The sequence below is a fragment of the Actinomadura sp. DC4 genome (genome assembly GCF_030406325.1).
Lineage (GTDB): Bacteria > Actinomycetota > Actinomycetes > Streptosporangiales > Streptosporangiaceae > Actinoallomurus.
The window spans coordinates 54,169-110,347 of the sequence record NZ_JAUEQY010000010.1 but is presented as its reverse complement, the minus strand read 5'-3'; the positions used below and the strand labels follow the sequence as shown (position 1 = coordinate 110,347).

Here is a 56,179-nt window from a genome sequence, read left to right as displayed (position 1 = left end):
ATCAGCATGCCGATGGTCAGCGCCTCGAAGGCCAGGAGGGCCGAGGTGCCGCCGGGCGCGCCCGCCAGCAGGCAGAGGAGGAGCGTGAGCGCGGCCGCCCCGGCCACCCCACGCGGCGCCCAGCCTGGCGGGAGCGCCATCGCGTACGCGATGCCGAGATAGATCGGCAGCGCGCTCCAGGCCGAGCCGAACAGGAGCGGATAGGCGATCGCCAGGACGGTGGTGACGCCGAGCATGATCCAGATCGGCCGGGCGATGACCCCGGTCCACGGATTGTTGACGAGTATCAGACCGACGAACGAGGCCGCGTACGAGCCGATCGCGAGGAACGACAGGACGACCCGCGTGGTGGTGTGCGGGTGCTGGAACAGGTCGCTGAGCGGCCACACGAACAGGTAAACGAGCCCGAGCGAGCTCCACACCGCCCGGCGCCAGGTGCCGGGTGTGGATGCCCGCTCGAGATCGTAGGAGGTGGACAGGTTCATCAGACTCGAACGGTAGCGCGACGGTAGGCCATGATCGCAAGGGCACCGAGGCCCACGGTCCAGCCGGCGAGGATGAAGAAGTCCGAGGCGGGCGGTGCGTGGCCGGCGACGGCGCTCCAGCCGAGGTCCGCGTACCGGTTCGAGGGCATCCAGTGCGCGATGTGCCGCAGCGTCTTGGGCAGGATGCTCACCGACATCCAGATCCCGCCCAGGATCGACAGGCCGAAGAGGCAGGCCACGGTCAGCGGCTGCGCGGCGTCCGTGCCCACGAGCGAGCCGATGAGCGTGCCCAGCGCCGCGAACGGCAGCGTGCCGACCCACATCAGGGCGATCATCGCGGCCCACTCCCCCGGCGAGAGCCGTACGTGCTGGGTGAGCGCGGCGGTGAGCCCGACGACGATGAGGGACGGCAGCGCCAGGCACATCGACGCGATGATCTTGGCGGTGATCACGGCGGCGGGCCGCAGCGGGGTGACCTGGAGCTGCCGCAGCCAGCCGGTCTGCCGCTCGGCCGCGAGCCGGGGCCCGGTCGTCGTCAGCGCCGCGCCGAGGGCGCCGAAGGAGGCCATCGAGACCAGCAGGTACGTCGCGGCGTTCAGGCCGGTGTCGGACTCCACGCCGTCGCCCTTGGCGAAGATGTTCGACCAGAGCAGGTAGAACGCGACCGGCATGGCGACGGTGAAGAACACGAAGCGGCGGTCCCGGTACATCCGGCGCATTTCCAGCAGGAGATAGCGAAGCATCGTAGGGATCCTCTTCTAGTTCTGGTTGTCGCCGGTGAGGGACAGGAACGCGTCTTCGAGGTCGGCGCCCTTGACCTCCAGGTCACGGACCTGGATGCCGGAGGCGTACAGCGCCTGGACGGTCGCGTCGGGGTCGGTGGTGCGCAGTTGCGCGGTCCCTCCGCGCAGCTCGACGCCGGTGACGCCGGGGAGCGTGTCGAGCCCCACCGTGGGCTGCTCGCCGATCGTGAACCGGACCGTACGGCCCCCGGCGGCGGCCTTGATCACCTGGGCGGTGCCGTCGGCGACGATGCGGCCGCGGGCCATCACGATGATCCGGTCGGCGTTCTCGTCCGCTTCTTCCATGTAGTGCGTGGCGAACAGGATGGTCCGGCCGCCGGCGGCGTACTCGCGCATGCTCGCCCAGAACGAGCGCCGGGACTCCACGTCCATCGCCGCGGTCGGCTCGTCCAGGACCAGTAGCCGGGGCGCGCCCGCGATGGCGATCGCGAACCGTACGCGCTGCGCCTGCCCGCCGGACAACTGGTCGGCGCGGCGCCTGGCGAGAGAGGTCAGGTTCGCCAGGGACAGGACCTCATCGAGCGGCATCGGCTCGGGGTAGAGGCCGCGGACGAACTCCACGACCTCGCGTACGGTCACCCCCGCCACGAGGGAGCCGTCCTGGAGCATCGCCCCGACCTTGCCGGCGCGGACGGCCGCGTCCGGGCTGTCGCCGAAGACGGTGACGGTGCCGCCCGAGGGCCGTACGAGCCCGAGCAGCATGCCGATGGAGGTGGACTTGCCGGCGCCGTTGGGACCCAGCAGCGCGACGGCCTGGCCCGCGCCGATCTCCAGGTCGAGCGTCTCGACGGCGCGGACCGTGTCGTAGCTCTTCGACACTCCCGTGAAGGTGATCGCGTTCATGGGGACAACGCTAGGTAAGCGCTGATCGGTGGCGTAGTGTCGCCGATCCTGCGTTGGCGATGACATTTGTCATCGCTAGCGGTGGGTGAACTCCGGCTGCCAGGAGTTCACATAGGCGTTCGGCTTGTAGCCGGTGAGCGGGATCGTCGTCCTGCCGTCGACGCTCATCAGGGCGTATCGGAAGCTGAACGTGCGCGGACCGCCGCACTTGTCACCCCGATCGCACATCAAGACGATGAGGTGGCTGTTGTCGGCCCAGGCGACCATCTGCCAGACCGGAAGGGCGCTCACCTGCCGTCCGGTCGCCGTGTCGTCGACGGACAGGTCCATCCTCGCGTGCGTGGCCATGAGACGTCCGTCCGGGGAGATCCCGGCCACCTCCATCTGGTCCGCCTCGTGCGCGGGAGCCGGTCGCGGCGCACCGTTCAGGTCGTAGAAGAGCCTGGTCGGCGGGAAGAAGTTCATGCTCGGGGCGTAGACGAGCCTGCCGTCCCTGCTCCAGCCGAGGTCCTGCCTGCCGTTCGGGTTCGCGCGGTCGAACAGCAGGCCGTGGAAGTGCGCCTCGGCGGACACGGGGTCGACCACGATGAACCCGGTCCGCGCCCCCGTGCCCTTGCGGTAGTTCTTGTCCGGGTCGGTGGCGTACGTCGTCACGAGCAGCCGCTTTCCGTCCGGCGACCAGGCGAGACCGCCGGCGGCGGCCCGGAGCCCGATCCAGCGGACCCGCCGCGTCTTCATGTCGAGGATGCCGACGTGCGCGCTCGGCAGCGGCCCGTCGAGGACGGCGGCCTGCCGCAGGCCGGGCGCCACGGCGACCCACGCCCAGGGGACCTTCTCGTAACCGCCGGACGCGGGATCGTAGAGGTACCAGACGGAGCTCTGCTCGCCCCCGCTGTAGGAAAGCGTCCGGTAGGCGGACAGGGCGATGGTGCCCGCGGCGACGAGCCGCTTGGGCGGCGCGTCGGCAGGGTCGGTGTGCAGCGAGGTGTCGACGGGGCGCGGCGCCGGGTCCGGCGTGAGCCGGGTGTCGACCGCCACGCCCGCCCCCACGAGGAGCGCCACCATCCCGACGGCCAGCACGGCCTTGGTGAAGCGCCCTTCCGTACGCCGCTTCAGGGCCCTGTCGGCGAGCCCGGGTGGCACCCGGGCCTCGTCGGACCACTCGTCGAGGACCTTCCGGACGTAGGTCTCGGTGTTCACTGCCGGACCTCCTTCAGGGTCTCTTCCAGCTCGGGGGCCACGACACGGAGCCGGGCGAGAGATCGGTGAGTGGTGCTACGTACGGTGCCCACGCTGCACTCCAGCAATCGGGCCACCTCGGCCTCGGGGAGGTCCTCGAAGAAGCGGAGCACGAGGACCGCGCGCTGCCGCGGTGTGAGCCGTGCCAGCGCCGCGCGTACCGTCATCCGCAGGTCCACCGCCGAGGTCCCGTCCTCGCGCACCTCGTCGGGCAGGACCGCCACGTTGGTCTCGCGGCGGTGCCACTTGAGGCGCCACCAGCTGACCTGCTGGCGGTAGATCACCTGCCGGACGTAGCTCTCCGGGGTGTCGATGCTCCGCCAGCGCACGGCCACCTTGGCGAGCGCGGTCTGCACGAGGTCCTCGGCGGCGTACTGGTCCCCGCCGGTGAGAAGGAACGCCATACGCATGAGCGCCGAGGACCTCGCCTCGACGAACTCGCGGAAGTCCCGCTCCGCCGCGGCATCCATCGTCACCTCCGGGGCTGTCGTCCCCCTTCAGACGCGTCCCGGCCGCGGCCGCTATGCCTTACGCCTCGAAGTGGTGGGCGAGGTAACCGGTGATGAGCCGCTCCGCCTCGGTGAGCAGCGCGGGGTCGCCGTCGCGTACGTCACGGAAGGCGAGTTTGAGCACCGCGTCCGCGGCCTCCACCGCGACCGCGAGGGCGAGCGCGAACTCGTCGGTGTCGGGTACCTCGAACGCCTCGACGAGCAGTGCCCGCAGACGGTCCGCGACCACCGCGTTGTTCTCCTCGCCGGCGTCGAGCAGGCGGACGTCGGCGATGTCGCCGAAGCGCAGGACGCGGAAGCCGGCGACGGTGCGGTTCATGTCGACGAAGATGTCGATGACCGTGCCGACCGCGTCGTACCAGTGCGCGAAGTCGCCCTCGGCCAGGCCGCGTGCGACCCGCTCGCCGAACATCTCGAGGTTGCGCAGGGCCAGCTCCTGCGCGATCGCCCGTTTGTCGGGGAAGAACTGGTAGACCGAGCCGATCGCGACGTCGGCGCGCTGGGCCACCTTGGTCGTTGAGAGGCCGTCGTAGCCCGCCTCGTCGAGGATCTCCGCACAGGCGTCCAGCATCCGCTGTACCCGCTCGGCGCTCCGCCGCTGGGCCGGCCGTCGGCGCAGCGCCGAGGTATCCGTCGTCACACGTACAATCATGCCTTTTAAGAGTGCGCGCCCGCCCCGTAGGATCCGAAACCTCCTCACATCTCCGGGAGGTAACGGTGAAGCCGGTTTCGGGATTTTCGCCCGACTTTCAGTGGGGAGTCGCGACCTCGGCGTTCCAGATCGAGGGGGCGACCGGCGAAGACGGACGCGGCGTCTCGACCTGGGACACGTTCTGCCGCGAGCCCGGCCGGATCCGCGACGGGCACAACGCCGACGTCGCCTGTGACCACTATCACCGCTGGCCGGAGGATCTCGACCTGATCGCCGGTCTCGGCGCGCGGGCGTACCGCTTCTCCATCGCCTGGCCGCGTGTGCAGCCGTCGGGCAGCGGGCCGGTCAACGCCAAGGGCCTGGACTTCTACGACCGACTCGTGGACGGGCTGGCCGAACGCGGGCTGGCCGCCGCGCCGACGCTGTACCACTGGGACCTCCCGCAGCCGCTGGAGGACGCCGGCGGCTGGATGAACCGCGACACCGCCGCCCGGTTCGCCGAGTACGCCGCGATCGTCGCCGAGCGGCTCGCCGACCGCGTCGAACTCTGGATCACACTGAACGAGCCGATGGTCGTCATGGCGTACGGCTACGCCTTCGGCGTCTTCGCGCCGGGTCAGGCGCTCATGCTCGGCGCGCTTCCCACCGCGCACCACCAGCTGCTCGGCCACGGCCTCGCCGTCTCCGCCCTGCGCGACGCCGGCGCGCGGCGGATCGCCATCGCCAACAACCACACGCCCGCGCAGGCCGCGAGCGACCGGCCCGAGGACCTGGCCGCCGCCGAGGCGTTCGACAACCTGCTGAACTGGCAGTTCACCGACCCGATCCTGCGCGGCGTCTACCCCGACCTCGGTGTGCCGCTGCCGCACGTACGCGACGGCGACCTCGACACGATCGCCGCGCCCATCGACGTGCTCGGGGTCAACTACTACAGCCCGGTCGGCGTCGCCGCGCCCTCCGAGGGCGACGCGCTGCCGTTCGCGATGACCGACGTGCCGGGCGTGCCGGTGACCGGGATGGGCTGGCCGGTGGTGCCCGACGCGCTGCGCCGGGTGCTCCTCACGCTGCGGGAGCGGTACGGCGCGGCGCTGCCCCCGATCCAGATCACCGAGAGCGGCTGCTCCTACGACGAGTCGCTGGAGGACCAGCACCGCATCGACTACCTGGACGCCCACGTCGGCGCCGTACGGGCGGCCGTGGAGGAGGGCGTCGACGTGCGCGGGTACTACGTCTGGTCGCTGCTGGACAACTTCGAGTGGGCCGAGGGCTACCACCCGAGGTTCGGCCTCGTCCACGTCGACTACGAGACGCAGGCCCGTACGCCTCGCGCCTCGTACCGCTGGTACCGCGACCTGATCGGGTCAGGCGGTGTCCGGGGTGGCGGACAGGCCGGTGCAGCGCCGTAGGGCGTTCCACTTGGCCAGGCCCTGCACCCGCGCGGTGCCGGTGAGCAGCCGCGGCACGCCGCCGGAGATCGTCCCGGGCCGCCACTGCGCCTTGGTCACCTTGCGGCCGTTCAGCGTGAGCTGGAGGATCCCGGTGTCCGCGGTCCGGCCGCTCGCCGCGTAGAAGAAGAAGTTGCCCATGCCGTAGTCGATGTAGCTGCCGTGCCAGTAGCCGCCACCGAGGGGCACGTGGGCGTGGCCGCCGACGATGATGTCGGCGCCGGCGCGCGAGAGCTGCGCCGCGAGGTGCTTCTGCCGGGGCAGCGGGCAGGCGTTCATCTCCTGGCCCCAGTGCAGGTAGACGATGACCGCGTCGGCCTGCTTGCGCGCCTTGCGCACCTCCTGGACCAGGCGCGGGGCGTTCTTGGCCGAGGCGAGCCCGGCGTGGTCGTCGGTGGCGGTCCAGCCGGCGATCAGGTTGTCGTCGAGCACCTGCGTGGCGCCGATCACCGCGAGCCGGGTGCCCTTCACGGTCGCGTAGTAGGGCTTGTACGCCTCGGCGGCGTTCTTGCCGATGCCGACGACCGGGTACCCGGAGCGCTTGATCGCCGCGAGCGAGTCGACGAGGCCGACGTGGCCGAAGTCGACGCCATGGTTGTTGGCCATGGAGACGACGTCGATCCCGGCGGCCTTCAGCGCGGTGAACGCGGTCGCCGGAGCGCGGAAGTTGAACTCCTTGGGCTCCTTGGTGCCCCGCGTCGTGATCGCCGTCTCCAGGTTGACCATGGTGAAGTCGGCGCTCTTCAGCGCGGGGATGGTCGGCCCGAGCGCGGTCCGCGGAGAGGCGAGACGGGCGGCGAGCTGGGCGTGGAAGTGCGTGTCGCCCGCGAACGCGAGCGTGATCGGCTCCTTGGCCGCCGCCTCGGCCTTCGGCGACGCGCTGCCGCCGGGCGCGGACGGCGTCATGCTGAGCGGCGGCATCTTGGCGTCGCTCCGATCACTGCACGCCGACGCGGCCACCGCCAGGCCGGTCGCCATGGCCATAACGACAGGAAGCAGGGGTCGCCGCCGCATCGCACTCACCACCTTGGGGTAGATCGGACAGAATGCCACGCCCGTGACCTTGACGTCTCTCTTCTGAGCCGTAGCGTTTCTCACGGTGGGCGTGGATCACTCGGGGAGGCGACGTGCTGGACATAACGCGGATCCGTGCTGATACGCCCGGGTGCGCGCGGGTCACGCACTTCAACAACGCGGGTGCGGCCCTGCAGCCCCGGCCGGTACTGGACACGGTGCGCGGGCACCTGGAGACCGAAGGCCTGATCGGCGGGTACGAGGCGGCCGACGCCGCGATGGATCGCCTGGTCGGCGCGTACGACTCTCTCGCCCGGCTCGTCAACGCCGGCCCCGGCGAGATCGCGATCACCGAGAACGCCACCCGCGCCTGGGACACCGCCTTCTACGGCATCCGCTTCCGGCCCGGCGACCGCGTCCTGACCTCGGCCGGGGAGTACGGCAGCAACGCCCTCGCCCTCCTGCACGCCGCGCGCGAGCGCGGCATCAAGGTCGAGGTCCTCCCCGACGACGAGCACGGCCAGGTCTCCCTCGACGCCCTGTCCGCCACGCTCGGGCCGGACGTACGGCTCGTCGCGGTCAATCACATTCCCACCCATGACGGGCTCGTCAACCCGGTCGCGGAGATCGGCCGGCTCGTGCGGGCGGCCGGGGCGCTCTACCTCGTCGACGCCGTCCAGTCGGTCGGCCAGCTCCCGGTGGACGTGGACGCGATCGGCTGTGACCTGCTGTCGGCGACGGGCCGCAAGTTCCTGCGCGGGCCGCGGGGCATCGGGTTCCTCTACGTACGGCGGGCGGTGCTGGACCTGATCGCGCCGACGTTCATCGACGACCGCAGCGCGGAGTGGACCGGGCCGGAGTCGTACGAGCTGCGCGAGGACGCCCGGCGGTTCGAGAGCTACGAGCGCTCGGCCGCGCTCCAGCTCGGCCTGGCGGCGGCGGCCGAGTACGCCATGGAGATCGGGCTGGACGTGATCGAGCGCCGGGTGTCCGCGCTGGCCGCCCGGCTGCGCGAGGCGCTGGCCGAGGTCCCCGGCGTCGTGGTCCGCGACCGGGGCGCCCGCCGCTCGGGAATCGTGACGTTCACCCGTGAGGGCCACGACTCCGCGGAGATCGTCGCCTCCCTGGCCCGTAAGAAGATCAACGTGCGGCTGTCCGAGCAGACGTACCGCTATGACGAGGGCGCCACACCGGCGCCGCGCGTGCGCGCCTCGGTGCACTACTACAACACCGAGGAAGAGATCGCCCGGCTCGTCGCCGCCCTCTGAGCGACCCTGACCTGCACGGACCCATCGACGTCCCCGGTGCCCGGAAACGCCCGTCCGCCCTGAAACGGACATCGGTCGTTCCCTTGAATGACTCAGGTTAGGCGCATACCGTGGGTGGGGTGAAGGACACGGAACACCCGCACGACACCGCCGCGCAGCTGCGCACGGCGGGACTCAGGGTGACGGCCGCCCGGCTCGCCATCCTCGATTCAGTCCGTGCCGGCGATCATCTCGACGTCGACACGGTCACCTCGCAGGTGCGCGACCGCCTCGGTCACGTGTCGTTCCAGGCCGTCTATGAGGCGCTGCACGCGTTCACCGCGGCGGGCCTCGTACGGCGGATCGAGCCTGCGGGAAGCCCGGCTCGTTTCGAGTGCCGGGTCGGTGACAACCACCATCACCTCGTCTGCCGAGAGTGCGGCCGCCTCACCGACGTCGAGTGCGCGGTGGGCGAGGCGCCGTGCCTCGAACCCGCCGACGACGCGGGCTACCTGGTGGACGAGGCGGACGTCACCTTCTGGGGATTCTGCCCCGACTGCCGTCGGGGTCCATAAGGAGGAACTTCGCATGACTGACGTAAGGCCCATCACCACCACTGACGCCGGCATCCCGGCGCCCAGTGATCACGACTCGCTCTCGGTCGGGCCGAACGGACCACTGCTGCTCCAGGATCACTATCTGATCCAGAAGATGGCGCAGTTCAACCGCGAGCGCGTGCCCGAGCGCGTCGTCCACGCCAAGGGCGGTGGCGCCTTCGGGTTCATGGAGATCACCGAGGACGTCAGCCAGTTCACGAAGGCGAAGCTCTTCCAGAAGGGTGCCCGTACCGACCTGCTCCTGAGGTTCTCCTCCGTCGCCGGGGAGCTCGGCTTCCCCGACACCGTGCGCGACCCCCGCGGCTTCGCGATGAAGTTCTACACCGAGGACGGCAACTACGACCTCGTCGGGAACAACACGCCGGTCTTCTTCATCCGCGACCCGAGCAAGTTCTCCGACTTCATCCACTCGCAGAAGCGCCGGTCCGACAACCACCTGCACGACCACAACATGCAGTGGGACTTCTGGACCCTGCGCACCGAGTCCGCGCACCAGGTGACCTTCCTGATGTCGGACCGCGGCACGCCGTACTCCTGGCGGCACATGAACGGCTACGGCAGCCACACCTTCATGTGGGTCAACGCCGCCGGCGAGAAGTTCTGGGTGAAATACCACTTCAAGACCGACCAGGGCATCAAGAACTTCACCGACGCCGAGGCCGGCGAGCAGACCGCCCTCGACCGCGACTTCCACATCCGCGACCTGAGCTACGCCATCAGCGCGGGCGAGCACCCGTCCTGGACCGTGCAGATCCAGGTCATGCCGTTCGAGGACGCCGCGGACTACCGCTTCAACCCGTTCGACCTGACCAAGGTCTGGCCCCACGGCGACTATCCGCCGATCAACATCGGCAGGTTCACCCTCAACCGCAACCCCGACGACTACTTCGCCCAGATCGAGCAGGCCGCGTTCGAGCCCGCCAACATGGTGCCCGGCATCGCCGCGAGCCCGGACAAGATGCTGCAGGGCCGGCTGTTCTCCTACCCCGACACCCATCGCTACCGCATCGGCCCCAACTACCTCCAGCTCCCGGTCAACCGCCCGAAGGTGCCCGTCCACTCCTACAACAAGGACGGCGCCATGCGGTACGAGAACTACGGCGACCCGGTGTACGCGCCGAACTCCGTCGGCGGCCCGGAGGCCGAGCCGTCGCTGTACGAGAGCGAGAGCTACGGCGTGACCGGTGAGATCGTACGGGCCGCGTACACGCTGCACTCCGAGGACGACGACTACGGCCAGCCGCGCGCGCTGTATGAGGGCGTCCTGTCCGAGACCGACCGCGCCAACCTCACGGGCAACATCGTCGGCCACGCGTCCCGCCCGGAGGTCACCTCCGCGATGAAGACGCGCGTCGTGGAGTACTGGCGCAACATCTCCAAGGACCTGGGCGACGACGTCGCCGCCGGGCTGGACGTGAGCGGGAGCTGAGCTCCCCCACCCCCCGGGAGAGGGGCGGCCCGTGCACCGCGGGCCGCCCTTCTTTTCGTCTCAGGACGCGCGGGCGTCGCTCGGCGGCAGCTCGTACGGCGGCGTGTGCCCCTCCGGCAGGGCGTCGGGCGCGGGCCGCTCCTCCGGCGGCCGGGCCGGCGACGGCTTTTCTCCGGCGAACGCCTGGGTGACCGACCGCAGGGCCGAGGTCACCTCGCTGGGGATCACCCAGAACGTGTTGCCCTCACCCTTGGCGAGCTCCGGCAGCGTCTGGAGGTACTGATAGGCGAGCAGCTTCGGGTCGGGATCGTTGCGGTGGATCGAGGTGAAGACCTGCTCGATGGCCTGCGCCTCACCCTGCGACCGCAGAATCGCGGACTGCCGCGCGCCCTCGGCCTCCAGGATGGACCCCTGCTTCTCTCCCTCCGCGGTGAGGATCTTCGCCTGGCGTATGCCCTCGGCCTGCAGGATCGTGGCGCGCTTCTCCCGTTCGGCGCGCATCTGCTTCTCCATCGCGTCCTTGATCGACTGCGGCGGCTCGATCGCCTTGATCTCCACGCGCGTCACCCGGATGCCCCACTTGCCGGAGGCGTCGTCGAGCACGCCGCGCAGCGCGGTGTTGATCCGGTCGCGCGAGGACAGGCTCGCCTCCAGATCGAGGGTGCCGATCACGTTGCGCAGCTGGGTGGCGGTGAGCTGCTCGATCGCCTTGATGTAGTCGACGATCTCGTAGTCGGCCGCGCGCGGGTCGGTCACCTGGAAGAACAGCACCGTGTCGATGTGCACGACGAGGTTGTCCTCGGTGATCACCGACTGGTCCTGGAACGCCACCACCTGCTCGCGCAGGTCGATCAGCGGTTTGACCTTGTCCACGAACGGGATGATGAAGTTCATTCCCGGCTGGAGGGTCTTGCGGTAGCGCCCGAGACGCTCGACGTTGCGGGCGCGGGCCTGGGGCACGATCCAGACGGATCGCAGCACCACCGCGCCCACCATGAGCAGCGCGACGATCAGTGCGATCAGGCTCGCTATGGCGAATTCGGCCATGAGTCCTCCCGTGGATGCACGAGGGCGGTGACGCCTTCGATCGCCAGGACGTCCACATCCGCCCCCTGAGGGATGACGACGCCGGGGTCGTACGGCCGTGCGGTCCACTCCTCGCCGCCGATGCGGACCCGGCCCGAGTGACGGGTGACCTCGGTCAGGGCCAGCGCCTCGCGCCCGACCAGCGCGGCGGTCCCGCTGCGCAGCAGCGGGGGCTGCCGGAGGTGCCGTACGGCGAGCGGGCGGATGACGACGAGACCGGCGGCCGAGGTGACGCCGAAGACGATCAGCTGAACGGCCAAGGGAAGACCCAGCGCCCCGGTCAGGCCGCCGGCGAGCGCACCGATCGCGAGCAGCCCGAGCGCGAGCGTCAGTGTGGTCACCTCGGCGATCCCGAGGACGGCGGCGATGACCAGCCAGACGACCCACGCCGACATGGCGCTCTCCTTCGATGGCGCATGCGCCATCGACTGGCGTATGGCCCTTGACTCCAAGGTAACTCCGGTTCCGCCACTTTCGTCCGGTGAGTTCGGACGACTTCACTGCGCGGTCAGGATGCGCGCCGGGCCTCGGAGGTTCGCCGCTCGGCTTCGATCTCGGCCGTGATGGCGGAGTGGAGCGCCTCGGCGGTGTCGGCCTGGACGATGAGGCGGCAGCCCGCTCTCAGCTGCTCGATCGTGAGTGCGCAGGCCGAGGTGCGAAAGGCCCACCATCGCCCGGTGTCACTGATCCACAATCGCCAGCCGGGGAACTCGGCCTCGAGCCGTCGCATCGCAACCACCCCGGGTGCCGGTGATTCACTCGTGGACCCTTTAAAGATAAACGAGGGATGATAGAGGCGCGAGACCCGTCAGGTGACGCGATACGGCCGCATTGGCGTGTTTCACCGATGTCGTCTCGTGGAACCTCGCGTGATGCCGAAAATTGTCTTCGCCGTTGCCCGGCGCACGGTAGAAAATCGTTGTGGGCGCCACCCCCGTATGGTGGGCCCGCGGCGCGGCAGGCTAGTGTCCAAAGCAGAGCCATCCGAGGAGGTGCGGTGAACCGGCAGCGGGTGAGCAGGATCCCCAGGTCCCTGACCGTCCCCCGCCCTCTCAAGGTCGCCGAGGACATCGAGCACGCTCACGTGCTCGACCGGCCGGCCCGAGGCCTCGCCGGAGTCGTGCTCCGGTTTCTGCCTCCCGGACGGCTGAAGGACCTCCTGCACGGCGTGCCGCTCGGCCATCCGGCCCACCCACCGCTCACCGACATCCCGGTCGGCTGCTGGACCGCCGCCGTCCTCCTCGACCTGCTGCCGGACGCCGACCGCGCCTCCCAGGTGCTGCTGGCCGCCGGCCTCGCGGGCGCGGTGCCCGTGGCCCTCACCGGGGCCGCCGACTGGTCCTCGCTGCACATCGAGCAGCAGCGCGTCGGAGTGGTCCACTCGGTCGGCACCATCGCGGCGACCGGTCTGTTCGCCGGTTCGCTGCTCGCCCGCCTCCGCGGGCGCACCCGCCAGGGCAGAGCGCTGGGGCTCGCGGGCCTCGTGGCCCTCTTCGGCGGCACCTACCTCGGCGGCCACCTGGCCTTCCGCCTCGGCGCCGGCGCCAGCCACGCCGAGTCGATCACCCACCTCGGCCCGCTGGGCTGGCACGACCTGTGCCCGCTGGACGAGCTGCCCGAGGGCTGGCCGGTGCACCGCAGCCTCGGCTACATCAGCCTGTTCGTCCTGCGCTACGGCGAGGACGTCTACGTCCTCGCCGACCGCTGCACCCACCTCGACGGCCCACTGCACCAGGGCCGCATGGTCCGCGTGGACGACGAGATCTGCGTGATCTGCCCGTGGCACGGGAGCACCTTCCAGGTCAGCGACGGCACCGTCGTCCACGGCCCGGCCACCGGCCGGCAGCCCGCGTTCGAGACCCGCATCCTGGAGAGCGGCATGATCCAGGTCCGCCCCGCCCGCTGACCCGTCGCACTTCCCAGGACCGGGGGTCGATCTGCCGGGCAGATGCCAGTTGAATGGAGTTCCGGCCTTCGCCGCCAACGGAGCCGACAGGTACCGGGCGATCGTGTCCTGGGGCGAGATCGACCCCGCGTTCGGTGCCCGCACGGCATCCTCAAGGGGGTCGTCGACGGCAACGCGTTCGTCAAGGGCTCGTGGGGCGCGGCGATCATCGACGAGCTCGCGCCGGCCGACGGCGACATCGTGATCGAGGGCAAGCGCGGTCTCGACACCTTCGCCAGCACGAACCTCGACTTCATCCTGCGCAGCAAGGGCATCACGACCATCGCACTGGGCGGGTTCCTCACCAACTGCTGCATCGAGTCGACCATGCGCTCCGGCTACGAGAACGGCTATCGGGTCGTGACGCTCAGCGACTGCCTCGCCGCGACCTCCGTCGAGGAGCACGACAACGCGCTGAAGTACGACTTCCCGATGTTCTCCCAGCCGATGCCGTCCGCGGCGTTCACCGGCGAGCTGGGAGGCTGGCGGCGGCTCGCCGGATCAGGACTCGTCCGGTGGTGCCGCGGCCGGTTCGCGGCGGTCGTTGAACGGGTGCTCGACCAGTGCCAGCACCCGGCTGGCCATGAAGCGCGCGGTGCGTACGGGGGTGCCCGTGCGAGTCACCTCGGTCACCTCGACGACGCCGCGCCGGGTGACGACCTCGACCCGCCGCCCCGCGCGTGTGGCCGTCACCTCGTACGTCCGCGTCGCCTCGCCGGCATCGATCATGATTTCGACCCTGTCGCCCTTCATGACCGCACCCTTCTTCGAACGTCTATTCGATTATTACCCCGTTAAGTACCGCTTCAATCGACGCCGGAAGGGCACGGTGCCGGTACGAACAGCGCCTCGAACGGGGGCTCTCCGATCGCGGCGGTGACGTGCCCGCGCCCGGTCGTGTCGGACACGAACACCAGGTCACCGGGGCCGAACCGGCGCCGTTCACCGTCGCTTACCTCGACCTCGATCGCACCGCGCACCATCACGACCCACTGCTCCCGCGGCGCGGGGTGCGGGTCGCTGTCGAAGTCCGCACTCCGGAGGAACGTCACGGCCGCCGAGGCGGACAGGCCTCCGGTGAACATCGGCGGCACACCGTCGGCGATCCGCCGCTCGGTCAACGGCAGCGCGCCGTCCTCGAACCGGGATCCGCCGTCGCCGGTCCGGACGACCCTCGTGTAAAGCTTCAGATCTGACATGACGGTCATGTTCGGGAGGGGCGCGGGCCGCCGGCAATACCGCCGAGGGAATCGACGGGCGTCGCGCCGGCCCGGTAGGACTGGAGCATGGTCATGGTGACGCAGGACAGCCGGTTCGCCGCCGAGCTGCGGCGATGGCGCGCGTCGCGGCGCTGGAGCCAGCTCGAGCTCGCCGTGCGGGCCGGGACGACGCAGCGGCACCTCAGCTACATCGAGCAGGGCCGGTCGCGCCCCGGCCGGGGCATCGTCCTGCGCCTCGCCGAGTCGCTGGAGCTGTCCCTGCGCGAGCGCAACGCCCTCCTGCTCACCGCCGGGTACGCCCCGGTGTTCGCCGAGTCCCGGCTCGACGCCCCGGAGCTGGCGCCCGTACGGGAGGCGATCGACCGCATCCTCGACGGCCACCTGCCCTACCCGGCGGCGGTCGTGCGGCCGTACGGCGAGCTGGTCGCCGCCAACGCCGCGATCGAGGTGCTCACCGAGGGCGCCGCCGCACACCTGCTGCGGCCGCCGGTCAACGTGCTCCGTCTCGCGCTGCACCCGGACGGCATGGCGCGGCGCGTCGAGAACCTCGCCGAGTGGGGGCGGCACATCGTCGAGAGCCTCCGCTCCCAGGCGGTCCGCAGCCCGGACGACCGGCTGGAGGCGTTCATCGCCGAGCTGCGGGGCTACGTCCCGCCGATGCCGTCCGGGCCCGACCACATCGGTTTCGCGGTGCCCCTGCGCCTGCGGTGCGCGGAGGGCGAGCTCCGGCTGATCACCACGCTGACCTCGTTCGCGACCGCGGTGGACGTCACGCTCTCGGAGCTGCGCCTGGAGGCGTTCCTGCCGGCCGACGAGGCCTCCGCCGCCATCCTCCGGAACCGCTAGGCCAGGAGCTTGACGATCGCGGTCACGCCGACGATCACGATGAGCACGCGCAGCGCCGTCGCCGGCAGGCGGCGGCCGATCGAGGCGCCGGCGAGGCCGCCGAGCACCGAACCCGCCGCGATGCACGCGACGATGGCCCAGTCGACGTGGGCCACGAAGATGAACAGCACCGCCGCCGAGCCGTTCACGACGCCCGCCAGGACGTTCTTGACGGCGTTGACGCGCTGCAGGTCCTCATCCAGGAAGATCGCCATCAGGGCCATCAGGATGAAGCCCTGCGCGGCGCCGAAGTAGCCGCCGTACACCCCGGTGGCGAGCACGCCGATCCACAGCCAGGGCCCGCCGTGCGGGCGCCGCGTGCGGCCGCCGAGCCACGCGCTCAGCCGGGGCTGGATGACCACGAGCACGCACGCGATCGCGATCAGCGCCGGTACGACGATCTCGAAGGTCTCCTCGGGCAGGACGAGGAGCAGCAGGCCGCCGATGATCGCGCCGATCACCGAGGCGGAGCCCAGCGACAGCAGCCGGGTGTGCTGGCCGATCAGCTCGCGCCGGTAACCGTACGCCCCGGAGGCGGCCCCCGGTACGAGGCCGACGGTGTTGGAGACGTTCGCCACGACCGGCGGGTACCCGAGCGCGATGAGGACCGGGAAGGTGATCAGCGATCCGGAGCCGACGATGACGTTGATGCATCCGGCCGCGAGCCCGGTCGCGAAGATCGTCAGGGCGTGGAGCGGGGTCATCGGGTCACGTGGTCACGGCACGCGCGTGCCAGCGTCCCTCCTGGCGCTCGATCCGCAGGGGGAGGCCGAAGCACTTGGACAGGTGCTCGTCGGTGAAGACCTCATCGACCTTGCCGGTGGCGACGACCGAGCCGCGGCGCAGCAGCATCGCGTGGGTGAAGCCCTCCGGCACCTCTTCGACGTGGTGCGTGACGAGCGCCATCGTCGGCGCCAGCCGGTCGACGGCCAGGCTCGTCAGCCGCGCCACGAGGTCCTCACGGCCGCCGAGGTCGAGGCCGGCGGCGGGCTCGTCCAGCAGGAGCAGCTCCGGGTCGGGCATGAGGGCGCGGGCGATCGACACGCGCTTGCGCTCACCCTCCGAAAGGGTCGAGAAGCGGCGGCGGATCAGGTGCGCGCAGCCGAGCGCGTCGAGGAGTTCGACGGCGCGGGTCACATCCGTGGAGTCATATTCTTCTTTCCAGCGGCCGATGATCGCATAGGACGCCGTGAGGACCAGGTCGATGACCTTCTCCTCGGCCGGCACCTTGTCGGCGATCGCCGAGCTGGACAGCCCGATGCGGGGCCGCAGCTCGAAGACGTCGGCCTTACCCAGTTGTTCGCCCAGGATCTCGGCCGTGCCCTCGCTGGGGTACAGCATCGCGCCCGCCACCTGCAGCAACGTCGTCTTTCCGGCGCCGTTCGGACCGATGATCACCCATCGTTCGTCCTCTTGCACGGCCCAATCGATGTTGCGCAGCAGCGTCGCACCCTCGCGCCGGATCTCGACGCCCTTGAGCCTGAGTACCTCGCCGGCCATCGCATCCCTTCGGTTTCGCGCGTAGCCGCAGGCGACAGGGCCGCCGGGCTCGCACCGGGTCTCCGGCACGAACCTACGGCATTCGGACGCCTTATGGTTGTCGGCATGCGTGTCCATCACCCCTCGGCCGCCCTCGTCGCCTGGGGCAACGCATGGCTGACCGGTCACGTCGGGCTCGATGAGGCCGTCGACGCCGTCGAACGCCAGGGCGGCCCTCACGTCGCGGCCGGCATCCCGGAGGCACGCGGTGAGATGCCGTTGCGCGGCGGTCTCGCGACGCTCCGGGTGGCCGGCCTGTCCGCGCTGCGGCTGGCGCTGCCCGCGCCCGGAGATCCGCTCGGGCTGACCGGGCCGCCGGCGTTCAACACGGCGGCCATCGAGGCCGAAGAGGCCGTCCTCGCCTCCGTCGGCGCCCAGACGTTCGGGCTGATCCCGGCCGAGGACCGGCGCGGATCGTCCTACGTCGGCACGCGCTGGACGGTGCACGAGACGCCGTCGGCCGTCGCGGACGCCCCGCTGCTGCCCGAGGCCGACCACCGGCTGACCCTCGCCGTACGGGACGCGACCGAGTCGCTCATGTCCGTCGACGGCACCATGGAATGGCGGCCGGAGATCGCCGAGGCGCTCGGCGCGCTGCGCGAGTCGCACCACCATGAGCAGATGGGCGGTCTGGCCCCCGGCTATCCGGCTCGCGCCCACCGCGTGGCGGCGCTGGCCGGCCGGCTGGCCGTCGTCGTGGACCTGGCCCGCGGCACCGAGGGCGCGGCCCTGTCCGCCGCCCAGGTCAGCCGCCGCGCCGAGGCCCTGCGCGACCTGGACCACGCCGTACGCCGGGCGCGGGTCGCGGCCTGCAACAGCGTCCTGGACGCGGTCCGTTGAGGGTGTCTTACCGGACCGAAAACGGGGCGCATTCCCGAAGGAATACGCCCCGCCACAGGAGTCCGATGCTCACGCCGTGACGACGATGGCCTTCGTGATCTTGTCGCCGAAGGTCTGGCTCTTGTCGTCCCACAGCGGCCAGAGGAACCCGAGCAGGCAGACCCAGCCGTCGATCGTGGAGTGGCAGAGCTGCCGGCCGAACGCGGCACCGGCGCCGAGAGGCTGGCCGGTCGCCTCGCTGACGACCTTGATGCCGAGAAGACGCTTGCCGATCGTCTGACCGGTGTTGGCTTCCTGGAAGCTGAGGGCGAACGCGATGATGAAGAGGAAGATCAGCTCGAAGAGGTAGCTGACGGCGACGCTCTTCACGACCGCGCCGATGATGGCGATGATGATACCGGCCGGGATACCGACGATCAGGCCGTCGACGATACGCGCGCCGAGGCGTGAGCCCCAGCCGGCGTACTGGGCCTGGCCGTAGCCGGAACCATAACCCTGCTGGCCGTACCCCGGCTGACCGTAGCCCGGCTGCTGGCCGTATCCCTGCTGGCCGTAGCCCTGCTGCTGGCCATAGCCCTGCTGCTGTTCGTAACCGGGCTGGCCGTACCCCGGCTGCTGCTGACCCTGGCCATAGCCCTGCTGCTGTTCGTAACCGGGCTGGCCGTACCCCGGCTGCTGCTGACCCTGGCCGTAACCCGGCTGCTGCTGTCCATAGCCAGGCTGACCCTGCCCGTAGCCAGGCTGCTGCTGGCCCTGGCCGTAACCCGGCTGCTGTTGCCCGTAGCCAGGCTGCTGCTGACCCTGACCGTAACCGGGCTGCTGCTGGCCCTGGCCGTAGCCGGGCTGCTGCTGACCCTGGCCGTACGGGTCGTAGGGGGTGCTCACGCTCTTTCTCCTTTGTTGATTACGCCCGTCCGCCAAACCTGGCTCGGCGGTCGCCGTGATGAGTGCTGACTAGAGGGGCAGAAACCCGAAGCGGGCGAGTTGCCAGACCCAAGACAGCCCCAGAGCCACTCCGATGATCCAAGCACGGATACGCGAATCGAGCGCCCACCATCGCCGCCCCGATCCGAGAGGGGCCGTGGCCAGGCCGATCGCCCCGAAGACGACGGCCGGGCTCGCGAGAAGGGCGGCGACGGGGTGAGCCGCGCCCAGCTCGATGAAGACGGTGGTACCGCCACAGAGAGGACAGGGGATTCCGGTGAGTGCCCGCAGAGGGCACAGCGTGCCAGGATCGTGGATCCGGTGCACCGTGGACACCAGCACCGCCGCGGTCGCCATCGCGCCCACGCGCAGAGCCATACCGCGCACGCCGTCGGCCGACGCGGCGATCAGGCCGTCGACTACGCCGGCCGGCCGTCCTCGGGCTCGTGACGCGACCTCAGGCCCCCGTGCCACGTCCAAAACCTTTGTCCTCCCCGTTGGTGCTCTTATCCGCTTGTGGACCCGTATATCGCAATAAACCGGGTACGGGTCAAGTAAAAGACCGACCAGATTTGAGAACGTAACCCGTCAGAGACCTTGCGCGGACCGGCTCCAACGGCTAATCGCACGGCGCGGAGCACGCCGTGCGTTCAGCATCCGGGCGGGGAGGCGCTCAGTCCTCCGCCGCGCCGACGACCATCGGGGCGGCGGCCTCGGCGCCCTCCGCGACGACGTCCACGACGATCACCGTGATGTTGTCCGGCCCGCCCCCCTGGTTGGCCGCGGTGATGAGCTCACCCACGGCGGCGGCGGGGTCGGACTCGGTGGTCAGCACCTGGTGCATCGTCTCGGCGTCGACCGGACCGCTCAACCCGTCAGAGCACAGGAGGTAACGGTCGCCGGGCAGCGCCTCGCGCAACGACAGGTCCGGCTTGCGCTCCGGTCTGCCGTCGAGCACGCGGACCAGACGGTTGGCCAGGTGGGGGGCCGCGCCGTCCTCGCCGGTGAGCATCTTCTCCAGCGTGTGATCCTCGGTGATCTGGTAGAGGATCCCCTCGCGCAGCATGTAGGCACGCGAGTCACCGATGTGGGCGAGCGCCGTGTGGGTGCCCGACCAGAGCATCGCCGTACACGTCGTGCCCATCGACTGGAGCGCGGGTTCGTCCTCGACCTTGCGGGCGATCGCCTGGTTGGCCGCGAGCACGGCGCGTTCGACCACCTCGACCAGCTTGGCCTGTGGGACCTCATGGTCGATGGCGGAAAGGGCCTGGATGGCGAGGGAACTGGCGATCTCGCCGCCCACGTGACCGCCCATGCCGTCGGCGACCGCGAGCAGCCATGGGCCCGCATACGCCGAGTCCTCGTTGTTCTCGCGGGCACGTCCGACATCCGAGCCCGCGGCGTAGCGAATGGCAACTCTCATATGTGTTCCGATGTCGTCCTCGGCGGTGCGGTTCACTCAGCCGACTGCTGAGCTTCATCAACATATTCGACCGGCGCGACTTACGCCTCATGGATCACAGGGTCGATTTCTCGCGGAGTCATCGTTCTGCCAGTCCGTGGCGCACTGCGTACAGCGCCGCCTGGGTCCGATCCTGTAGCCCGAGCTTCATCAGGATGTTCGAGACGTGCGTCTTGACGGTCTTCTCCGACACGACGAGCGCCCGCGCGATCTCGCGGTTCGAGCGGCCTTGGGCGATCTGTACCAAGACCTCCCCCTCGCGCTCGGTGAGCGGCGTCGTACCCTTCCCGCCCTGGTCAGCGGCCAGCATCGCGTCCGCCGCCTCGGGGGCGAACAACACGTGCCCGTCGTGCACCGCGCGGATCGCCTGCACCAGAGCGTGCGGGTCGACGTCCTTGTAGAGGTAGCCCGCCGCGCCCGCCCGTACGACCGGCAGCACCCGCGCGCGCTCACCGACGCTTGTGAGAACGAGCACACGCGCGGGCACGCCGCGCTCGCGGAGTTCGCGCAGCGCGGTCAGCCCGTCCACATCCGGCATCTTCAGGTCGAGCAGGATGACGTCCGGCGTGAGCGCCTCCGCCCGCGCGACCACCTCCGCGCCGTCGGCGGCCTCCCCGACGACCTCGATGTCGGCCTGCACACCGAGGAACGTCCGCAGCCCCTGGCGTACGACGGGATGGTCGTCGGCGATCAGCACACGGATCATTCCGGCACCTCCAGGCGTACGACGGTGCCGGAGCCGGACGACTCGATGGTCAGCGTGCCGCCGACCGAGGCCGCCCGCTCGCGCATGGACGCCAGGCCCAGCCCGTCGCGTGCGTCGTTGGCGGTGTCGAAGCCGACGCCGTCGTCGTGGATCTCCAGCACGCCGGGCGTCAGGCGCACCGCCACCTCACGCGGGCGGCCGTGCCGGAGCGCGTTGTAGAGCGCCTCCTGGGCGATGCGGAACACCACGGCCTCCGTCTCCGGCGGCAGCGGCACCTCCTCGCCCTCGAACCGCACGGCCGTACGGCGCCCCGCCCCCCAGACGCGGTCCAGGACTCTCACGTGCTTGCGCAGCGACTCGGCCAGCCCGTCGCCGGCGAGTTCGGCGGGGCGCAGCTCGAAGATGACCTCACGCAGCTCGGCGAGGGCCTCCTTGGCGAGCGTCTGCACGCGTTCGAGCTCGGGCGCCGGGTCCGGGGCGGACAGCGCGGCCGCGGCCGTCAGCCGCAGCGAGAACAGCTTCTGGGCGACCGCGTCATGCAGCTCGCGCGCCAGCCGGGCGCGCTCCTCGATCACGGTCAGCTCGCGGTTGCGCTCGTACAGCCGCGCGTTGGTCAGCGCGATGGCCGCGTGCGCGGCGAACAGGATCAGGCGCTCCTCGTCGTCGGCGGTGAAGCCGCCGGGCGTGCGTCTGTTGGCCAGGAAGATGATGCCGAGCGTCTCGTCGCCGTCGCGGATCGGCACCCCGAGAAAGTCGCGCAGCACCGGATGGGCCGACGGCCACCCCTCGAACGCCGGCGCCCGGCGTACGTCGGCGAGCCGCTGGACCTTGTCCTCGCGGAGCATCACGGCGAGCAGCCCGTGCTGGCGCGGCAGCGGCCCGATCGCCTCCCACTCCTCGTCGCTGACGCCCTCGACGACGAACTCCGCGAACGACCCCTCGTCGTCCGGCACGCCGAGCGCGGCATAACGGGCGTCGAGAAGCTGCGCCGCGGCCCGTACGATCACCTGGAACACCTCGTGCACGGACAGGTGCCGCGTGACGGCGAGCACTGCCGCGCTGACCGCGTGCAGGGCGGCGTCCCGGTCGGCTTCCACGCCCCGACCGTACTCCCGCGCCCAGCGGCCCCGCCTCGGCGATGAGTCCTAGGCCTTATCGCCGATGGCCGGACCGTCCCGACGGCCGATGCCTCCCCGCACCTCGCCTTCTAGCGTCTGAGGCATGAAGGCACTGATCACCGGAGCGTCCCGCGGTCTCGGCCTCGCCCTGGCGGGGGCGCTCGCCCGCGACGGCTGGGAGCTCGTCCTCGACGCACGCGACGGGGCCGCGCTGGAGAAGGCGGCGCCGGCCGGGAGCACGGTCATCGCCGGCGACGTCGCCGACCCCGCGCACCGTGCCGCGCTGGCCGCCGCGGCGGACGGTCTCGACCTGCTCGTCAACAACGCGAGCACGTTCGGCGTCACGCCGCTGCCCGCGCTGTCCGATCACCCGCTGGACGCGCTGGAGCGGGCGTTCGCCGTCAACACGCTCGGGCCGCTCGCGCTGATCCAGGGCGTGTTGCCGTCCCTGCGCGAGCGCCGGGGCGCGATCGTCAACGTCAGCTCCGACGCCGCGCGGGAGCCGTACGAGGGCTGGGGCGGGTACGGCGCGACCAAGGCCGCCCTGGAGCAGCTCTCGAATGTGCTGGCCGCCGAGGAGCCGCGGGTCTCCGTCTGGTGGGTCGACCCCGGCGAGATGCGGACGGAGATGCTCGCGGCGGCCGGGGAGGACGCCGAGGCGGCGCCGCGCCCGGAGGACGTCGCGGTGCCCGCGCTGCTGCGGCTGATCGGCGAGCGTCTCCCCAGCGGGCGGTACACCGCCTCCGGCCTGGCGCGATGACGGTCGTCGACGAGCCCGCCGTACGGCCGCCGTCGCTGCTCGCCCGGCCCTACCGCATGGCCACGATCGGCATCACGCTGGTCATCGTCCTGCTCGCGTTCGAGGCGATGGCGGTCGGCACCGCGATGCCGGTGGCGGCGCGCGACCTGAACGGCCTGCCGCTGTACGCCTGGGCGTTCAGCGCGGTCTTCATCGCGGGCCTGCTGGCCAACGTGGTCTCCGGCGGCTGGGCGGACGCGCGGGGGCCCGCCCGGCCGCTGCTCACCGGACTCGTGGTCTTCGTGGCGGGGCTGCTGATCGCGGGCACCGCGCCGACGATGGTGTGGTTCGTCGGCGGCCGCGCGGTCCAGGGCTTCGGCTCGGGCCTGGCCTCGGTCCCGCTGTACGTCATCGTCGCCCGGGTCTATCCGGAGGAGGCACGGCCGAAGATCTTCGCAGCCATGGCGGGCGCGTGGGTGGTGCCGTCCCTGGTCGGGCCCTCGATCGGCGGCCTGGTCGCCCAGCACCTCGGCTGGCGCTGGGTGTTCCTCGGCATCGTGCCGCTGGTGGTGCCGGCCGCGCTGGCCCTGATCCCCACCCTGCGCGGGCTGCGGACGCGCGGCACGATGCCGCGCGGGCGGATGCTCGGCGCCGTCGCGCTGTCGGCCGGGGCCGCGGCCCTGCTCTGGGGCATCGACCACCGCTCGGCGGTCGCGCTCGCCGGCCTGGCGGCCCTCGCCTACGGCGTGCGCACGCTCATGCCGCGCGGCATGGCCCGGCTACGGCGCGGCCTGCCCACCGCCGTCGCCATGCGCGGCCTGCTGCTCGGCTCGATGGCCGGCACCGAGGCGTTCATCCCGCTGGCGCTGACGACGAGGTTCGGCTTCAGCCCGGCCACCGCCGGCATCGTGCTGACCGCCGGCGCCCTCGGATGGTCCGCGGGCTCGTGGTGGCAGGGCCGCTTCCCCGGAGGGTCGCGCGTGCGGTTCGCCGTGGCGGGCGCGTGCCTGCACGCCGCCGGCGTCCTCGCCGTCGCCGTCTCCTTCCACGTCTCCGGCTGGCTGACGCTTCCCGCCTGGATCGCCGCAGGCGCGGGCATCGGCCTGGCCTACCCCGCCCTCAGCGTGACGGTGCTGCGCCTGTCCTCCGGGGCGGCCCAGGGCACCAACTCCTCCGCCCTGCAGATCAGCGACACCCTCGGCTCGTCACTGGCCGTCGGTCTGGCCGGCGCGCTCGTCAACGCGGCCGGCCTGAACGCGGGTGCCGTCTGCACGGCCGTCATCGCCATCGTCGCGGCACTGGCCGCCCACCGAGTCGAGGATCCCCATGCGTGACTTCACCCTCCCCCCGGGCCTGGAGGCCCACGAGCCGCCCGCCCGGCGCGACGGCGTCCGCCTGCTCGCCGGCACGCCCGACGGCGTGAGCCACCGGCCGTTCTCCGCGCTGCCCGAGCTCCTGCGCCCCGGCGACCTGCTCGTCGTCAACACCTCACAGACCCTGCCCGCCGCCGTACGCCTGGACCGGCTCGCGCTGCACTTCTCCGGGCCGCTGCCGTCGAGCCCGGAGGGCGCGTGGCTGGTCGAGCTCCGGCTGCGGCGCGACGGCGCGACCGTGCCCTACGACGGCGGACGGTGCGGCGAGTGGTTCCCGCTGCCCGGCGGCGCGACGCTCACCCTGTGCGGGCGGGAGACGCCCCGCCTGTGGCGCGCCCGGCTCGACACCGACGTGGTCGCCTACCTGCGGCGTCACGGCGTGCCGATCCGCTACTCCTATGTCGGGCGCGACTGGCCGCTCTCGGCGTACCAGACGGTGTTCGGACGGCCGGGCCCGGACGGGGGCAGCGCGGAGATGCCGAGCGCGGGACGGCCGTTCACGCCGGAGCTGGTGACGCGGCTCGTCTCGCGCGGCGTGCAGGTCGCGCCGCTCTCCCTGCACACGGGCGTGGCCTCGCCGGAGAAGGACGAGCCGCCGTACGCCGAGCGCTACCACGTGCCGGCCGCCACGGCCGCGCTGGTCAACCACGTGCGCTGGGAGGGCGGCCGGGTGATCGCCGTCGGCACGACCGTCGTACGGGCGCTGGAGACCGCGGCCGGGGCCGGCGGGTTCGTCCGCCCGTCGAAGGGCTGGACGTCGCACGTCGTGACGCCGGACGAGGGCGTACGGGCCGTGGACGGCCTGCTGACCGGCCTGCACGAGCCGCGCTCGTCCCACCTTCGGATGCTGAGCGCCGTGGCGGGCGAGGAACTGCTCGAACGCGTCTACGAGGAGGCTCTGGCACGGGAGTACCGCTGGCATGAGTTCGGCGACGTCAACCTGCTCATCCGCTGACGCATACTTCAGTATGCTCAAAGTATGAGCGTCAAGGAGCGCATCACCGTCACCGTCGACTCCGAGGTCGTCGCGCAGATCAGGAAGCTCGCCGGATCCACGTCGTCGTTCGTCGAGGCCGCGATCCGCGAAAAGCTGGACCGCCATCGGCACGCCCGCGCGATGCTCGACCGTGATCTTTCGCAGGCCCGGGCCGCCGACCCGGAGGGATTCGCCGATGCGAAGTCCCGGGTCGCGGACTTGATGGACCGGCACTTCGGAGGCGCGGCATGATCGCGGGTGCGGTCCTCGACACGTCCGTCATCGTCGCGTTCGGGCGAGGTTCGCTCGACGTGATGCTGCTGATCGACCGGTTCGACATGAGGGCACAGCCGCTGGTCGTCCCGATGACGGCGATGGCGGAGGCGCTCACCCGGCTCACCGCTCCGCATGAAGCCGAACGCGCACTCTTTCTCCTGGAGTTCGGCGTGGTCGTCGGCGACGGCCTCGGCCGCGACAACGTGCGCTCGGTGGCGACCGCCGGCCTGGAGGCCAAGACCGAGACCACGCTCGGCATGGCGCACACGGCACACGCGGCACGGGAGCGGAGCTGGAAGATCCTCACGGGCGACCGCGCACTCTGGACCGCCTATCCCGACTTCGACGCCGTGGGCTGGGCCGACTGAACAAGGACCGGCGGGCGAACGCCCGATGTCCGGATGGTGGACGCCGGAGCAAAAGGCGATCGTGGCCAAGTAGCGTGGTGAACAGCATGAATGCCAAGAAGCGCACGCTGTTGATCACGTTGACCGGCCGCGACCGCCCCGGAGTCACGTCACGCCTGTTCGGCACCCTTTCCCGCTTTCCCGTCACCGTCTCCGATGTCGAGCAGGTCGTCATCCGCGGCCGGCTGGTCCTCGGAGTGCTGGTCTCGTACGGCTCGGACACCGATGTCGGCAAGGTCCTCGCCGCCACCGAAAAGGTCGCCGCGGACCTCGGCATGGAGATCGAGCTGGCCACCGGCTCCGGCGGTGACGACCACCGGCGGCACGGGCGGCTGCACGTCACCATCCTCGGCAGCGCGCTGCGGCCCGCCGCCATCGCGGGCATCGCCGGCCGGGTCGCCGCGCACGGCGCCAACATCGACCGCATCGAACGCCTCGCGAACAACCCCGTGACCTGCATCGAGATGCACGTCTCCGGCGCCGACCCCGACGGGCTGCGGGTGGCGCTCGCCGCCGAGGCCGCCGAGCAGCAGGTCGACGTGGCGGTCCAGCGGGGCGGGCTGGCCCGGCGGGCCAAGCGGCTCATCGTCATGGACGTCGACTCGACCCTCATCCAGGGCGAGGTCATCGAGCTGCTCGCCGCCCACGCCGGCCGCGCCGAGCAGGTCGCCGCGATCACCGAGGCCGCGATGCGCGGCGAGCTCGACTTCGAGGGGTCGCTGCGCGAGCGCGTCGCGATGCTCGAAGGGCTCGACGAGAGCGTCCTGGGCCAGGTACGCAACGACGTGGAGTTCTCGCCAGGCGTGCGCACGCTGGTCCGCACACTCAAGCGGCTCGACTTCAAGTTCGCGATCGTCAGCGGCGGCTTCACCCAGATCACCGACGCGCTCGCCGCCGACCTCGGCATCGACTACGCCGCCGCCAACGTCCTGGAGATCGAGGACGGACGGCTGACCGGACGGCTCGTCGGACCGGTCGTCGACCGGCCGGGCAAGGCCGCCGCGCTGAAGCGCTTCGCCGCCGAGGCGGGTGTGCCCCTCGGCCAGACGGTGGCGATCGGCGACGGCGCCAACGACCTGGACATGCTCGCGACGGCCGGGCTGGGCATCGCCTACAACGCCAAGCCCGTCGTACGCGAGGCGGCCGACACCGCGGTCAACGTGCCGTACATGGACACGATCGCCTTCCTGCTCGGCATCTCCCGCGAAGAGATCGACGCGGCCGACGCCGAGGACGCCGAACTCAGACTCTGAGCGCCCGGCCCTCCTCGGTGAGCCGGGCGGCGTCGTGGGCCAGGGCCCGTACGGCGTGCCGGGCGCCCGCGACCTCGACCAGCGCGTCCCGCAGCGGCGACACCGGACCCGCACCGCCGGCGAGCTCGCCCCGCCGCCTCCGGCACAGCTCGCCCAGGTGATCGTCGAGCTCACGCAGCAGATCCTGGAGTTCGAGGTCATGGCCGTCGAGGTGGTCGGCCACCCGTTCGAGGATGGCCGGGATGGGGCCGGCGTCGACGGGTTCCTCGTGGTCCAGCGTCGCCAGGGTGCCGAGGTAGTCGCGCAGGCGCTGGGCGGTCGTGGTCGCCTCGCGGAGCCGCCGCACCAGGTCCTGCGGCGGGGAGGGCTCCTGCGCGAGCCGTTGGAGCGCCGCGTCGATGTCCACGGCGGCCTGGGCCGCCTCCCGCTCCCGCCGGTGCGCCTGCGTGCCGGGCACCCCGTCGAACAGCGCCGCGACCGCGCGGGCCAGCTCGGCATGGGTGTGGAGCAGCCGCGCGAGCCGGTCGGGGAGCAGGCGCAGCGTGCCGGCCGGCCACAGCAGCCGGGCCGCGACGAGCGCGACCACGCCGCCCGCCGCGGTGAGCGCGATGCGCCAGCCGGCCGCCCGCCAGCCCAGCGGCTCGGTGAAGTCGATGAGCAACATCGTGATCGGCGTGCCGAACGTCACCCAGTAGGTGTGGTTCACCGACGCCAGGGCGAACCCCAGCACCGCGCCGGCGAAGACCAGGACGATCAACGTCGTACGGCCGGGCGCGACGGCGAGGGCGAGGGCCGCGACGGTCGCGCCCACCGTGGCGCCCCCGATCCGCTTGGCGACCCGTTCGACGGTGTCTCCGTAGGAGTCACGCAGGCAGAACATCACCGTGATCGGCAGCCAGTGCCCGTGCGGCAGGTGCAGGCCGTCCGCGAGCGCCATCGCCGCGCCGATCGCCGTCCCGGCCCGTGCGGCGTGCCGCAGCCCGGGTGAACGGGTACGGACCGCCTCCCGCACGCGGCTCCAGCCGCCGGCGGGGCGTTCGGGCAGGGGGACGTCGAAGCCGACGTCCAAGCCGCCGGCCACGATCTCGGCCGCCCGGTCGACGGTCGCGGCGATCCGCCCGACGATCCGGCGGATCTGCAGGATGAGCGCGGTCCCGACGACGTCGCCGCCTCCTTCGACCCACTCCTGCCGGGCCTCGTCACTGACCCGTACGAACCGGTCCAGCGCCACGGGACCAGGTGGCGCCTCGCCTCTCTCCAGCTCCGCGGCCAGCGCGCGCAGCCTCACCGCGAGGGCACCGACGACCGTCCGGCGCTCCCGTTCCCACCGCTCCGGCGGATTCTCTTCGCCGAGGTCCCTGAGCAGGGAGCGCAGCGCGACGGTCTCGTCCATGGCCTGGTCGAGGGTCTCGCCGAGGCTCCGCGGGCGGCACCCGTCCGGCCCGCCGCCACGGTAGAGCGCGTACGTCGCCCGCGCCCGGCGGAGCGCGTCGTAGGCCTCTCTGCGGCGGTGATCCCACGCGCCGGGGGGCGCGTCGAGCGCGTCCGCCACCGCGTTCGCCGCCTCGGCCACGGACAGGTGCAGGGGCCGCAGCCGCCGGGTGATCCACGGCGCCAGCAGGAGCGCGGTCATCCACAGCCCGCCGATCATCTCGAGCACGCCGTCGAAGATCACCGGACTGCCCGGCGGGCGGACCGCGGCGATCAGGGTCACCAGGGCCGCCGTGGGGCCCATCCACGGGATCGCCGCACCGAGCGCCGCGACCAGCGGGACGACCGCCGTCGCGAGCCACGGATCACCGCTGAGCAGCCCGCCGAACCAGGTGAAGACCGTGACGACGGCGGTCGCCGCCAGCATCGAGCGGGCGCGGGCGCCGTACGGGCCCGTGGGGCCGGCGAACGCGACGTAGAAGGCGCCGAGGCCGACCAGCACGCTCTCGCCGGTGCGGCCGCTCAGGACGCCGACGATCAGCGGGCCGCTCACGCCGACGGCCGTCACCAGGCCGTACGCGGGCGCGACGGGGCCCTCGGAGGCCGCGTACGTCTCTCGTAGCCACGCCAGCGATGACCGCACCTGTGCTCCCCCCGTGGTCGGCAGGTGGCGTTCCGTCCACTACAGCACGGTCATCCTCCGGACCGGGCACCGGCGTGACCGGAGGCGGCGAGGCGTTCGGCGTCCGCGACCAGGGAGCGGACGGCGTGCCGGGCGCTCGCGGCCCGTACGAGCAGGCGCCGGAGCGTGGTGACCGCCTCGGTGCCGACGCCGTCGAGCTCGTCGCGCCGCCGCCGGTCGAGCCCGGACAGGTGGTCGTCGAAGTCCTTCAGCAGGCCGTCGAGGGCGAGTTCGGCCGGCTCCGGGGCGTCGGCCGCGGCGTCCAGGTGGTCGGCGACCCGGTCGAGGATGGCGCAGACCGGGCCGGCGTCCAGGTCCTCCTCGTCGGGCAGGGTGGCCAGGAGCTTCAGGTCGTCCCGTACGCTCCGGGCGGCGGACGCCGCCTCCCGGATGCGCGGGAGGACCTCCTCGGGCGGCGAGGGCTCGCGGCCGAGGCGTTGCGCCGCTTCCTCCAGCTCGTCGCCGGCGGACGCGGCGTCCTCGGTGCGGCGGCGGACCGGTGCCTCGGTGTCGCCGTCGAACCGCGCGGCGATGGCCCGTACGAGCCGTGCGTGGGCGCGCATCACCTCGGCGACCTGCCCGGGGACCTGCCGGAGCGTGCCGGTCGGCCACAGCACCCGCGCGGCGGCCAGGGCCAGCAGGCCGCCGGCGAGAGTGAGCCCGATCCGCCAGGCCGCCGCCGACCAGGACAGGGCGTCGGAGAAGTCGATCAGCAGCATGATCATCGGCGTGCTGAAGATCATCCAGTACGCGTGGTTCGCCGACCGGAAGGTGAAGCCGAAGATCGCACCAACGAAGATCAACGCGACGAGCGTCACCTCGCCCGGCGCGATCGCCAGGGCGAGTGCGGCGACGATCGCGCCGATCGCGGTGCCGCCGACCCGCTTGATCACGCGATTGACCGTGCCGCCGTAGGAGTCCCGCAGGCTGAGCAGGACGGTGATGGTCAGCCAGTGGCCGTGCGGCAGCCTCAGCCCGGTGGCGAGGACCATGGCCGAGGCGACGGCCACCCCCACGCGTACGGCGTGCCGGAACCCCGGCGAGCGGGTGGCGACGGCCTCCCTCAGCCGGGTCCAGCCGCCGGTCGGCCGGTCGGGCAGGTGGGGAACGTCGAAGCCGATCGTCAGGCCCTCGCCGACGATCTGCCGCGCGCCGTCCACGACGCCGGCCATCCGGCCGAGCGCCTGACGGACCCGCACGAGGAGGGCGGTGGCGACCAGGTCGGTCCGCAGCCATTCCTCGCGGACCTCGTCGGTCACCCGGGAGAACCTCTCCAGCGCGACGCTCTCGCCGTCGCCGAGCGGCCGGTCGGCGCGCGTCTCGATGGCGCCGGCGAGCAGCCGCAGCCGGGCGGCGAGCGAGGACACGGCCACCCGGCACTCGCGTTCCCAGTGCTCGGGCGGTGCGGCCGCCCGGACGGCGCCGAGCATCGCGCGCAGGGCGACCGCCTCGTCCGTGGTCCGCCGGAGCGCGTCCAGCAGCCTGCGCGGACGCTCCTGGTCGTCCCGCCCGCCCGTGCGGTAGAGCCCGTACGTGACCCGGGCCTGCCGGATCGTGTCGTACGCCTGGCGGCGGCGCGCGGTCCACTCCTCGTCGTCGGGCCCAGGTGTGGCGAGAACGTCGAGCGCGGCGGCCACCGCTCCGGCGGCCTCGGCCAGCGACATCCGCAGCGGGCGCAGCCGATGCGTGATCCAGGGCGCGACCAGCAGCGCGGAGACGAACAGGCCGCCGGACATCTCCAGGAAGCCGTCGAAGATCACCGGACTGCTCGTGGGCCGGATCACCGCGAGCACCGTGCACAGCGTCGCGGTCGGCCCCATCCACGGCATGAGCGAGGCGAACGTCGCGACGACGGGCACGGCCGCGATCGCGAGCCACGGGTGGCCGCTCAGCAGGCCGCCGAGCCAGGTGAAGACCGTGACGACGGCGACCGCGGTGAGCAGCGCGCGGGCGCGGGCTCCGTACGGTCCGCTGGGCGCGGCCAGGGCGACGTAGAAGGCGCCGAGGGCGACGAGGACGCTGGCCGCGGTGTGCCCGGTCAGCAGCCCGACCACGAGGGGCGTGGCGACGCCGAACGCGGTGACGGTGCCGTAGATCGGGGCGGTCTCCCCTTCGGACTCGGCGTACGTCGCGTGCAGCCACGCGAGCGAGGACCGCATGCCTCACCTCCCGGCGTTGTCCCGCCTACTACAGCACGGCACCGGCGCGGGAACGGTGCCCGGGTCTCAGAGACCGCCGGTGTTCAGCAGGAGGTTGGGCGTACCGGCCGGGACGCCCTTCACGGCGCCCTTCACCGCGTGCGAGGTGATCCAGCCGGTGACGGCCGTCTGCGAGCCGTCGCCCTCGGCTTCCTTGTAGAGGGCGGCCACACCGACGACGTGCGGGGCGGCCATCGAGGTGCCGTTGATCGTGTTGGTGCCGCCCTTCGGCCAGTCGGAGGTGATCTCGACCCCGGGCGCGTACAGCTTCACGCACGTGCCGTGGTCGGTGAAGACCGCCGAGGCGTCCGCCCGGTCCTCGGCCGCGACGGCGAACACACCGTCGGCGCCGGAGGGCGAGCCGTCACAGGCGTCGGCGCCCTCGTTGCCGGCCGCGACCGCAAGGAAGACCCCGGACTCGGTCAGCTTCTTGGCGGCGGCGTCGATCGCGGCCGACTTGCCGCCGCCGAGCGACAGGTTGGCCACGGCGGGCTTCTCGGCGTTCTTGGCGACCCAATCCATACCGGCGAGGACGTCGGCGTCCGTGCCCGCACCGTCGCAGTCCAGGACGCGTACGGCCTTGAGCGTGACGCCCTTGGCGACGCCGTACCTGGCGCCGCCGACCGTGCCCGCGACGTGCGTGCCGTGCCCGTCGCAGTCCTTTCCGTCGCCGCCGGTCGCGTCGAAGGCCGTCGAGGCCCGGCCGCCGAAGTCGGAGACGGACGGGTCCACCCCGGTGTCGATGATGTAGGCGGTCACGCCCCTGCCGGTGTGGTGGTAGGTGTACTTGGTGTCGAGCCCGGAGTCGGAGTCGAGCCGGTCGAGGTTCCAGCCGGGGTCGCCCTGGGTGTCCAGGGTGTGCATGGGGACGGCCTTCTCGACGCCGAGGACGTCCGGTTCGTGGCGCAGGTGGTCGGCCTGGGCGGCGTCGAGCCGGGCCGAGAAGCCGTTCATGACGGTGGTGAACACGTGGGTGACGGCGCCGCTCGCGACCATCGCCCGGACGCCGGGCCGCACCGTGACGATGTACTGGCCGGAGGCCGTACCGGACGTGGGCACGAGGACCTGGGCGAGAAGGGGAAGCACGGCGAGTCTCTTCACGGTCTCTCCTGACACCAGGACGGCGTGACCGCCGCCGCCTCGAGTCGTCCCCGGTGCCGCCGGTGCGGACGCTGACGGGAGAGGAAGAAAGACGTTGCCGAGCTAGCTTCGGGGCGTCCAGAGGGAGACGAGACGGCCGGTGCCCGGCCACAGGTCGCCCCAGTCGCCGTCGAACTCGATGACGGCCGTCGCGGAGGTCGGGAAGTGGTCGTCCGCGGCGCCCGTGAGCCCGAAGACGAGCTGGTGCATCGAGGGGTTGTGCCCGACGACCAGGAGCGTCTCGGCGGACTGCTCGCGCAGCAGGTCGAGAATGTCCTCGGCATCGTTCTCGTACACCCGTTCCTCGAAGTCGACCGGAACGTCGAGACCCAGCCCCTCCAGGGTCTGCCGGGTCCGCAGGGAGGTCGAGCAGAGGACACGCTCGGGAAGGACGTTCGCGGCGCGCAGCTCGTCACCGGCCTGCTCGGCGTCCCGCCGCCCGCGCCCGGCGAGGGGCCGCTCGATGTCGGGAGTACCCAGCGGCGACGCGGCCTTGGAGTGCCGCAGCACGATGAGCCTGGGCATGTCAGCGCGGGGAGAGGATGACGGCGATCACCATGATCGCCAAAACGATCGCGACCATGACACCGACGAGCAACGCGAAGCCCTTGGCACCGGACGGCTGGGTATTCTGCATCCCCCCAGTCTGCCCCGCCCTACGACTCACCGGGGACACGGGTCGCACTGAACCCCTCCCCGGACGGCGAAAGGGCCGGGTGTCTCCACCCGGCCCTCTCACTTGTCATGCGCTGTCAGGAGGCGTTCGCCCGAGCCGTTTCGTCTTCGTCCGACTCGTCCTTTGCGCCATCCGGGGTCGTGCCGCTCTCCACGGCGGGCTCGCCGTCGTCGTCGAGCGAGGACGCCCGGCGCTTGGAGATGACGATCGCGCCCACGATCACGCCCAGCGAGACCACCGTGACGATGATGCGCAGCGTCGCGTTGGCGGCGTACGTCACCACGGCCTGGGCGATCAGCAGGGACACGAGGTTCATGACCTTGATCAGCGGGTTGATCGCCGGGCCCGCCGTGTCCTTGAACGGGTCGCCGACCGTGTCGCCGATGACCGTCGCCGCGTGCGCCTCGGAGCCCTTGCCGCCGAGGTGTCCCTCTTCGACGAGCTTCTTGGCGTTGTCCCACGCGCCACCGGAGTTTGACAGGAACACCGCCATCAGGGCGCCTGCGGCGATCGCGCCCGCCAGGAAGGCGCCCAGCGGCGCGTACCCCAGGGCGAAGCCGACCGCGATCGGCGTCAGAATCGCCAGCAGACCCGGTGTGGCCAGCTCACGCTGGGCGTCCGCGGTGCAGATGGCGACGACCCGGCCGTAGTCCGGCTTCTCGGTGTAGTCCATGATCCCGGGGTGCTCGCGGAACTGCTTGCGCACCTCCATGACCACCCGCCCGGCCGCACGGCCGACGGCCATGATCGCCAGGCCGGAGAACAGGAACACGACCGAGGCACCGATGATCAGCCCGATCAGCACGTTCGGGTTGTCGACGCCGAGGTTGAAGGTCTGGAATGTCGGCCCGAGGGCGTCCTTGACGTCCTTGCTCGCGCCGGACAGTTCGCTGACCACCGTCGTACGGAACGACCCGAACAGGGCGGTCGCGGCGAGCACGGCCGTCGCGATCGCGATGCCCTTGGTGATCGCCTTGGTGGTGTTGCCGACCGCGTCCAGACGCTCCAGGACGCTGGCGGCCTCTCCCTCGACGTCGCCGGACATCTCGGCGATGCCCTGCGCGTTGTCCGAGACCGGGCCGAAGGTGTCCATCGAGACGATGACGCCGACCGTGGTCAGCAGGCCGGTGCCGGCGAGGGCGACCGCGAACAGCGCGACCGTCGTGTTGCTGAAGCCGAGCAGGAACGCGCCGTACACGGCGGCGGCGATGACCAGCGCGGTGTAGACGGCCGACTCGAGACCGAGCGAGATGCCGGACAGGATGACCGTGGCCGGGCCCGTACGGGCGGACTCGGTGACGTCCTTGACCGGACGGCGGTTGGTCTCGGTGAAGTAGCCGGTGAGCAACTGGATCGCGCTGGCGAGCACGATGCCGACGAGTACGGCTCCGAGCGCCACCCACCGCGGGTCGACGTCGGCCAGGTGCGAGTCACCGGTGATCGCCGCGTCCGCGCCGTGCAGCTTGGAGAAGGAGTCCGGCAGGTACATGAAGGTCGCCACGGCCACCGCGATCGCGGAGATGATCGCCGAGATGAAGAAGCCGCGGTTGATCGCGCTCATGCCCGAGCGGTCCTTGGCGCGCGGCGCGACGGCGAAGATGCCGATCACCGCGGTGACCACGCCGATCATCGGCACGATCAGCGGGTAGACCAGGCCCTCGGTACCGAAGGCGACCCGGCCGAGGATCAGGCTCGCGACAAGCGTGACGGCGTAGGACTCGAACAGGTCCGCGGCCATGCCGGCGCAGTCGCCCACGTTGTCGCCGACGTTGTCGGCGATGGTGGCGGCGTTGCGGGGGTCGTCCTCGGGGATGCCCTGCTCGACCTTGCCGACCAGGTCGGCGCCCACGTCGGCGGCCTTGGTGAAGATGCCGCCACCGACACGCATGAACATGGCGAGCAGCGCGGCGCCGAAGCCGAAGCCCTCGAGCACGCCGGGCGCGTGGCCCTTGTAGATGAACACCACGACGGCCGCGCCGAACAGGCCCAGGCCGACGGTGAACATGCCGGCGACGCCACCCGTACGGAACGCGATCCGCATGGCGAGCTTCTCGCCGCTCTCACGCGCCGCGGCGGCCACGCGGACGTTGCCGCGCACCGCGAGCCACATGCCGGAGAACCCGGTGATGCCGGAGAACAGCGCGCCGATGACGAAGAAGACCGATCTGCCGATCTTCACCCCCGTCGTCTCTGCGGGAAGCAGGAGCAACAGGAACGGGATCAGAACGACGAAGATGGCCACCGTGCGGAACTGGCGTTTGAGGTACGCGAGCGCGCCCTCCTGCACAGCCTGCGCGATTTCCTGCATCTTCTCGGTGCCCTGACCGGCCGCGAGTACCTCGCGGACCAGAACAGCGGCAACGGCCAGCGCCAACAAAGCGATCACACCGACAACGACCACCAAGCTGAGGTCGCTGCCGCCGAGATTCACTTCCGCACTGGCCTGGGCGGGCACGTGAAGCCCAGACATGCATCCTCCTCGACAGGGCGTTAGATCCGGTCGCCTACGGGGGCTGACCGGGCCACTACCACGCGTCAGGCGGGCAATGGTGCCGGGAGTCTACGCATGCGTAGCCGGAATTAGAAGCCTGCTTGTTTGCTTAACAGGATCGGGATTGAGATGTGACGTCACCTACACCTGACCTTAATCTGCAGGCGCTAGGTAAATATGTCTTTCCAGGTCAATGGCGCTCACTCCGCGAAATAGACAATTACTCGCAGAGTCAGCGCCTCACCATTCAAAAACAATCGGGCCGACCTAAACCGACATTATACACAAGCCGGTAAAAGGGGTGTATAGGGGGCAGGCCCACGTACGCGAAGGGCCCCTCCGTCCGCGTCACGCGGTCGAAGAGGCCCTCGAAGAGAACGTCAGTCCTTCTTGGCCGGCCAGCTCATCGTGATCTCGACCCCCGACGGCGTCGATGAGATGTCGACGTCGTCGGCGAGTCCGGCGATGACGGCGAACCCCAGGTTGAGGTCGCCGTTGAGCTCGGCCAGGTCGGGCGTGACCTCGGTGGTTCCCTCACCCGCCGGGTCGTCGTTGGGCACGCGATCGGCCACCACGACCTCGAAGCGGTCCGCCCCGTCCCGCAGCTCCACCCGGACCGGCTCGGCCGGGCACTGCTGCTGATGGGCCTCCACAGCTCGTGAGCAGGCCTCACCGACCGCCAGCCGTACCTCGTCGAGCAGAGCCTCCTCGACCCCGCCACGCCGGGCGACGGCGGTGGCGACGAGCCGTGCGGTGCGCACGTGCACCGGAAGCGGACTGAACGTGAGCTCGACGGTGGCTATCTCGGGCGCCATCCCCGGCCTACTTCTGCTTCTTGCGGTGCTCTCGCGCGTCGTCGACGGAGTCGAAGATGCCGAAAACCTTGGTCAGGCCGGTGATCCTGAAGATCTTGAGGATGCGCTCCTGCGTGCAGACGAGCTCGAGAGAGCCGTCGTGCGCCCGTACCCGCTTGAGCCCGCCGACGAGGACACCGAGACCGGTCGAGTCAAGGAACTCCACCTTCTCCATGTCCACGAGAAGGTGATATTTGCCCTTGTTCACCAGATCAATGAGCTTCTCGCGGAGTTTCGGCGCAGTGTAGACGTCGATCTCTCCCTCCACGTTGATGACGGTGAGGTCATCATCAGTGGTGTAGTCACTAACCTTCAGGTCCACAGATCCTCCTGCGCCGTACCGCGTATTTAAGTCGGGGCACGGAACCCCGCCGTGATTCAACCACGCTCCGCCACCGTGTCTACACGAAATCGGCACACAGGGCGACTTCCCCCACGTACCGCGGGTCTCATGACAGCCCTGGGGGGCACCACGGACGGCGGTTCAAAGCGTTGTGCCCAGGATGCCAGACTGGAAACCTCCACACGGCGAACCGCTCCGATGAGAAGGAGTGACGCAGGCCATAGACACATCTCACGCCGGCGGCGACCACACGCCGCCCTCCCGCCCCACGGGTGAAGTCCTGCGCCGGCTGCTGAACGAACCACGCAACCGCCACCGGATCACCCACGTCGAGCACGTTCCCGCGCGTACGGGACGGACCGCCGACTGGCCTTCGTGGGCGCCCGCGCTGCTCGTCGACCGCCTGCGCCACGCCGGGATCTCACTGCCCTGGGAGCATCAGGCGCGGGCCGCCGACCTGGCGCACTCGGGCGAGTCGGTGATCGTCGCGACCGGCACGGCATCGGGCAAGTCGCTGGCGTACCTCCTGCCCGCGCTCGACGCGGTCTTCGACGGCGGCGCCGTGCTCTACCTCTCGCCGACCAAGGCGCTCGCCGCCGACCAGCTCCGCTCGCTGCGCGGGCTCAAGCTCGCCCAGCTGCGGGCGGCGACCTTCGACGGCGACACGCCGGCCGAGGACCGTACCTGGGTCCGCCAGTACGCGAACTACGTGCTGACCAACCCCGACATGCTCCATCGCACGATGTTGCCCGGACACGCCCGATGGGCCCCCTACCTCCGGCGTCTCCGTTATGTGATCGTGGACGAGGCCCATGGCTACCGCGGGGTGTTCGGTTCGCACGTCGCGCAGGTGCTGCGCCGGCTGCGGCGCGTCTGCAAGCGGTACGGGGCGGCTCCTGTCTTCATCCTCGCCTCGGCGACCGCGTCCTCGCCGGGCGCGGCGGCGTCGAGGCTCACCGGGGTTCCGGTCGCCGAGGTCGGCGACGACGCCTCCCCGCGCGGCGCGACGTCCTTCGCGCTCTGGGAGCCTCCGCTGACAGAGCTCCGCGGCGAGCACGACGCGCCCGTACGCCGGACGGCGACCGCGGAGGCCGCCGACCTGCTCGCCGATCTCGTGGTCGAGGACGTGCAGACGCTGGCCTTCGTACGCTCGAGGCGCGGCGCCGAGTCGGTCGCCCTGGGCGCCAAGCGCGCGCTGGCGGAGATCTCGCCCTCACTCCCGTCGCAGGTCGCGGCCTACCGCGCCGGCTTCCTGCCCGAGGAGCGGCGCGCGCTGGAAAAGGCGCTGCGCTCCCGCTCCCTGGTGGGCCTGGCCTCGACGAACGCGCTCGAACTCGGCGTCGACGTGTCCGGCCTGGACTCGGTGATCATTTGCGGCTGGCCCGGGACGCGCGCGTCGCTGTGGCAGCAGGCGGGCCGCGCCGGCCGGGCCGGGCAGGACGCCCTGGCCGTGCTCATCGCCCGCGACGATCCCCTCGACACCTACCTGGTGCACCATCCGTCGGCGATCTTCGGCTCGCCGGTCGAGGCGACGGTCCTCGATCCCGACAATCCGTACGTCCTGGCCCCGCACCTGTGCGCCGCCGCGGCCGAACTCCCGCTCACCGAGGCCGACCTGCCGATGTTCGGCCCGTCGGCCGCCACGGTCATTCCCGATCTCGTACGGCGGGGAATGCTGCGGCATCGCCCGGCGGGCTGGTTCTGGACCAAGCGCGAACGCGCCAGCGATCTCGCGGACATCCGTGGTGCGGGCGGCCCGCCCGTCCAGGTCGTGGAGGCCGCGACGGGGCGTCTGCTGGGGACGGTCGACGAGCCGTCCGCACACACGACGGTGCACGATGGCGCGGTCTACCTGCACCAGGGCGAGTCGTACGTCGTGCAGACGCTGCACCTGGACGACTCGGTGGCGCTGGTGGAGGCGGCCGATCCCGACTACACGACCACCGCGCGGGACGTCACCGACATTTCCATCCTGGAGACGCTGCGGTCGACGTCGTGGGGCGACGCGACGCTGTGCTTCGGCACCGTCGACGTGACGCGCCAGGTCGTGTCGTACCAGATGAGACGGTTGGCGAACGGCCAGGTGCTGGGCGAGCGGCCACTAGAACTGCCGCCCCGTACGCTCCGGACCCGCGCGGTGTGGTGGACGTTGCCGTCCCTGGACTCGTTCGAGGACGTGGCGGGCTCGGCACACGCGGCGGAGCACGCGTCGATCGGCCTGCTGCCGCTGTTCGCCACGTGCGACCGGTGGGACATCGGCGGCGTGTCGACGGCGCTGCATCCGGACACTGCTCGCATGACGGTCTTCGTGTACGACGGCCACGAGGGCGGCGCGGGCTTCGCGGAGCGGGGGTACGAGCGGGCGGGGGCATGGCTGCGGTCGACGCGAGAGGTCATCGCGGCGTGCGAGTGCGACCACGGCTGCCCGTCGTGCATCCAGTCGCCGAAGTGCGGAAACGGCAACGAGCCTCTCGACAAACAGGGGGCTCTGGACCTGCTGGATCTTCTGCTGAAGCAGGCGCCTCAGGAGTAACTTTGACTTGACCAAGTCACCACTTTGGTTAGATTGAGGCACGTCTCACGACAAATGCTGACTTGTTGGTACGAGAGGACGTCCGATGATCCTCCTGGGAATCCTCCTGGCGGGCGCCGCCGTCTGCGTGGCCGTCGGCATCGTCGCCGACAACTCGGCCCCCGCGACGATGAGCGTCTTCGGTCAGCACATACCGGGAGTGACCTCGGAGGCCCAGGTCTTCGTCGCGGGCATCGTCGTCTCGATCTTCTTCGTCATCGGCCTGGCGATCGCGTCGCTGGCCCTGGGCCGGTCGATGCGCGTACGGCAGGAGCTGCGCGACCTTCGCGAGGAGCGCGAGGAGTCACTGACCGCGCTGGAGATGGAACGCCAGCAGCTGGCCCGCGAACTCGCCCGCGCTCGCGGCAACACCCGCTCTCCCCAGACGACGGGTGACGTGCCGGTCGCCGGCAAGCGTGACCGGGACCCCGTGTCCCCGTTCTTCGACCAGTCCTGATTCCTGACCGGCGGAGAAACTCCCGCTTCGCGCTGGCTTGATCACCTGGCTCGCCCCCACCTGAACCTTCGTGCCAGGCACCGCGACGCCAGCCGGACGTGACGGCCTTGGGCGACGGTCCCCGGACGTGACGGCCCTGGTGTGGGGGCCCTGGGCGTGACAGCCCTTGGGTGATACCCCCACGACCAGCCGCATGGGCGATCGGTCCAGTCGTGTCATATCGCGCGGAAGGGTCGCGCCCTCCCTGTTCGCCGACCACGCAGGCGTTCGCCCAATGGGGTTCGCGTGTCATGCCGCTCGGCGTTCACGGGGCTCGCTGTGATCGGTCCAGCGATCGTCGCGGTTTGCGGCCGTTGGCCGACTCAGCGGCGGCGGCGACGGCCTCGGTAGTTGCGTCCGCCGTCGCCCTGCTGCTGTTCTTCGGCTGCGGAGGCGTCGTCGGTCGCGGGCGTGCTGTCGCCCGCCGCGTCGTCGGCCGTCGCCTCGGCGTCCGGAACGTGGTCCGCTGCCGACGCGTCGTCGGGCGTCGTCGCGGGTGGGGCGAGCTCCGACTCCGTCGACTGGGCGGCGTCCGGCGGCAGGGCGGTCTCGGCCGGACGGTCGAGCACGCTCGTCTCGGCTAGCGTCGCGGCGGCCCCGCGCGACTTCCTGCGGCCGATCAGCTTGCGGGCACCGATGGGATGCGCCCCGTCTGCGGCGAGACGCTGGCGGCGGGACCACATGCCGAGGTGCGCCGAGATGACCAGCAGTACGAGCGCGATCGCGAGGCTCTGCCCCCACTTGATCGGGGTGGTCTCGGAGACGTTGCGCGCCACGGTCCTGGTCGGCGGAGAGGCGACCTGCGGGTCCGGACTCGGGTACTGGAAGCTTGAGCCATCGGGCGCCACCGACGGAAGGCTGAAGGGTGAGGCCCCGTTCAGCGGGTTGAGCCCGAGGTTGCCGCCCGCGCCGTTCCCGGCACTGCCGGTGGGCAGCGAAGGCACATTCGCCCCCGAACCACCGCTGCTACCGCTACCGCCGCCTCCCGCCCGAGCGCTCTTGCTGGGGCTACTGCTGTGCGTCGGCTTCGCGGCGCTCGCCTTCTCCTTCACGGAGAAGCCGGCAGCCTTGTAGGTACACTTGGTGCCGTTACCGATGACCGCGAGCGTGAAGTAGCCGGCTTCGGGAACGACCGTGTCGCCCTGGATCGTCCCGGTATTGACGCTACTTCCGACCTGTTTGTCCAGGCCAGGACCGGAAATCTGCAAGTGCGCCTTAAGGACCATCCAGCCACTGATCGTGGCCGACACGTGCACGCTGGAACCGGCCCTGACAGTGCCCGTCGGGGGGCTGATGGACGCGCTGGCGAGTGGCGGACACGCGGCGGCCTGAGCGGCCTGCTGGTTCACGCCGATGGTGATCGCGGCAGCGACCATGGGAGTCATCAGGCTGACCGCGGCGACCTTGCGGACCCTCGTCACGACGCCGTCCCTTCGTCGAGCACCTTCCACCACCGCCACCAGAGGAACGAATCCTCAACGCGAAACCCACCCGGCGGCCGCCTGGTGCGGGGGCCGGTACCACCCGCCCGAACGACCGTGAGCTCGCACCCTCTGGAACCGATTGCCGAGCACCCTATCGGACTCTGTCTCCAATAGAGTCATGGATCCGCACAAATTGCAACGATCACCGTCGAGATGAGTGACGTCCGAATCTCCCGCGGTCGACGCCTTCGGCCCGCTTCAGCACAGATCACCCCGGGGCCGCCACGCCGCCGCGACCCGCGCCCGCGCCGGCCGGCGGTTCGCCTACCTCGACGAAGGCGCCTACCGCGGCAAGGGGCGCATGCGCCGACGAGGGCGGTGCATCAGCGAGGGGCGCGCGCATCGGCTTCCCGACCGGCGCGATCTACGGTGAGCCGTGGATCCTCGTCGGCGGCCCCACCCCTCATCGGCGCGCAAGCGCGTCCTCATCGGCGCGCACGCGCGAACCCCGGGAGCCGGTAAGCGGCGAGGACGCGGGATCGCCGCCGCAGCCGTGCGCCCGAGAAACCGAGGAACCGCAAGCGGTGAGAGCACTGGCTCGGGCCGCATCACGGCTCGGCCGGCCGGTAGGCCGACCGATGGGCCGCCAGTGGACCGGTGGGCCAGACGGCGGGTCGGCTGGTGGGCTGGTGGGTCGGTGGGTCGGTGGGTCGGTGGGTCGGTGGGTCGGTGGGTCGGTGGGTCGGTGGGTCGGTGGGTCGGTGGGTCGGTGGGCCGGTGGGCCGGTGGGCCGGTGGGCCGGTGGGCCGGTGGGTCGGTGGGCCGGTGGGCCGGTGGGCCGGTGGGTCAGTCCGCCGGTGGGTCGGTCGGCCCGCCGGCCGGCCGATTCGGCTGATCGGCCGTCGGTCGGTGATCCAGTCGGCCGGTGGGTCGGTCGGTCGGCGGTGGGTCGGTTCGGTGCGTCGATTCGGTGCGTCGATTCGGTGCGTCGATTCGGTGCGTCGATTCGGCTGGTCGGCCGTCGGTCGGTGATCCGGCCGGTGGGTCGGCCGTGCGCATGATTTCCGGTAGCAAGTGCCTCGGAACCTCTCCCGCGGCCGTGCGAGGTTTGCCACGACCACAGCCCACCAACGCCGCTACCAGCACAGATCACATTTTTCCCGTACCTCAAAGAGGATTCCGATACTCCTCTTTGAGGTAGAGTTCGAGCTGTGCACCTCAACCGCTCGACGGATATAGGGCTCCGCGTCCTCATGCTCAGTGCGACCCGGGACGACCTGCTCACGATCGACGAGCTGGCCGAATCCCTCGTGGTGCCCCGCCACCACCTGGCCAAGGTGGTCCAGCGGCTGCAACGGATGGGCCTGCTGGAGACCGTTCGCGGTCGCGGCGGGGGCGTACGGATCGCCGCCAAGGCCCGTACGGCCTCGGTCGGGGGCCTCGTACGCGAGCTGGAAGGCGGGACCGAGGTCGTCGACTGTGACGGCGACCCGGCCTGCCCGTTGCGTCGGGACTGCCGGCTGCGTGGAGCCCTGCGCCGTGCGCAGGAGGCGTTCTACGTCTCTCTCGACCCGATCACCGTCGGCGACCTGACCGCCCCGCCGACCCGGCAGGTGCTGTTGAACCTCAGCCGCCCCTGATCTTGTCCGCCCACTACTCACCTGGAGAATGAATGCTCTCCACAAGCAGCGCCACGGTCGTCGAGGCGACCCTTCCGGCCGTCGGCGAACATCTCGATGCCATCTCCGGTGTCTTCTACGACACGATGCTCGGCGAGAACCCGGACCTGCTCAACCTGTTCAGCCGCAGCGCGCAGGCCACGGGTGAGCAGAAACAGGCGTTGGCCGGTGCGGTCGCCGCGTTCGCGGCACACCTGGTCGGCAGGGGCCCGGACGCCTCTGCCTTCGACCACATCGTGGAGCGCATCGCGCAGCGGCACTGCGCCCTCGGCGTCCGCCCCGAGCAGTACGCGATGGTCGGGAAATACCTGCTGGCCGCGGTCGGCACCGTACTCGGTGACGCCGTCACCCCGGAGGTCGCCGCCGCCTGGGACGAGGTGTACTGGCTGTTCGCCGTACGGCTGATCGGCCGCGAGGCCCGCCTCTACGCCGAGGCCGATGTGGACGGCGCCGACCCGTGGCGTGAGTACACCGTGGCGAACAAGATCACCGAAGCGCACGAGACAGTGTCGTTCATCCTCACCCCTGCCGACGACGATCCCGCCCCCGGCTTCCTGCCCGGCCAGTACGTCACCGTCGCCGCAGACCTGCCCGATGGCACCCGCCAGCTACGGCAGTACTCGCTCTCGCAGGCGGCCACCGGTGGCGCCCTGCGGATCACCGTACGCCGGGTACGCGGCGTCGGCAGCGCCCCCGACGGCATGGTCTCCGGCTACCTGCACGACCACGTGACCATCGGCGACCGGCTGCGGCTGAGCCATCCGTACGGCGAACTCACCCTGCGCGACGGCGAGGCACCCCTGGTCCTGGTCAGCGCGGGCGTCGGCATCACCCCGATGGCCGCCATCCTGGACCACGTCTCACGCACCCAGCCGAACCGCCACGTCACGGCGGTGCACGCCGACCGCAGCCCTGAGCGCCACCCGCTGCGCGCGGACATGGACGTCAATGGCTCCCGGCTTCGCTCCTTCCGCAATCTCGTCTGGTATGAGCACGCCTCGGATGCTCCGGACGCGTTCACCGGCTTCATCGACACCGACGCGATCCCGCTGCATCCGGACACGGACGTCTATCTGTGCGGCCCGGTCCCGTTCATGCAGGTGGTAAGGGCCGGCCTGCATCGCCGCGGCCTGCCCGACGAGCGGATCCGCTACGAGGTCTTCGGCTCAGAGCAGTGGCGCCCGACCCCGGTCACGACACCCGCCTGACCCCTTCCGGAGTGAGGCCGCCAATCCGCGCCCCCGCAAGCCTCTGAGGACAGCCGAGATGAACGGGGAGACGGCCGGAGTGAATCGGAGGACGGCTGAGGTAAGCCGGAGGATGGCCGGGTTGCTTCGGGGGATGGCCGGGGGGCGCCGCAGAGAATCGGCGGATCGCACAACCCCGGTACCCGTTCGGGACCGGCTCGGGCCTGCCCCGTCGCGGTCAGGTGCCCCAGCATCGGAACGTCACTCAGTTCGGACACGACCACCACCTCCGAGACATGACCGTGCAACACACACCGGCGTAACCGTCCGCCCGAGCCGCGGGCGATCCGAGCGGCCAGCCGACACGCGCTTCGCGGTCCGTCCGAGGCATGCGACGCCGCGGCCAACGCCGCGAGGTCCGCCGCCGCATAGGCCCGATGCCGCGCCGCACGCACGCCGCCCACGGTCATCGCCATGGCCGCCACCGTCCAGGTAAGACCGATCAGCGCGAGCATCCATACGGTGCCCGACCCACGGTCCCCCACCGACCGTGCCCCGGCCGTACACGTGTCGCCTCTTGACCTGCCCACAGTCGTCCTCCTCTGCTCACCGAGCTGTGGCTGCGACCCAGAACCCGAAGATCGAGGTTCCACGCCACCCGCCCATGTGCCAGATGTCCGCCGCACACCCAACGACCCGCGCGTCACGCGTCTCCCGCGCACACCCGCCGCGCATCCGCAGGCCCCCCGGCTGTAAGTCCGCGCACCCGCGCGGGCGCATGTGGGGATGGGTGAACTGGTGGACACGGAAGGCGGGCGACCGTATTTGTCTCGACTGCATCGCCTAGGGATCGGGTTCTGGTTCGCCTCCCTCCGGTTCTGCCGCGGCGACGGCCTGGGCGTTCAGCCTCAACGCCGGGAACAGGCCTTTGAGCAGGGGGCGCGCCTCGGCCCGGACCACGACCCGGGTAGTCGTCGGGTCGTGGCTCAGGCTGACGTGCGCGTTCGGGGGTGCTGCTTTCAGGACTGCTGCTCGCACCTCCGACTGCGGCTCTCCGCGGGCCGCGGCTCGTGCGCCCGCTCGGGCCGCGTCGACGCAGGCGACCTGGGCGGCGGCCGCGCTCACGCCCCACAGCGCCACCGCCAGGACGATGACCAGGGCGGGGAACGCGACCGCCGTCTCTGCGGTGATGGAGCCGCGTTGTCTCCGGCACGCCTCGCCGGACGGTCGCCGTACCCGGGCAGAGCGTGCACTGGGACGGTGGACGGGCCGGGTCGTCTGCCGGCTGCCCGTCGTTCGGGCCTGCGCGACGACATCGTGCGGCTCACGCGTGATGCGGGCGCGCTCGCGCAGGGTCCTGACGTATCGGCGAGCCGGCGCGAAGAGGGTCATCCGACCAGGTTGAGTGCCCGGTGGATGATCGCTAAGAGCATTCGCCGGACTTCGGGGCTGGTCACGATTTTGAACAGGATGCCGGCGAAGGCGGCGGCCGCGACCGTACCGACCGCGTATTCGGCGGTGGACATTCCTCGGTCTCGGCAGTCGCGGCAACGGTGCAACACGGCGGACAGCTTGCGCATCGGGAGTCTCTCCTCAGGTCGCGGGCACGATCCGGCCCGCCACCCAGCGTGGCCGACTCATCACCCAAGCACCAGGTGAACCGCGTTCTGTGGATAACGCTCATCGTGGAGGCACACGATCTGCCAGAGCAGGAGACCCTGAGGCCGCTTGAGCCGTAGTCAGGGCAGGAGGACGTTCGCCGCGATGCCGGCGATGGCCGGGACGATGCCCAGCAGGACGAAGGCGGGGAGGAAGCAGAGGCCGAGCGGGGCCACCGCGCGTACGCCGGCGGTACGGGCGCGCGCGGACGCTGCGGCGCGGGCCGTACGGCGCTGGTCGCGGGCGAGGCGGGCCAGAGTGGCGGCGACCGGGGCTCCGCCGATGGCGGCTCGTGCGGCGGCCCGGCCGAGCGGGGCCAGGGCCGGGTCGCTCGTGAGGCTGAGCCATTCCGCGGCCGGGTCCGCACCGAGCCGGATGCGCGCGGCCACGCGTGCCAGGTCGACGCCGAGCGGGCCGCCCACGGCGTCGGCGACGGCTTCGACGGACTCGTGCCACGCGCCACCGCCGCGCAGGCAGGCGGCCAGGAGGTCGATCGCCAAGGGGAGTTCGGCGACGATCCGGGCACGGCGCTGCCGCACGGCTCGCGGCTCCAGGCGGGAGAGCACGCGTACGCAGCCGACCGTGACCAGGGCGCCTGCCGCCCAGCCCACGGGGCCGCCCACCAGCAAGGCGCAGACGAATCCGGCCAGGCCGCCTGCCGCCCATCGCATCCGTGCTTCCCGTCCTCCTCGGGGCGTGACCGGTGGATCGGGGGCCGGGAACAGTCGGCGGAGCCGCCTGCGCGGCTTGTCGTCGGGTACGGCGAGAAAGCCGGCCGCGCCGCAGCAGAGCACGGCCATCAGCGGCAGGATCATGGGCTCGCCTTCGGCAGGCGATCGAGGCGGGCCAGCCAGGGACCGGACGGGCATCGTGCCGGTCTGGTCGGCGTCCTGAGGTGGACGAGCGACGGAGGCGGGCGCGGGCACGACGGCCTGCGCGGTCCCGGCGGCGCCGAGCAGTATCCTCGCGCCGACCACCACGTCATCAAGCATCGCCGGTGGGATGGCGCGTGGTCCTCGCCTCGGCCGTGCGGGTCGTACTCGGAGTTCGTCATCGCGCTCCTTCAGGTGGTCGAGGATGGTGCGGCCGCTGACGCGCGACGGTCATCGCGACGGCGCGTGGCCCTGCCCCCGCCGTCGAAGTCGTCGGCTCGTCGCACCGCCCCTCGCGATGGTCGGCGGGGCGAACGGTGGGTGCTGACCTAGTGCGGCGCAGGACGGATCGCCTCTGGAGCGAGGACCGCGCAGAGCCTCACCGCTCTGCCGAGTTTTCCGGCGGCGCCGTACGGTCGCGGGCCCGGCCGTCGGGATCGGAGTCCTGGATCGGCCAGGGTCCCGTGCCCCAGGAGCGGAGTCGTGTCGAGCGCTGTCGTCGGCGAGGGGCGTCCTGGTCCGAGGTGGTCATCTCGTCTCCTCTTCACTGGGTTCGTTCGGCGGATCTGGCCAGGCGGGCGGTCCACCACAGGCCTGTGGCGTCGAGGGTGAGGCCGAGGCTCAGGCATAAGGCGCCCGGCAGGCTGGCGAACAGGAAGGTCAGCGGCCGGGCGCCCAGGACGGCGGCCATTCCCAGGCCGAGTGCGGGGAGGCCGGCCAGCAGGCGGGCGGTGGCTCGGGGACCCGCCAGTTGAAGGGCGATCTCCTCTCGGTGGGACTGTTCGTCTCTCAGCGCCTCGGCCAGGCCTTCGATGACCGAGGCGAGCATGCCGCCGCGGTCCATGCCGATTCGCCAGCAGCCCGCCAGGAGGCGGAGGCCCTCGCAGCCCTCGGCCGCCGAGGCCTCCGTCAGCGCCGCCGGGACGTCGTCGGCGCGCTCGGCCGCATCGATCACCGAGGGCAGGCCCGGTACGGCCGGGAGGACCCGGGCCGCCTCGATGAGGGCGACGGCGGCGGGTCGGCCGGCGGTCAGTTCGGCGGCGATGCCGTCGCACAGCTCGATCACGGCCGCGCGGCGCTTGGCGACATCGCGGCGACGGCCCGTCAGGGCGCCGGCCGTTGTACGAAGCCAGGCGATCACGGCCGGGGGCCTGGACCGGCGGGAGGGATCCGGTGCCGTACGGAGGACGGCGGTGAGGCGCAGAGTGGCCGGTGACGGCAGGAGCAGGATCCACACCGCCGCGAAGACGCAGGCCACGCTCGCGGCGGCCGTCATGGCGCGCACTCCTCACGGCCGCGGGGCGCGGCTCCGAGCAGGGCCCGGCGACCCGAGCACGCGAAGACCGGTCCCCGCGAACGTCCGGGAGCACGGATGGCCGTCATACCGGGCGCCCCCGAAAACGTGCCGGTCTCCGGCCGCCGGCGACACGACGAGCACGCCTCTGGGCGTGGGGCGTCAGGAGCTCGTGGTCCGTTCCGACGTGAGGTGCATGGAGGCTCTTCATGAGGAGTGGTTCGTCAGGAGGGACTGCAGGGCCGGCATTCCGATCGCCTCGGTGATGTGGCCGGTCGGGCTGAAGAGGATCGCCGGGACCACGTGGACCAGGCCGTTTCCGGCTCGCTCGAAGACGCAGATCTCGGCGACCCGGCGGCGACCGGCGGAGCGGACCAGGTGGATCACCACGTCCAGGGCCGCCGCCAGCTGGCTGTGGACCGCGTCGCGGGTCAGGCCGGCGGCGCAGGCCAGGGCCTCCAGGCGTGCGGGGACGTCGGCCGGGGCGTTGGCGTGGACCGTCGCGCAGCCGCCCTCGTGACCCGTGTTCAGCGCCGCCAGGAGATCCACCACCTCGTCGCCTCTCACCTCGCCGACGACGAGGCGGTCGGGGCGCATCCTCAGGGCCTGGCGGACCAGGTCGTGGAGGGTGACGCCGCCGGCTCCCTCCACGTTGGGCGGGCGTGCCTCCAGGCTGACGACGTGTGGATGGGCCGGGCGGAGTTCGGCGGAGTCCTCGACCAGGACCAGGCGTTCTCCCGGGTCGGCCAAGGACAGCAGCGACGACAGGATCGTCGTCTTTCCGCAGCCCGTGCCGCCCGTCACGATGAAGGCGACCCGGGCGGCGACCAGAGCGCCCAGCAGCGCGGCTCCGGCCGGCGGGACGGTGCCGGCCGCCACCAGCTCGTCCAGGGTGAAGGCGCGGCGCCTCGGCAGGCGCAAGGAGACGGTCGTGCCGGCCGAGGCGATCGGCGGGAGCACGGCGTGCAGGCGGACGCCTCCCGGCAGGCGTGCGTCGGCGTACGGGGCGGTGTCGTCCAGGCGGCGGCCGGCGAGGGCGGCCAGGCGCTGGGCCAGGCGGCGTACGGCGGACTCGTCGGGGAACCTCACCTGGGTCAGCCGCAGGCCCTCGCCCGCGTCCACCCATACCTCGCTCGGGCCGTTGACCAGGACGTCCGTCACGCCCGGGTCGCGCAGGAGAGGTTCGAGGGGGCCGGCTCCCACCAGGTCGGCTCGTACTTCGTCGGCCAGGGACAGCACCTCGGTGTCGCCTAACGTGCGGCCCTCCGCCCGTAACGCCGCCGCCACCTGGGCGGCCGTCGGGGCGGCACCCGCGCCGATGAGGCGAGCGCGTACGGCATCGGTCAGATCAGTCATCAGGGTCACCTTCCGAATCGAGAGCGAAAAGGGTGTCGAGCGAGCCGGCTCCGACGAGGTCGGCTCGTACTTCCGCAGCCACCGGGGCGGCCCCGGCCCCGACCAGGTCGGCGCGTGCGGTGTCGGTCATCACGGGGTCACCTCTGCCGGGGGCGGACGGGGCGTTCCTGGGCCAGATAGCCGAGGAAGCGGGTGCAGAAGGCGCCCAGCGGCCCGCCGGCCCCGACGGGATCGCCGCTTTCGACCGCCACGGCCAGGCGGCGGTCGGCCGCCATCACCCCGGCCAGAGGAAGCCGTAGCGACTCGGCGATGACGTCGGCCTTCAGCCCTCCGGGCGCCGGTCCGCGTACGACCAGGCGCAGGTCTCTCGTATAACGACGGGCCACCTCTGCGACCCGGTCGGCGGCCACGGCCGCGCGCACCTCGGCGGGGACCACGATCAACGTCATGTCCGCGGTGGACAGGGCCTCGACCGTCGCGTCGGTCGGCTGGCGGGGCAGGTCGGCGACGACCAGGTCATAGCCCCGCGTCGCGGCATCCAGGACCGAGCGCATCGTCTCCGCCGGCACCGGCTCGACCGCCCCGCGGTGCCAGGACAGGACCGCCAGGCCGCCGTGGGCCGGGAGCGAGTCGTGCAGCGCGGCGCTGCTCAGCCGGCCACGGCGCTCGGAGTAGTCGGACCAGCGCGCGCCAGGAGCGTCTTCGGCGCCTAAGACCAGGTCGATGCCCCCGCCCAGCGGGTCGCCGTCGATCAGCAGCGTGCGGAGCCCGCGGCCGGCGCCGGTGCTGGCCAGCGCGGCGGACAGCACGCTCGCGCCGGCGCCCCCGCGGCCGCCGAGAACCGCGACCGTGGTCGCGCCGAGAGCGGACGGCTCCACGGCGGCGGCCATGCGCTCGACCAGCCAGGTCTCCGCGTCTGGAAGGGGCGCGACTTCCTGCGCGCCGATGTCGACGGCGAGCCGGTAAACGCCCTCCCGGTCCGGGTCGGAGGTCGCCAGGATCACGCCCGGCCGGCGCGGCGGAGCACGGCTCGCGAGCTCGGCGGCCAGGTCGGGACCGGCCACGACCAGAGCCGCGTCGCGCCACGCCGACCAGGCCCGTACGGCGTCGGACGCGACACCGGCCTCCACGTTCGCGGCGGCGGCGAGACGCAGCAGGTCATCGAGGAGTTCGGCGTCGGCGGAAGCGATCAGGATGGCGGCGGACATGAGCATCTCCCTCGGCTCGGCGAGTTCAACGATGCGTCCACGGGACCGGCGGGCGAAAGCCCCTGTCCACAGACTGTGGATAACCGGATGCGATTACGGAACGGAGCCGGAAAGGAACAGAGTCCGCATCCGGACAACGGCCGGAGGAGGCCAGGGGAAACCATCCACGAAAGGAGAAAACAAGGCGACCCCCGCCGGGGGGGAGAGCGGGGGTCGCCAGACGGTCCGGCTCTGGGGGGGTAGAGCCGGACCCGTTTTTCCAAGGAAGTCTTAGTCGAACCTAAAGAGGGAGGGTCACCGTCAGGAAGAACGTATACCCAGCCTCCTCAGTGTATGCAGATTCGACATATGCTGCCCCATCGCGGACCGTTGCGTCGAGTGGCGGTCTATTTCCCGAAGCACGAGCGCCGCCCAGCGCCTCGCGACATATTCGGACATAAGCCACCTGCGTAACACCGGGAACACCGGCCGCAAGTCTCGCAGCGTAGCGGATATGTTCTAGATCGTTCCTGCGACGGGGCCGCGGATCGACCGCGATCTTAGATCACTCTAGGTAGTCGCTCTACCGAACCGAGACGCGATTCGCGAAGGACGCCCCGCTTCCCACCGACCCCGTACGGCACCCACGGCCGCGCGTCTCTCCGGATCCCGGTTAGGGCTTGTCATCTGCGTGAATCCGGCGTAGACAGGTGTCACGGACGAAGTGTCCGAGCGCGGCAGCCGGGCACCCACGCGCGACCAGCCGCGGGAGGCGTGTCGAGACGGGCTTGACCCGATCCGACTGATCAAGGTGCACGCTTGGTAACCCGGTGTGACGTGACGGCGAGCGGCGTTCCCCAGGAACGCCGTTCGCTTAATTGGGAGCCTAAAAATCGGTCATAAGGCTCAAATTCGTGTGAATGCCTCGCAAACCGCCAAAGCGTCACGCGCCCCCAGGCCGAGAGCCTCCGCGCAGTGCCGCACCCATTGCGCGACGCCCTCCGGGGTGCCCGCGACATAGGCGAGCATCGCCTCACGATAAGCGGACCCGAGTTCCACATGCCCCACTTCCGGAACGGCCAGCGACTTCGGATCAACGCCCCGGTCGATGAGCGTCAGCCGTACCGCCGCCCGCGCCACGATCCCGTCCGCCGAACCGAATGGCCGCAGGGCCAGCAGCTCTCCGTGCACCACCGCCGCGACCACGATGGCCGGCGCCTCCGTCGGCGACGTCAGCAGGTCACTCAGCGCGGACAGCCGGGCCGCGACGGAAGACGGCGAAGGCGCCGGCCCCAAAGACAGCGGATCCGACGAGACGGACACCGACCGAGGACGCCCGACCTCCTCGGAGGCACCGGCCGCGAGCACGTGGAGCCGCGCCAGCGCCTGCCGGGGAGCGCTCCGCCACGCACCCGCGAGCGAACCGAGTGACGCGGACACCCGCAGCGCGCCCTGGATGAGCGGATCGCTCACCTCCCCGCGGCGTACCTCCTCCAGAGACGCCGCCGCCGCGCCCTCCAGCGCGCCCGACGCGCGCGCCCCGCGCAGCGCCGACTCCGCCGAGACCTCCGCGCTCCGCCGCCGGAGAATCCGATGTCCGAGCAGCCGGTCCACCGACTCCCGCGCCTCCTCGACGGCCTCACGTACGCCGGGCAGGCCTGCGACATGGGCAAATGGGTCGCTCATTCGGACGACCCTATTCGGCGGACAGCGGGTACCCTTCGCGGGGTCCGGACAGAGAGGCGTGACAAAGTCGCCGCCCCTTGTCACCACCGGTATCCAACTGCTGGAGTGGGGCTCTGACCACCGTCTCACCCATTGGCTAGAAGGAGCGCACCGTGGCGCAGGAACCCCCTACCGAAACCCTGTCCAACCTTCTCCAGGAGAGCCGGCGGTTCGCTCCCCCCGCAGAGCTGGCCGCGGCCGCCAACGTCACGGAGGCGGCGTACGGCGAGGCGAACGCCGACCGTCTCGCCTTCTGGGAGAAGCAGGCGGACCGGCTCGACTGGCACACCAAGTGGGACACCGTTCTCGACTGGTCGAACCCGCCCTTCGCCAAGTGGTTCGTCGGCGGGCAGCTCAACGTCGCGTACAACTGCGTGGACCGCCACGTCGAGGCCGGCAACGGCGACAAGGTCGCCTACCACTGGGAGGGCGAGCCCGGGGACACGCGGACGATCACGTACGCCGACCTCAAGCGCGAGGTCAGCAAGGCCGCCAACGCTCTGACCGAGATGGGCGTCGAAAAGGGCGACCGCGTCGCGATCTACATGCCGATGATCCCCGAGACCGTCATCGCGATGCTGGCCTGCGCCCGTATCGGCGCACCGCACACCGTGGTCTTCGGCGGCTTCTCCTCCGACGCGCTGCGCAACCGCATCGAGGACTGCGACGCGCACGTCGTGATCACCTCCGACGGCGGCTACCGCCGTGGCGCGCCGAGCGCGCTCAAGCCGGCCGTCGACGAGGCGATCGAGGGCCTCGACCACGTACGCAACGTGCTCGTCGTACGCCGTACCGGCCAGGACGTGGCCTGGAACGACGACAAGGACCTTTGGTGGCACGAGTACGTCGACCGGCAGAGCGATGAGCACGAGGCCCAGCCGCACGACGCCGAGCACCCGCTCTACGTCATGTACACCTCGGGCACGACGGCCAAGCCCAAGGGCATCCTGCACACGACCGGCGGCTACCTCACCCAGGTCTCCTGGACCCACCACGCGGTCTTCGACCTCAAGCCCGACACCGACGTCTTCTGGACCGCGGCCGACATCGGCTGGGTGACCGGGCACTCCTACATCGTGTACGGCCCGCTCTCCAACGGCGCCACGAGCGTGATGTACGAGGGCACGCCCGACACGCCGCACAAGGGCCGGTGGTGGGAGCTGGTCGCCAAGTACAAGGTGTCCATCCTCTACTGCGCCCCCACCGCGATCCGCACGTTCATGAAGTGGGGCGCGGAGTTCCCGGCCGAGCACGACCTGTCCACGCTGCGCCTGCTCGGCTCGGTCGGCGAGCCGATCAACCCCGAGGCCTACATCTGGTACCGCACCAACATCGGCGGCGACCGTACGCCCGTCGTCGACACGTGGTGGCAGACCGAGACCGGTGCGCTGATGATCTCTCCGCTGCCGGGCGTGACGCACGGCAAGCCGGGCGCCGCGATGCGCCCGCTGCCGGGCATCGAGGCCGACGTGGTCGATGACCAGGGCAAGCCGGTGCCGGACGGCGGCGGCGGGTTCCTCGTGATCAAGGAGCCGTGGCCGTCGATGCTGCGCACGATCTGGGGCGACGACGAGCGCTACGTCAAGACCTATTGGTCACGCTTCGAGGGCCTCTACTTCGCCGGCGACGGCGCGAAGAAGGACGAGGACGGCGACCTGTGGCTGCTCGGCCGCGTCGACGACGTCATGCTCGTCTCCGGCCACAACATCTCCACGACCGAGGTCGAGTCCGCGCTGGTGTCCAACCCGAAGGTCGCCGAGGCGGCGGTCGTCGGCTCGACCGACCCGGTCACCGGGCAGGCCATCGTCGCGTTCGTGATCCTGCGTGGCAGCACGGTGGACGACGGCGACGCCCTGGTGTCGGAGCTGCGCGACCACGTCGCCAAGCACCTCGGCCCGATCGCCAAGCCGCGCCAGATCATGATCGTGCCCGAGCTGCCCAAGACGCGCTCCGGCAAGATCATGCGACGGCTGCTCCGTGACGTGGCCGAGCACCGCTCGCTGGGCGACGTGACCACGCTGACCGACAGCACGGTCATGGACCTGATCAGGGACAAGCTGCCGACGTCGACCGACGAGTAGTACGCGGCGAGGGAGGGCGTGGCCGGCCGGCCGCGCCCTCCCTTGTGCATTTTGCGGCAATGCCGATCGGGATGGTCACGACGTGTAACCCCCGACAGGGCTAACCTCTGACAAGGGCGATCTTCGTCGCGTGTCCGGCGCGGTCGTCCCCAAGCACCCGCCGGTCGCGACGGCCCGGTACGGAGAGGGGAAGTTCCACATGACCGAGGTACGGTCCGACGGGCAGCTCGAGGACATGTCCGTCGGCGAGCTGGTCAAGTTCGCCACCGGGAGCGTCTCCCAGCTGGTGAAGTCCGAGATCGAGCTCGCCAAACTCGAGTTGAAGGACGACGCCAAGAGGGCCGCGCTCGGCAGCACGCTGTTCGCCGTCGCCGGGGTCACCGCCGCCATCGTCCTGATCATGCTGTCGATCGCCGCGGCGTTCGGCCTGATCACACTCGGCATCTGGAACTGGGCGGCGTTCCTCATCGTCGCCGGCGCGTACCTCCTGCTCGGCGGAATCCTCGTCGGCATCGGGCTGTTGCGCATGAAGAAGATGAGCGGCGTCAGCCGTACCCGCCGGACCGTGAAGGAAGACATCGCGATGCTGCGCCGTGGCGGCGACGAAGAACGACCCGCCATCACCGAGTGAGATCCGCATGACCGACGAATCCGCGGTACTCATCGAGGGCCCGTGGCGGCATCGATCGGTCAGCGCGGGCGGCACGCGGTTCCACGTCGTCGAGCAGGGCGACGGGCCGCTGGTGCTGCTCGTACACGGATTCCCGGAGTTCTGGTGGTCCTGGCACCGGCAGCTCGAGTCGCTGGCCGCGGCCGGCTACCGCGCCGCCGCCGTCGACCTGCGCGGCTACGGCGGAAGCGACAAACCACCGCGCGGCTATGACCTGGTCACACTCGCCGGCGACGTGGCGGGGCTGGTGCGCTCTCTCGGCGAGGCCAACGCCACCGTGATCGGCCATGACTGGGGCGGCCTGCTCGCCTGGACCATGGGCGTCTACTACCCCAAGGTCGTGCAGCGGCTGGTCGCGGTCTCGGCCGCCCACCCGCTGCGCCTGGGCCACTCACTACTGACCGACGTACGGGGCCAGGGCTGGGCCGTACGGCACGCGCTCGGCTTCCAGCTGCCCATCGCGCCGGAGAAACGCCTGGTCAAGAACGACGCGGTCCTCGTGGGCGAGCTGCTGGACGAGTGGTCCGGGCCCGGCTGGCCGGACGAGCGCAGCGCCCGGCTGTACCGCTCGGCGTTCCAGATCCCGGGCGTCGCGCACTGTGCGCTGGAGTATCACCGCTGGACGATCCGGTCCCTGCTGCGTCCCGACGGCATCCGGTACGCCGGGCGGATGCGCGCCCCGATCCGGGTGCCGGTGCTGCATCTGCACGGAGCGCTCGACCGGTGCGTGCTGCCACGCAGTGCCCAGGGCTCGGGCCGCTACGTCGAGGCCCCGTACCGCTGGAAGCTGATCGAGGGCGCCGGGCACTTCCCGCACGAGGAGCGCCCCGACACCTTCGACCAGGAGCTGATCGGCTGGCTGGCCGATCCGGAGCCGGACCGCTGATGGCACGCGACCGCGACGAGACGGGCCGCGCCCGCAACGCCCGGCCCCGCGACGCGTACGGCCGCCCGCTCCCGCACGGCGCCGAGGGCGAGGAGCGCGTCCCGGACGACTACACGGCACCCCCGGCCGAGGCGCTGTCCGAGGCCCAGCGGCTGCTCGACGCCGACCGCCCGTTCCACGCGCACGAGGTGCTGGAGGCGGCGTGGAAGTCGGCCCCGGAGGCGGAGCGCGAGCTGTGGCAGGG

The 56,179-nt window shown here is 71.2% G+C and carries 58 protein-coding genes (2 of these 58 running past the window's edge); 23 read left to right on the top strand and 35 right to left on the bottom strand.

Annotation, left to right across the window (positions count from 1 at the left end; all coding sequences use genetic code 11):
* The 6 genes from QWU11_RS18535 to QWU11_RS18510 form a co-directional block, all read right to left on the bottom strand.
* Positions 1-485, bottom strand: partial view of a sensor histidine kinase gene (locus QWU11_RS18535; protein ID WP_290113062.1) — the 5' end (the start) only. The gene continues 676 nt to the left of window position 1, outside the view; the window shows 485 of its 1,161 coding nt (coding positions 1-485); its start codon is at positions 483-485; the stop codon falls past the left edge of the window.
* A complete protein-coding gene (locus QWU11_RS18530; protein WP_290113051.1) occupies positions 485-1,228 on the bottom strand; it encodes an ABC transporter permease in 744 nt (247 codons plus the stop codon). Before QWU11_RS18530 ends, QWU11_RS18535 begins: the two co-directional genes overlap by 1 nt.
* 15 nt (positions 1,229-1,243) lie before the next feature.
* Positions 1,244-2,131 (bottom strand): ABC transporter ATP-binding protein, encoded by an 888-nt coding sequence (locus tag QWU11_RS18525; protein ID WP_290113019.1) that lies wholly within the window; start codon positions 2,129-2,131, stop codon positions 1,244-1,246.
* 75 nt (positions 2,132-2,206) lie between these two features.
* Positions 2,207-3,331: a hypothetical protein gene (locus QWU11_RS18520; protein WP_290113017.1), complete on the bottom strand. Its 1,125-nt coding sequence runs from the start codon at positions 3,329-3,331 to the stop codon at positions 2,207-2,209.
* Positions 3,328-3,840, bottom strand: coding sequence for a SigE family RNA polymerase sigma factor (locus tag QWU11_RS18515; RefSeq protein WP_290112999.1), 513 nt, complete (start codon positions 3,838-3,840; stop codon positions 3,328-3,330). The genes QWU11_RS18520 and QWU11_RS18515 overlap by 4 nt, the downstream gene beginning before the upstream one ends.
* A 58-nt stretch (positions 3,841-3,898) precedes the next feature.
* Positions 3,899-4,519 carry a TetR/AcrR family transcriptional regulator gene (locus tag QWU11_RS18510; RefSeq protein ID WP_290112987.1) on the bottom strand — a complete coding sequence of 207 codons (621 nt, stop codon included), beginning with the start codon at positions 4,517-4,519 and terminating at the stop codon, positions 3,899-3,901.
* Between the two features lie 77 nt (positions 4,520-4,596).
* Between QWU11_RS18510 and QWU11_RS18505 the strand changes: the two genes are divergently transcribed.
* Positions 4,597-5,937: a GH1 family beta-glucosidase gene (locus QWU11_RS18505; protein ID WP_290112976.1), complete on the top strand. Its 1,341-nt coding sequence runs from the start codon at positions 4,597-4,599 to the stop codon at positions 5,935-5,937.
* Here the strand turns inward: QWU11_RS18505 and QWU11_RS18500 are convergent.
* Entirely contained in the window at positions 5,893-6,954 is a 1,062-nt protein-coding gene (locus QWU11_RS18500; protein WP_290112960.1) for a CapA family protein, read from the bottom strand. The two genes, QWU11_RS18505 and QWU11_RS18500, sit on opposite strands and share 45 nt — an antisense overlap.
* A 149-nt stretch (positions 6,955-7,103) precedes the next feature.
* Between QWU11_RS18500 and QWU11_RS18495 the strand changes: the two genes are divergently transcribed.
* From QWU11_RS18495 to QWU11_RS18485, 3 genes are all read left to right on the top strand, one after another.
* Positions 7,104-8,258, top strand: a complete 1,155-nt coding sequence (locus QWU11_RS18495; RefSeq protein ID WP_290112958.1) for an aminotransferase class V-fold PLP-dependent enzyme — start codon at positions 7,104-7,106, stop codon at positions 8,256-8,258.
* Between the two features lie 119 nt (positions 8,259-8,377).
* Positions 8,378-8,812, top strand: a complete 435-nt coding sequence (locus tag QWU11_RS18490) for a Fur family transcriptional regulator (protein WP_290112948.1) — start codon at positions 8,378-8,380, stop codon at positions 8,810-8,812.
* Positions 8,813-8,825: 13 nt separating this feature from the next.
* Positions 8,826-10,283 carry a catalase gene (locus tag QWU11_RS18485; RefSeq protein ID WP_290112947.1) on the top strand — a complete coding sequence of 486 codons (1,458 nt, stop codon included), beginning with the start codon at positions 8,826-8,828 and terminating at the stop codon, positions 10,281-10,283.
* A gap of 60 nt (positions 10,284-10,343) precedes the next feature.
* Here QWU11_RS18485 and QWU11_RS18480 read toward each other — a convergent pair whose 3' ends face one another.
* From QWU11_RS18480 to QWU11_RS18470, 3 genes are all read right to left on the bottom strand, one after another.
* Entirely contained in the window at positions 10,344-11,330 is a 987-nt protein-coding gene (locus QWU11_RS18480; RefSeq protein ID WP_290112945.1) for an SPFH domain-containing protein, read from the bottom strand.
* The gene (locus QWU11_RS18475; RefSeq protein ID WP_290112943.1) at positions 11,312-11,764 is read right to left on the bottom strand and encodes an NfeD family protein; all 453 of its coding nucleotides are present in this window, start codon (positions 11,762-11,764) and stop codon (positions 11,312-11,314) included. The genes QWU11_RS18480 and QWU11_RS18475 overlap by 19 nt, the downstream gene beginning before the upstream one ends.
* A 113-nt stretch (positions 11,765-11,877) precedes the next feature.
* A complete protein-coding gene (locus tag QWU11_RS18470) occupies positions 11,878-12,099 on the bottom strand; it encodes a hypothetical protein (protein ID WP_290112904.1) in 222 nt (73 codons plus the stop codon).
* Positions 12,100-12,366: 267 nt separating this feature from the next.
* Here QWU11_RS18470 and QWU11_RS18465 point away from each other — a divergent pair, with 267 nt between their 5' ends.
* A complete protein-coding gene (locus tag QWU11_RS18465; RefSeq protein ID WP_290112902.1) occupies positions 12,367-13,275 on the top strand; it encodes a Rieske 2Fe-2S domain-containing protein in 909 nt (302 codons plus the stop codon).
* A 42-nt stretch (positions 13,276-13,317) separates the two neighbouring features.
* Positions 13,318-14,112 (top strand): cysteine hydrolase, encoded by a 795-nt coding sequence (locus tag QWU11_RS18460; RefSeq protein WP_290112847.1) that lies wholly within the window; start codon positions 13,318-13,320, stop codon positions 14,110-14,112.
* 8 nt (positions 14,113-14,120) lie between these two features.
* Here the strand turns inward: QWU11_RS18460 and QWU11_RS18455 are convergent, their stop codons facing one another.
* Entirely contained in the window at positions 14,121-14,513 is a 393-nt protein-coding gene (locus QWU11_RS18455; protein ID WP_290112846.1) for a hypothetical protein, read from the bottom strand.
* A gap of 87 nt (positions 14,514-14,600) precedes the next feature.
* Between QWU11_RS18455 and QWU11_RS18450 the strand changes: the two genes are divergently transcribed.
* On the top strand, positions 14,601-15,380 hold the full coding sequence (locus QWU11_RS18450; protein WP_290112844.1) for a helix-turn-helix transcriptional regulator: 780 nt from the start codon (positions 14,601-14,603) through the stop codon (positions 15,378-15,380).
* Here the strand turns inward: QWU11_RS18450 and QWU11_RS18445 are convergent.
* Together QWU11_RS18445 and QWU11_RS18440 are read right to left on the bottom strand one after the other, a co-directional pair.
* Positions 15,377-16,123 (bottom strand): sulfite exporter TauE/SafE family protein, encoded by a 747-nt coding sequence (locus QWU11_RS18445; RefSeq protein ID WP_290112842.1) that lies wholly within the window; start codon positions 16,121-16,123, stop codon positions 15,377-15,379. The two genes, QWU11_RS18450 and QWU11_RS18445, sit on opposite strands and share 4 nt — an antisense overlap.
* 4 nt (positions 16,124-16,127) lie before the next feature.
* Positions 16,128-16,919 carry an ABC transporter ATP-binding protein gene (locus QWU11_RS18440; protein WP_290112823.1) on the bottom strand — a complete coding sequence of 264 codons (792 nt, stop codon included), beginning with the start codon at positions 16,917-16,919 and terminating at the stop codon, positions 16,128-16,130.
* A gap of 105 nt (positions 16,920-17,024) precedes the next feature.
* On the opposite strand from QWU11_RS18440, the gene QWU11_RS18435 reads away from it, so the two are divergent.
* Positions 17,025-17,798, top strand: coding sequence for a hypothetical protein (locus QWU11_RS18435; protein WP_290112784.1), 774 nt, complete (start codon positions 17,025-17,027; stop codon positions 17,796-17,798).
* Positions 17,799-17,867: 69 nt separating this feature from the next.
* Here QWU11_RS18435 and QWU11_RS18430 read toward each other — a convergent pair whose 3' ends face one another.
* From QWU11_RS18430 to QWU11_RS18410, 5 genes are all read right to left on the bottom strand, one after another.
* The gene (locus QWU11_RS18430; protein WP_290112782.1) at positions 17,868-18,683 is read right to left on the bottom strand and encodes an RDD family protein; all 816 of its coding nucleotides are present in this window, start codon (positions 18,681-18,683) and stop codon (positions 17,868-17,870) included.
* Positions 18,684-18,752: 69 nt separating this feature from the next.
* The gene (locus tag QWU11_RS18425; RefSeq protein ID WP_290114268.1) at positions 18,753-19,079 is read right to left on the bottom strand and encodes a DUF2752 domain-containing protein; all 327 of its coding nucleotides are present in this window, start codon (positions 19,077-19,079) and stop codon (positions 18,753-18,755) included.
* A 316-nt stretch (positions 19,080-19,395) separates the two neighbouring features.
* Positions 19,396-20,145 carry a protein phosphatase 2C domain-containing protein gene (locus QWU11_RS18420; protein WP_290112780.1) on the bottom strand — a complete coding sequence of 250 codons (750 nt, stop codon included), beginning with the start codon at positions 20,143-20,145 and terminating at the stop codon, positions 19,396-19,398.
* Between the two features lie 118 nt (positions 20,146-20,263).
* Positions 20,264-20,890 carry a response regulator transcription factor gene (locus QWU11_RS18415; protein ID WP_290112746.1) on the bottom strand — a complete coding sequence of 209 codons (627 nt, stop codon included), beginning with the start codon at positions 20,888-20,890 and terminating at the stop codon, positions 20,264-20,266.
* The gene (locus QWU11_RS18410; RefSeq protein WP_290112719.1) at positions 20,887-21,987 is read right to left on the bottom strand and encodes a GAF domain-containing sensor histidine kinase; all 1,101 of its coding nucleotides are present in this window, start codon (positions 21,985-21,987) and stop codon (positions 20,887-20,889) included. The genes QWU11_RS18415 and QWU11_RS18410 overlap by 4 nt, the downstream gene beginning before the upstream one ends.
* A gap of 124 nt (positions 21,988-22,111) precedes the next feature.
* Between QWU11_RS18410 and QWU11_RS18405 the strand changes: the two genes are divergently transcribed.
* The 6 genes from QWU11_RS18405 (at position 22,112) to serB (ending at position 27,032) form a co-directional block, all read left to right on the top strand.
* Positions 22,112-22,768: an SDR family oxidoreductase gene (locus tag QWU11_RS18405; RefSeq protein ID WP_290112717.1), complete on the top strand. Its 657-nt coding sequence runs from the start codon at positions 22,112-22,114 to the stop codon at positions 22,766-22,768.
* Positions 22,765-24,081: an MFS transporter gene (locus QWU11_RS18400; protein ID WP_290112714.1), complete on the top strand. Its 1,317-nt coding sequence runs from the start codon at positions 22,765-22,767 to the stop codon at positions 24,079-24,081. The genes QWU11_RS18405 and QWU11_RS18400 overlap by 4 nt, the downstream gene beginning before the upstream one ends.
* Entirely contained in the window at positions 24,074-25,075 is a 1,002-nt protein-coding gene (locus tag QWU11_RS18395; protein ID WP_290112702.1) for an S-adenosylmethionine:tRNA ribosyltransferase-isomerase, read from the top strand. The genes QWU11_RS18400 and QWU11_RS18395 overlap by 8 nt, the downstream gene beginning before the upstream one ends.
* A 24-nt stretch (positions 25,076-25,099) precedes the next feature.
* Positions 25,100-25,348, top strand: coding sequence for a type II toxin-antitoxin system CcdA family antitoxin (locus tag QWU11_RS18390; RefSeq protein ID WP_290112700.1), 249 nt, complete (start codon positions 25,100-25,102; stop codon positions 25,346-25,348).
* The gene (locus QWU11_RS18385; RefSeq protein WP_290112671.1) at positions 25,345-25,740 is read left to right on the top strand and encodes a hypothetical protein; all 396 of its coding nucleotides are present in this window, start codon (positions 25,345-25,347) and stop codon (positions 25,738-25,740) included. The genes QWU11_RS18390 and QWU11_RS18385 overlap by 4 nt, the downstream gene beginning before the upstream one ends.
* A gap of 86 nt (positions 25,741-25,826) precedes the next feature.
* Complete coding sequence (gene serB, locus QWU11_RS18380; protein ID WP_290112669.1) at positions 25,827-27,032, top strand: phosphoserine phosphatase SerB; 1,206 nt, start codon at positions 25,827-25,829, stop codon at positions 27,030-27,032.
* Here serB and QWU11_RS18375 read toward each other — a convergent pair.
* The 7 genes from QWU11_RS18375 to QWU11_RS18345 all read right to left on the bottom strand — a co-directional run bounded on the left by QWU11_RS18375 (position 27,022) and on the right by QWU11_RS18345 (position 36,826).
* Positions 27,022-29,106, bottom strand: a complete 2,085-nt coding sequence (locus QWU11_RS18375; protein ID WP_290112667.1) for an FUSC family protein — start codon at positions 29,104-29,106, stop codon at positions 27,022-27,024. The two genes, serB and QWU11_RS18375, sit on opposite strands and share 11 nt — an antisense overlap.
* Positions 29,107-29,156: 50 nt before the next feature.
* Entirely contained in the window at positions 29,157-31,304 is a 2,148-nt protein-coding gene (locus QWU11_RS18370; protein WP_290112646.1) for an FUSC family protein, read from the bottom strand.
* A 66-nt stretch (positions 31,305-31,370) separates the two neighbouring features.
* Positions 31,371-32,444, bottom strand: coding sequence for a S8 family peptidase (locus tag QWU11_RS18365; RefSeq protein ID WP_290112644.1), 1,074 nt, complete (start codon positions 32,442-32,444; stop codon positions 31,371-31,373).
* Positions 32,445-32,546: 102 nt separating this feature from the next.
* A complete protein-coding gene (locus QWU11_RS18360) occupies positions 32,547-33,008 on the bottom strand; it encodes a histidine phosphatase family protein (protein ID WP_290112600.1) in 462 nt (153 codons plus the stop codon).
* 227 nt (positions 33,009-33,235) lie between these two features.
* Positions 33,236-35,629 (bottom strand): sodium-translocating pyrophosphatase, encoded by a 2,394-nt coding sequence (locus QWU11_RS18355; protein ID WP_290112594.1) that lies wholly within the window; start codon positions 35,627-35,629, stop codon positions 33,236-33,238.
* 401 nt (positions 35,630-36,030) lie between these two features.
* Positions 36,031-36,453, bottom strand: a complete 423-nt coding sequence (locus tag QWU11_RS18350) for an ATP-binding protein (protein WP_290114266.1) — start codon at positions 36,451-36,453, stop codon at positions 36,031-36,033.
* Between the two features lie 19 nt (positions 36,454-36,472).
* A complete protein-coding gene (locus QWU11_RS18345; RefSeq protein ID WP_141956108.1) occupies positions 36,473-36,826 on the bottom strand; it encodes an STAS domain-containing protein in 354 nt (117 codons plus the stop codon).
* A 301-nt stretch (positions 36,827-37,127) separates the two neighbouring features.
* Here QWU11_RS18345 and QWU11_RS18340 point away from each other — a divergent pair, with 301 nt between their 5' ends.
* Together QWU11_RS18340 and QWU11_RS18335 are read left to right on the top strand one after the other, a co-directional pair.
* Positions 37,128-39,380, top strand: coding sequence for a DEAD/DEAH box helicase (locus QWU11_RS18340; RefSeq protein ID WP_290114264.1), 2,253 nt, complete (start codon positions 37,128-37,130; stop codon positions 39,378-39,380).
* Positions 39,381-39,465: 85 nt separating this feature from the next.
* A complete protein-coding gene (locus tag QWU11_RS18335) occupies positions 39,466-39,876 on the top strand; it encodes a hypothetical protein (protein ID WP_290112585.1) in 411 nt (136 codons plus the stop codon).
* A gap of 362 nt (positions 39,877-40,238) precedes the next feature.
* Here the strand turns inward: QWU11_RS18335 and QWU11_RS18330 are convergent, their stop codons facing one another.
* Complete coding sequence (locus QWU11_RS18330; protein WP_290112583.1) at positions 40,239-41,375, bottom strand: hypothetical protein; 1,137 nt, start codon at positions 41,373-41,375, stop codon at positions 40,239-40,241.
* 181 nt (positions 41,376-41,556) lie between these two features.
* Between QWU11_RS18330 and QWU11_RS18325 the strand changes: the two genes are divergently transcribed.
* From QWU11_RS18325 to QWU11_RS18315, 3 genes are all read left to right on the top strand, one after another.
* Positions 41,557-41,772, top strand: a complete 216-nt coding sequence (locus QWU11_RS18325) for a hypothetical protein (protein WP_290112575.1) — start codon at positions 41,557-41,559, stop codon at positions 41,770-41,772.
* A gap of 778 nt (positions 41,773-42,550) precedes the next feature.
* Positions 42,551-42,979 (top strand): Rrf2 family transcriptional regulator, encoded by a 429-nt coding sequence (locus tag QWU11_RS18320; RefSeq protein WP_290112573.1) that lies wholly within the window; start codon positions 42,551-42,553, stop codon positions 42,977-42,979.
* 32 nt (positions 42,980-43,011) lie between these two features.
* Positions 43,012-44,226: a globin domain-containing protein gene (locus tag QWU11_RS18315; RefSeq protein WP_290112537.1), complete on the top strand. Its 1,215-nt coding sequence runs from the start codon at positions 43,012-43,014 to the stop codon at positions 44,224-44,226.
* Here the strand turns inward: QWU11_RS18315 and QWU11_RS18310 are convergent.
* From QWU11_RS18310 to QWU11_RS18270, 9 genes are all read right to left on the bottom strand, one after another.
* On the bottom strand, positions 44,169-44,750 hold the full coding sequence (locus tag QWU11_RS18310) for an Rv3654c family TadE-like protein (protein WP_290112535.1): 582 nt from the start codon (positions 44,748-44,750) through the stop codon (positions 44,169-44,171). The two genes, QWU11_RS18315 and QWU11_RS18310, sit on opposite strands and share 58 nt — an antisense overlap.
* 298 nt (positions 44,751-45,048) lie before the next feature.
* Positions 45,049-45,597, bottom strand: coding sequence for a TadE family type IV pilus minor pilin (locus tag QWU11_RS18305; protein ID WP_290112533.1), 549 nt, complete (start codon positions 45,595-45,597; stop codon positions 45,049-45,051).
* Complete coding sequence (locus QWU11_RS18300; protein ID WP_290112507.1) at positions 45,594-45,785, bottom strand: DUF4244 domain-containing protein; 192 nt, start codon at positions 45,783-45,785, stop codon at positions 45,594-45,596. Before QWU11_RS18300 ends, QWU11_RS18305 begins: the two co-directional genes overlap by 4 nt.
* Before the next feature lie 159 nt (positions 45,786-45,944).
* Complete coding sequence (locus QWU11_RS18295; protein WP_290112492.1) at positions 45,945-46,856, bottom strand: type II secretion system F family protein; 912 nt, start codon at positions 46,854-46,856, stop codon at positions 45,945-45,947.
* Between the two features lie 424 nt (positions 46,857-47,280).
* Positions 47,281-48,012: a type II secretion system protein gene (locus tag QWU11_RS18290; protein WP_290112490.1), complete on the bottom strand. Its 732-nt coding sequence runs from the start codon at positions 48,010-48,012 to the stop codon at positions 47,281-47,283.
* A gap of 225 nt (positions 48,013-48,237) precedes the next feature.
* The gene (locus QWU11_RS18285; protein WP_290112488.1) at positions 48,238-49,386 is read right to left on the bottom strand and encodes a TadA family conjugal transfer-associated ATPase; all 1,149 of its coding nucleotides are present in this window, start codon (positions 49,384-49,386) and stop codon (positions 48,238-48,240) included.
* On the bottom strand, positions 49,379-49,516 hold the full coding sequence (locus tag QWU11_RS18280) for a hypothetical protein (RefSeq protein WP_290112470.1): 138 nt from the start codon (positions 49,514-49,516) through the stop codon (positions 49,379-49,381). Before QWU11_RS18280 ends, QWU11_RS18285 begins: the two co-directional genes overlap by 8 nt.
* 7 nt (positions 49,517-49,523) lie before the next feature.
* Complete coding sequence (gene ssd / locus QWU11_RS18275) at positions 49,524-50,594, bottom strand: septum site-determining protein Ssd (protein WP_290112468.1); 1,071 nt, start codon at positions 50,592-50,594, stop codon at positions 49,524-49,526.
* 885 nt (positions 50,595-51,479) lie between these two features.
* A complete protein-coding gene (locus QWU11_RS18270) occupies positions 51,480-52,259 on the bottom strand; it encodes an oxidoreductase (RefSeq protein ID WP_290112455.1) in 780 nt (259 codons plus the stop codon).
* A gap of 152 nt (positions 52,260-52,411) precedes the next feature.
* On the opposite strand from QWU11_RS18270, the gene acs reads away from it, so the two are divergent.
* The 4 genes from acs to QWU11_RS18250 all read left to right on the top strand — a co-directional run.
* On the top strand, positions 52,412-54,379 hold the full coding sequence (gene acs, locus QWU11_RS18265; RefSeq protein WP_290112452.1) for an acetate--CoA ligase: 1,968 nt from the start codon (positions 52,412-52,414) through the stop codon (positions 54,377-54,379).
* Positions 54,380-54,509: 130 nt separating this feature from the next.
* Positions 54,510-55,010, top strand: a complete 501-nt coding sequence (locus QWU11_RS18260; protein WP_290112450.1) for a phage holin family protein — start codon at positions 54,510-54,512, stop codon at positions 55,008-55,010.
* 7 nt (positions 55,011-55,017) lie between these two features.
* The gene (locus QWU11_RS18255; RefSeq protein ID WP_290112423.1) at positions 55,018-55,935 is read left to right on the top strand and encodes an alpha/beta hydrolase; all 918 of its coding nucleotides are present in this window, start codon (positions 55,018-55,020) and stop codon (positions 55,933-55,935) included.
* Positions 55,935-56,179 carry the start of a DUF309 domain-containing protein gene (locus QWU11_RS18250; protein ID WP_290112412.1) on the top strand. 247 nt of this gene lie beyond the right edge of the window, so only the first 245 of its 492 coding nucleotides appear in the window; it begins with the start codon at positions 55,935-55,937; the stop codon falls past the right edge of the window. Before QWU11_RS18255 ends, QWU11_RS18250 begins: the two co-directional genes overlap by 1 nt.

Bases quoted from the DNA above. Each gene is read 5' to 3' on its own strand.
- QWU11_RS18455 (WP_290112846.1), bottom strand. From the start codon at position 14,513: ATGTCAGATCTGAAGCTTTACACGAGGGTCGTCCGGACCGGCGACGGC.
- QWU11_RS18400 (WP_290112714.1), top strand. From the start codon at position 22,765: ATGACGGTCGTCGACGAGCCCGCCGTACGGCCGCCGTCGCTGCTCGCC.
- QWU11_RS18395 (WP_290112702.1), top strand. From the start codon at position 24,074: ATGCGTGACTTCACCCTCCCCCCGGGCCTGGAGGCCCACGAGCCGCCC.
- QWU11_RS18500 (WP_290112960.1), bottom strand. From the start codon at position 6,954: ATGGCGACCGGCCTGGCGGTGGCCGCGTCGGCGTGCAGTGATCGGAGC.
- serB (WP_290112669.1), top strand. From the start codon at position 25,827: ATGAATGCCAAGAAGCGCACGCTGTTGATCACGTTGACCGGCCGCGAC.
- QWU11_RS18425 (WP_290114268.1), bottom strand. From the start codon at position 19,079: ATGGCGACCGCGGCGGTGCTGGTGTCCACGGTGCACCGGATCCACGAT.
- QWU11_RS18470 (WP_290112904.1), bottom strand. From the start codon at position 12,099: ATGCGACGGCTCGAGGCCGAGTTCCCCGGCTGGCGATTGTGGATCAGT.
- QWU11_RS18305 (WP_290112533.1), bottom strand. From the start codon at position 45,597: ATGACCCTCTTCGCGCCGGCTCGCCGATACGTCAGGACCCTGCGCGAG.
- QWU11_RS18440 (WP_290112823.1), bottom strand. From the start codon at position 16,919: ATGGCCGGCGAGGTACTCAGGCTCAAGGGCGTCGAGATCCGGCGCGAG.
- QWU11_RS18450 (WP_290112844.1), top strand. From the start codon at position 14,601: ATGGTCATGGTGACGCAGGACAGCCGGTTCGCCGCCGAGCTGCGGCGA.
- QWU11_RS18335 (WP_290112585.1), top strand. From the start codon at position 39,466: ATGATCCTCCTGGGAATCCTCCTGGCGGGCGCCGCCGTCTGCGTGGCC.
- QWU11_RS18300 (WP_290112507.1), bottom strand. From the start codon at position 45,785: ATGCGCAAGCTGTCCGCCGTGTTGCACCGTTGCCGCGACTGCCGAGAC.
- QWU11_RS18435 (WP_290112784.1), top strand. From the start codon at position 17,025: ATGCGTGTCCATCACCCCTCGGCCGCCCTCGTCGCCTGGGGCAACGCA.
- ssd (WP_290112468.1), bottom strand. From the start codon at position 50,594: ATGTCCGCCGCCATCCTGATCGCTTCCGCCGACGCCGAACTCCTCGAT.
- QWU11_RS18285 (WP_290112488.1), bottom strand. From the start codon at position 49,386: ATGACTGATCTGACCGATGCCGTACGCGCTCGCCTCATCGGCGCGGGT.
- QWU11_RS18480 (WP_290112945.1), bottom strand. From the start codon at position 11,330: ATGGCCGAATTCGCCATAGCGAGCCTGATCGCACTGATCGTCGCGCTG.
- QWU11_RS18485 (WP_290112947.1), top strand. From the start codon at position 8,826: ATGACTGACGTAAGGCCCATCACCACCACTGACGCCGGCATCCCGGCG.
- QWU11_RS18475 (WP_290112943.1), bottom strand. From the start codon at position 11,764: ATGTCGGCGTGGGTCGTCTGGCTGGTCATCGCCGCCGTCCTCGGGATC.
- QWU11_RS18405 (WP_290112717.1), top strand. From the start codon at position 22,112: ATGAAGGCACTGATCACCGGAGCGTCCCGCGGTCTCGGCCTCGCCCTG.
- QWU11_RS18390 (WP_290112700.1), top strand. From the start codon at position 25,100: ATGAGCGTCAAGGAGCGCATCACCGTCACCGTCGACTCCGAGGTCGTC.
- QWU11_RS18530 (WP_290113051.1), bottom strand. From the start codon at position 1,228: ATGCTTCGCTATCTCCTGCTGGAAATGCGCCGGATGTACCGGGACCGC.
- QWU11_RS18315 (WP_290112537.1), top strand. From the start codon at position 43,012: ATGCTCTCCACAAGCAGCGCCACGGTCGTCGAGGCGACCCTTCCGGCC.
- QWU11_RS18270 (WP_290112455.1), bottom strand. From the start codon at position 52,259: ATGAGCGACCCATTTGCCCATGTCGCAGGCCTGCCCGGCGTACGTGAG.
- QWU11_RS18460 (WP_290112847.1), top strand. From the start codon at position 13,318: ATGCCAGTTGAATGGAGTTCCGGCCTTCGCCGCCAACGGAGCCGACAG.
- QWU11_RS18415 (WP_290112746.1), bottom strand. From the start codon at position 20,890: ATGATCCGTGTGCTGATCGCCGACGACCATCCCGTCGTACGCCAGGGG.
- QWU11_RS18360 (WP_290112600.1), bottom strand. From the start codon at position 33,008: ATGCCCAGGCTCATCGTGCTGCGGCACTCCAAGGCCGCGTCGCCGCTG.
- QWU11_RS18295 (WP_290112492.1), bottom strand. From the start codon at position 46,856: ATGCTTGATGACGTGGTGGTCGGCGCGAGGATACTGCTCGGCGCCGCC.
- QWU11_RS18420 (WP_290112780.1), bottom strand. From the start codon at position 20,145: ATGAGAGTTGCCATTCGCTACGCCGCGGGCTCGGATGTCGGACGTGCC.
- QWU11_RS18445 (WP_290112842.1), bottom strand. From the start codon at position 16,123: ATGACCCCGCTCCACGCCCTGACGATCTTCGCGACCGGGCTCGCGGCC.
- QWU11_RS18280 (WP_290112470.1), bottom strand. From the start codon at position 49,516: ATGACCGACACCGCACGCGCCGACCTGGTCGGGGCCGGGGCCGCCCCG.
- QWU11_RS18525 (WP_290113019.1), bottom strand. From the start codon at position 2,131: ATGAACGCGATCACCTTCACGGGAGTGTCGAAGAGCTACGACACGGTC.
- QWU11_RS18255 (WP_290112423.1), top strand. From the start codon at position 55,018: ATGACCGACGAATCCGCGGTACTCATCGAGGGCCCGTGGCGGCATCGA.
- QWU11_RS18355 (WP_290112594.1), bottom strand. From the start codon at position 35,629: ATGTCTGGGCTTCACGTGCCCGCCCAGGCCAGTGCGGAAGTGAATCTC.
- QWU11_RS18370 (WP_290112646.1), bottom strand. From the start codon at position 31,304: ATGCGGTCCTCGCTCGCGTGGCTGCACGCGACGTACGCCGAGTCCGAA.
- QWU11_RS18515 (WP_290112999.1), bottom strand. From the start codon at position 3,840: ATGGATGCCGCGGCGGAGCGGGACTTCCGCGAGTTCGTCGAGGCGAGG.
- QWU11_RS18385 (WP_290112671.1), top strand. From the start codon at position 25,345: ATGATCGCGGGTGCGGTCCTCGACACGTCCGTCATCGTCGCGTTCGGG.
- QWU11_RS18290 (WP_290112490.1), bottom strand. From the start codon at position 48,012: ATGACGGCCGCCGCGAGCGTGGCCTGCGTCTTCGCGGCGGTGTGGATC.